General features: G+C 67.6%; 55 protein-coding genes and 1 pseudogene (1 of these 56 cut by a window edge). 22 read left to right on the top strand and 34 right to left on the bottom strand.

The features are described from left to right. The 4 genes from H0X91_RS24290 to H0X91_RS24275 form a co-directional block, all read left to right on the top strand. A protein-coding gene (locus H0X91_RS24290) for an efflux RND transporter periplasmic adaptor subunit (RefSeq protein WP_006497210.1) crosses the window boundary here: on the top strand, positions 1–390 show its 3' portion. The gene continues 720 nt to the left of window position 1, outside the view; the window shows 390 of its 1,110 coding nt (coding positions 721–1,110); its start codon lies off the left edge, out of view; it ends in the stop codon at positions 388–390. Continuing rightward, complete coding sequence (locus H0X91_RS24285) at positions 387–3,533, top strand: efflux RND transporter permease subunit (RefSeq protein WP_006489712.1); 3,147 nt, start codon at positions 387–389, stop codon at positions 3,531–3,533. Before H0X91_RS24290 ends, H0X91_RS24285 begins: the two co-directional genes overlap by 4 nt. A gap of 2 nt (positions 3,534–3,535) precedes the next feature. Then, positions 3,536–5,101 carry an efflux transporter outer membrane subunit gene (locus H0X91_RS24280; RefSeq protein ID WP_196433414.1) on the top strand — a complete coding sequence of 522 codons (1,566 nt, stop codon included), beginning with the start codon at positions 3,536–3,538 and terminating at the stop codon, positions 5,099–5,101. Positions 5,102–5,225: 124 nt separating this feature from the next. Next, the gene (locus H0X91_RS24275) at positions 5,226–6,254 is read left to right on the top strand and encodes a MerR family transcriptional regulator (protein ID WP_006497208.1); all 1,029 of its coding nucleotides are present in this window, start codon (positions 5,226–5,228) and stop codon (positions 6,252–6,254) included. A gap of 48 nt (positions 6,255–6,302) precedes the next feature. On the opposite strand, the gene H0X91_RS24270 is transcribed toward H0X91_RS24275, so the two are convergent. The 4 genes from H0X91_RS24270 to H0X91_RS24255 form a co-directional block, all read right to left on the bottom strand. Further along, entirely contained in the window at positions 6,303–6,905 is a 603-nt protein-coding gene (locus H0X91_RS24270; protein WP_330165489.1) for a hypothetical protein, read from the bottom strand. A 70-nt stretch (positions 6,906–6,975) separates the two neighbouring features. Further along, positions 6,976–7,200 carry a helix-turn-helix domain-containing protein gene (locus H0X91_RS24265; protein WP_006488139.1) on the bottom strand — a complete coding sequence of 75 codons (225 nt, stop codon included), beginning with the start codon at positions 7,198–7,200 and terminating at the stop codon, positions 6,976–6,978. Positions 7,201–7,208: 8 nt separating this feature from the next. Continuing rightward, positions 7,209–7,769 carry a DUF2975 domain-containing protein gene (locus H0X91_RS24260; RefSeq protein ID WP_112751518.1) on the bottom strand — a complete coding sequence of 187 codons (561 nt, stop codon included), beginning with the start codon at positions 7,767–7,769 and terminating at the stop codon, positions 7,209–7,211. 233 nt (positions 7,770–8,002) lie between these two features. Beyond that, on the bottom strand, positions 8,003–9,385 hold the full coding sequence (locus H0X91_RS24255) for a sigma-54 interaction domain-containing protein (protein WP_058901494.1): 1,383 nt from the start codon (positions 9,383–9,385) through the stop codon (positions 8,003–8,005). Between the two features lie 253 nt (positions 9,386–9,638). Between H0X91_RS24255 and H0X91_RS24250 the strand changes: the two genes are divergently transcribed. From H0X91_RS24250 to H0X91_RS24240, 3 genes are read left to right on the top strand one after another with little or no spacing between them, the layout of a single operon-like run. Next, positions 9,639–10,523: an MBL fold metallo-hydrolase gene (locus H0X91_RS24250; protein ID WP_077176567.1), complete on the top strand. Its 885-nt coding sequence runs from the start codon at positions 9,639–9,641 to the stop codon at positions 10,521–10,523. A gap of 28 nt (positions 10,524–10,551) precedes the next feature. Next, on the top strand, positions 10,552–12,222 hold the full coding sequence (locus H0X91_RS24245; RefSeq protein WP_058901495.1) for a bifunctional protein tyrosine phosphatase family protein/NAD(P)/FAD-dependent oxidoreductase: 1,671 nt from the start codon (positions 10,552–10,554) through the stop codon (positions 12,220–12,222). 18 nt (positions 12,223–12,240) lie between these two features. Continuing rightward, positions 12,241–13,047 carry a sulfite exporter TauE/SafE family protein gene (locus tag H0X91_RS24240; RefSeq protein ID WP_060264937.1) on the top strand — a complete coding sequence of 269 codons (807 nt, stop codon included), beginning with the start codon at positions 12,241–12,243 and terminating at the stop codon, positions 13,045–13,047. Positions 13,048–13,127: 80 nt separating this feature from the next. Here the strand turns inward: H0X91_RS24240 and H0X91_RS24235 are convergent, their stop codons facing one another. The 5 genes from H0X91_RS24235 to H0X91_RS24215 form a co-directional block, all read right to left on the bottom strand. Then, entirely contained in the window at positions 13,128–13,529 is a 402-nt protein-coding gene (locus H0X91_RS24235) for a hypothetical protein (protein ID WP_196433412.1), read from the bottom strand. 130 nt (positions 13,530–13,659) lie between these two features. Beyond that, complete coding sequence (locus H0X91_RS24230; RefSeq protein ID WP_006497202.1) at positions 13,660–14,481, bottom strand: ABC transporter permease subunit; 822 nt, start codon at positions 14,479–14,481, stop codon at positions 13,660–13,662. Next, positions 14,478–15,404, bottom strand: a complete 927-nt coding sequence (locus H0X91_RS24225; RefSeq protein ID WP_006488137.1) for an ABC transporter permease subunit — start codon at positions 15,402–15,404, stop codon at positions 14,478–14,480. The genes H0X91_RS24230 and H0X91_RS24225 overlap by 4 nt, the downstream gene beginning before the upstream one ends. Then, a complete protein-coding gene (locus H0X91_RS24220; RefSeq protein WP_006488129.1) occupies positions 15,401–16,561 on the bottom strand; it encodes an ABC transporter ATP-binding protein in 1,161 nt (386 codons plus the stop codon). Before H0X91_RS24220 ends, H0X91_RS24225 begins: the two co-directional genes overlap by 4 nt. 86 nt (positions 16,562–16,647) lie before the next feature. Beyond that, entirely contained in the window at positions 16,648–17,742 is a 1,095-nt protein-coding gene (locus H0X91_RS24215) for a polyamine ABC transporter substrate-binding protein (protein ID WP_006497200.1), read from the bottom strand. Positions 17,743–18,161: 419 nt separating this feature from the next. Between H0X91_RS24215 and H0X91_RS24210 the strand changes: the two genes are divergently transcribed. Further along, on the top strand, positions 18,162–18,365 hold the full coding sequence (locus H0X91_RS24210) for a DUF1289 domain-containing protein (protein ID WP_006493160.1): 204 nt from the start codon (positions 18,162–18,164) through the stop codon (positions 18,363–18,365). Between the two features lie 122 nt (positions 18,366–18,487). Here H0X91_RS24210 and H0X91_RS24205 read toward each other — a convergent pair whose 3' ends face one another. After that, entirely contained in the window at positions 18,488–18,724 is a 237-nt protein-coding gene (locus tag H0X91_RS24205; protein ID WP_196433411.1) for a hypothetical protein, read from the bottom strand. A 312-nt stretch (positions 18,725–19,036) separates the two neighbouring features. On the opposite strand from H0X91_RS24205, the gene H0X91_RS24200 reads away from it, so the two are divergent. From H0X91_RS24200 to H0X91_RS24190, 3 genes are all read left to right on the top strand, one after another. Further along, positions 19,037–19,717, top strand: a complete 681-nt coding sequence (locus H0X91_RS24200) for a DUF1120 domain-containing protein (protein ID WP_006488135.1) — start codon at positions 19,037–19,039, stop codon at positions 19,715–19,717. 114 nt (positions 19,718–19,831) lie between these two features. Next, entirely contained in the window at positions 19,832–20,569 is a 738-nt protein-coding gene (locus H0X91_RS24195; RefSeq protein WP_006488154.1) for a fimbria/pilus chaperone family protein, read from the top strand. Next, positions 20,550–23,042, top strand: a complete 2,493-nt coding sequence (locus H0X91_RS24190) for a fimbria/pilus outer membrane usher protein (protein ID WP_230878008.1) — start codon at positions 20,550–20,552, stop codon at positions 23,040–23,042. Before H0X91_RS24195 ends, H0X91_RS24190 begins: the two co-directional genes overlap by 20 nt. Before the next feature lie 60 nt (positions 23,043–23,102). Here H0X91_RS24190 and H0X91_RS24185 read toward each other — a convergent pair whose 3' ends face one another. The 3 genes from H0X91_RS24185 to H0X91_RS24175 all read right to left on the bottom strand — a co-directional run bounded on the left by H0X91_RS24185 (position 23,103) and on the right by H0X91_RS24175 (position 26,557). After that, positions 23,103–23,741 (bottom strand): OmpW/AlkL family protein, encoded by a 639-nt coding sequence (locus H0X91_RS24185; RefSeq protein WP_006488120.1) that lies wholly within the window; start codon positions 23,739–23,741, stop codon positions 23,103–23,105. Between the two features lie 65 nt (positions 23,742–23,806). Next, positions 23,807–24,997 (bottom strand): NAD(P)H-dependent flavin oxidoreductase, encoded by a 1,191-nt coding sequence (locus H0X91_RS24180; protein ID WP_196433410.1) that lies wholly within the window; start codon positions 24,995–24,997, stop codon positions 23,807–23,809. Positions 24,998–25,120: 123 nt separating this feature from the next. After that, positions 25,121–26,557: an aldehyde dehydrogenase family protein gene (locus tag H0X91_RS24175; RefSeq protein WP_058901499.1), complete on the bottom strand. Its 1,437-nt coding sequence runs from the start codon at positions 26,555–26,557 to the stop codon at positions 25,121–25,123. A gap of 284 nt (positions 26,558–26,841) precedes the next feature. Between H0X91_RS24175 and H0X91_RS24170 the strand changes: the two genes are divergently transcribed. Next, positions 26,842–27,207 carry a hypothetical protein gene (locus H0X91_RS24170; RefSeq protein WP_006488152.1) on the top strand — a complete coding sequence of 122 codons (366 nt, stop codon included), beginning with the start codon at positions 26,842–26,844 and terminating at the stop codon, positions 27,205–27,207. Between the two features lie 151 nt (positions 27,208–27,358). Here the strand turns inward: H0X91_RS24170 and H0X91_RS24165 are convergent, their stop codons facing one another. Then, positions 27,359–27,847: a DUF2501 domain-containing protein gene (locus H0X91_RS24165; protein ID WP_006493163.1), complete on the bottom strand. Its 489-nt coding sequence runs from the start codon at positions 27,845–27,847 to the stop codon at positions 27,359–27,361. Between the two features lie 238 nt (positions 27,848–28,085). Between H0X91_RS24165 and H0X91_RS24160 the strand changes: the two genes are divergently transcribed. Both H0X91_RS24160 and H0X91_RS24155 read left to right on the top strand, forming a co-directional pair. Further along, on the top strand, positions 28,086–28,649 hold the full coding sequence (locus H0X91_RS24160) for a hypothetical protein (RefSeq protein ID WP_196433423.1): 564 nt from the start codon (positions 28,086–28,088) through the stop codon (positions 28,647–28,649). Positions 28,650–28,665: 16 nt separating this feature from the next. After that, complete coding sequence (locus H0X91_RS24155) at positions 28,666–29,262, top strand: polysaccharide deacetylase family protein (RefSeq protein ID WP_006485231.1); 597 nt, start codon at positions 28,666–28,668, stop codon at positions 29,260–29,262. Here the strand turns inward: H0X91_RS24155 and H0X91_RS24150 are convergent. Further along, on the bottom strand, positions 29,259–30,260 hold the full coding sequence (locus H0X91_RS24150) for a phosphotransferase (protein ID WP_230878006.1): 1,002 nt from the start codon (positions 30,258–30,260) through the stop codon (positions 29,259–29,261). The genes H0X91_RS24155 and H0X91_RS24150 overlap by 4 nt on opposite strands. Between H0X91_RS24150 and H0X91_RS24145 the strand changes: the two genes are divergently transcribed. Further along, positions 30,259–30,948, top strand: a complete 690-nt coding sequence (locus H0X91_RS24145; protein WP_048986488.1) for a cephalosporin hydroxylase family protein — start codon at positions 30,259–30,261, stop codon at positions 30,946–30,948. The two genes, H0X91_RS24150 and H0X91_RS24145, sit on opposite strands and share 2 nt — an antisense overlap. On the opposite strand, the gene H0X91_RS24140 is transcribed toward H0X91_RS24145, so the two are convergent. The 6 genes from H0X91_RS24140 to H0X91_RS24115 form a co-directional block, all read right to left on the bottom strand. Next, complete coding sequence (locus H0X91_RS24140) at positions 30,905–32,113, bottom strand: glycosyltransferase (protein ID WP_196433409.1); 1,209 nt, start codon at positions 32,111–32,113, stop codon at positions 30,905–30,907. The two genes, H0X91_RS24145 and H0X91_RS24140, sit on opposite strands and share 44 nt — an antisense overlap. A gap of 7 nt (positions 32,114–32,120) precedes the next feature. After that, on the bottom strand, positions 32,121–33,188 hold the full coding sequence (locus H0X91_RS24135; RefSeq protein WP_196433408.1) for an asparagine synthase-related protein: 1,068 nt from the start codon (positions 33,186–33,188) through the stop codon (positions 32,121–32,123). Continuing rightward, complete coding sequence (locus H0X91_RS24130) at positions 33,185–34,063, bottom strand: 4Fe-4S cluster-binding domain-containing protein (RefSeq protein ID WP_196433407.1); 879 nt, start codon at positions 34,061–34,063, stop codon at positions 33,185–33,187. The genes H0X91_RS24135 and H0X91_RS24130 overlap by 4 nt, the downstream gene beginning before the upstream one ends. A 1-nt stretch (position 34,064) precedes the next feature. Continuing rightward, entirely contained in the window at positions 34,065–35,063 is a 999-nt protein-coding gene (locus tag H0X91_RS24125; protein WP_058901505.1) for a phosphotransferase enzyme family protein, read from the bottom strand. Beyond that, positions 35,064–35,813, bottom strand: a complete 750-nt coding sequence (locus tag H0X91_RS24120) for an FkbM family methyltransferase (protein ID WP_058901506.1) — start codon at positions 35,811–35,813, stop codon at positions 35,064–35,066. A gap of 232 nt (positions 35,814–36,045) precedes the next feature. Then, a complete protein-coding gene (locus H0X91_RS24115; RefSeq protein WP_006485248.1) occupies positions 36,046–37,638 on the bottom strand; it encodes an ABC-F family ATPase in 1,593 nt (530 codons plus the stop codon). A 168-nt stretch (positions 37,639–37,806) separates the two neighbouring features. Here H0X91_RS24115 and H0X91_RS24110 point away from each other — a divergent pair, with 168 nt between their 5' ends. Continuing rightward, complete coding sequence (locus H0X91_RS24110) at positions 37,807–38,259, top strand: lipocalin-like domain-containing protein (RefSeq protein WP_034201722.1); 453 nt, start codon at positions 37,807–37,809, stop codon at positions 38,257–38,259. Between the two features lie 93 nt (positions 38,260–38,352). On the opposite strand, the gene H0X91_RS24105 is transcribed toward H0X91_RS24110, so the two are convergent. Further along, positions 38,353–40,665: an AsmA family protein gene (locus tag H0X91_RS24105; protein ID WP_196433406.1), complete on the bottom strand. Its 2,313-nt coding sequence runs from the start codon at positions 40,663–40,665 to the stop codon at positions 38,353–38,355. A 152-nt stretch (positions 40,666–40,817) separates the two neighbouring features. On the opposite strand from H0X91_RS24105, the gene H0X91_RS24100 reads away from it, so the two are divergent. Together H0X91_RS24100 and H0X91_RS24095 are read left to right on the top strand one after the other, a co-directional pair. Further along, entirely contained in the window at positions 40,818–41,519 is a 702-nt protein-coding gene (locus tag H0X91_RS24100; RefSeq protein ID WP_194130774.1) for an ABC transporter ATP-binding protein, read from the top strand. After that, positions 41,516–42,319 carry an ABC transporter permease gene (locus H0X91_RS24095; RefSeq protein WP_006485250.1) on the top strand — a complete coding sequence of 268 codons (804 nt, stop codon included), beginning with the start codon at positions 41,516–41,518 and terminating at the stop codon, positions 42,317–42,319. Before H0X91_RS24100 ends, H0X91_RS24095 begins: the two co-directional genes overlap by 4 nt. 36 nt (positions 42,320–42,355) lie before the next feature. Here the strand turns inward: H0X91_RS24095 and H0X91_RS24090 are convergent, their stop codons facing one another. The 3 genes from H0X91_RS24090 to H0X91_RS24080 form a co-directional block, all read right to left on the bottom strand. Beyond that, on the bottom strand, positions 42,356–42,829 hold the full coding sequence (locus tag H0X91_RS24090) for a PliI family lysozyme inhibitor of I-type lysozyme (protein ID WP_034201720.1): 474 nt from the start codon (positions 42,827–42,829) through the stop codon (positions 42,356–42,358). A 223-nt stretch (positions 42,830–43,052) separates the two neighbouring features. Further along, positions 43,053–43,604, bottom strand: a complete 552-nt coding sequence (locus tag H0X91_RS24085; protein WP_034178470.1) for a DUF6013 family protein — start codon at positions 43,602–43,604, stop codon at positions 43,053–43,055. A gap of 158 nt (positions 43,605–43,762) precedes the next feature. Beyond that, complete coding sequence (locus tag H0X91_RS24080) at positions 43,763–44,779, bottom strand: zinc-binding alcohol dehydrogenase family protein (protein ID WP_112751507.1); 1,017 nt, start codon at positions 44,777–44,779, stop codon at positions 43,763–43,765. Between the two features lie 124 nt (positions 44,780–44,903). Here H0X91_RS24080 and H0X91_RS24075 point away from each other — a divergent pair, with 124 nt between their 5' ends. Both H0X91_RS24075 and serB read left to right on the top strand, forming a co-directional pair. Further along, entirely contained in the window at positions 44,904–45,842 is a 939-nt protein-coding gene (locus H0X91_RS24075) for a LysR family transcriptional regulator (RefSeq protein WP_196433405.1), read from the top strand. A gap of 166 nt (positions 45,843–46,008) precedes the next feature. Continuing rightward, positions 46,009–46,854, top strand: a complete 846-nt coding sequence (gene serB / locus H0X91_RS24070) for a phosphoserine phosphatase SerB (RefSeq protein ID WP_012492650.1) — start codon at positions 46,009–46,011, stop codon at positions 46,852–46,854. Between the two features lie 87 nt (positions 46,855–46,941). Here the strand turns inward: serB and H0X91_RS24065 are convergent, their stop codons facing one another. The 4 genes from H0X91_RS24065 to rimO all read right to left on the bottom strand — a co-directional run bounded on the left by H0X91_RS24065 (position 46,942) and on the right by rimO (position 51,186). Continuing rightward, positions 46,942–48,123: a cystathionine beta-lyase gene (locus H0X91_RS24065; RefSeq protein WP_006485263.1), complete on the bottom strand. Its 1,182-nt coding sequence runs from the start codon at positions 48,121–48,123 to the stop codon at positions 46,942–46,944. Positions 48,124–48,236: 113 nt separating this feature from the next. After that, positions 48,237–48,776, bottom strand: coding sequence for a hypothetical protein (locus H0X91_RS24060; RefSeq protein ID WP_006485258.1), 540 nt, complete (start codon positions 48,774–48,776; stop codon positions 48,237–48,239). Between the two features lie 118 nt (positions 48,777–48,894). Then, positions 48,895–49,821 carry a sugar kinase gene (locus tag H0X91_RS24055; protein WP_006485268.1) on the bottom strand — a complete coding sequence of 309 codons (927 nt, stop codon included), beginning with the start codon at positions 49,819–49,821 and terminating at the stop codon, positions 48,895–48,897. Between the two features lie 3 nt (positions 49,822–49,824). Continuing rightward, positions 49,825–51,186 carry a 30S ribosomal protein S12 methylthiotransferase RimO gene (rimO, locus tag H0X91_RS24050; RefSeq protein WP_006497181.1) on the bottom strand — a complete coding sequence of 454 codons (1,362 nt, stop codon included), beginning with the start codon at positions 51,184–51,186 and terminating at the stop codon, positions 49,825–49,827. A gap of 564 nt (positions 51,187–51,750) precedes the next feature. Here rimO and H0X91_RS24045 point away from each other — a divergent pair. Both H0X91_RS24045 and H0X91_RS24040 read left to right on the top strand, forming a co-directional pair. Further along, the gene (locus H0X91_RS24045) at positions 51,751–52,011 is read left to right on the top strand and encodes a transporter suffix domain-containing protein (RefSeq protein WP_006485271.1); all 261 of its coding nucleotides are present in this window, start codon (positions 51,751–51,753) and stop codon (positions 52,009–52,011) included. 144 nt (positions 52,012–52,155) lie between these two features. After that, on the top strand, positions 52,156–52,410 hold the full coding sequence (locus tag H0X91_RS24040) for a hypothetical protein (protein ID WP_012328614.1): 255 nt from the start codon (positions 52,156–52,158) through the stop codon (positions 52,408–52,410). A gap of 80 nt (positions 52,411–52,490) precedes the next feature. Here the strand turns inward: H0X91_RS24040 and H0X91_RS24035 are convergent, their stop codons facing one another. The 5 genes and pseudogenes from H0X91_RS24035 to H0X91_RS24015 all read right to left on the bottom strand — a co-directional run. After that, entirely contained in the window at positions 52,491–53,099 is a 609-nt protein-coding gene (locus tag H0X91_RS24035; RefSeq protein ID WP_226245022.1) for a dihydrofolate reductase family protein, read from the bottom strand. 40 nt (positions 53,100–53,139) lie between these two features. Continuing rightward, positions 53,140–53,274, bottom strand: a complete 135-nt coding sequence (locus tag H0X91_RS24030) for a hypothetical protein (protein WP_034201652.1) — start codon at positions 53,272–53,274, stop codon at positions 53,140–53,142. A gap of 359 nt (positions 53,275–53,633) precedes the next feature. Further along, positions 53,634–54,200, bottom strand: a complete 567-nt coding sequence (gene phaR, locus H0X91_RS24025) for a polyhydroxyalkanoate synthesis repressor PhaR (RefSeq protein ID WP_006485265.1) — start codon at positions 54,198–54,200, stop codon at positions 53,634–53,636. 119 nt (positions 54,201–54,319) lie between these two features. Beyond that, positions 54,320–55,060 (bottom strand): 3-ketoacyl-ACP reductase, encoded by a 741-nt coding sequence (locus H0X91_RS24020; RefSeq protein WP_006491801.1) that lies wholly within the window; start codon positions 55,058–55,060, stop codon positions 54,320–54,322. A 121-nt stretch (positions 55,061–55,181) separates the two neighbouring features. Further along, a pseudogene (locus tag H0X91_RS24015) lies at positions 55,182–55,315 on the bottom strand (acetyl-CoA C-acetyltransferase); the annotation flags it as partial.

The following is a 55,315-nucleotide window of genomic DNA, read 5'->3' as shown; positions in this document are numbered from 1 at the left end:
CGCGAAATCGCGCCGGCCGCCGATCCGCAAAGCCGCACCTACCGCGTGAAGCTCACGCTCGGCACGCCTGATCCGGCGATCCGGCTCGGGATGACCGCGGACGTCGCGTTCGACGGCGCACCGGTCGCCGGCGACGCGCAGCCGATCACGCTGCCCGCGACCGCGCTGTTCCACGACGGCGCGCAACCGGCCGTGTGGGTCGTACGCACGAAGGACGACACGCTCGAGTTGCGCCGCGTCGACGTCGCGCGCTTCAACGAGCGCACCGTTACCGTGTCGCATGGGCTGCAGCCGGGCGAGCGCGTCGTGCTGCAGGGCGTGCATACGGTCAGCGCGGGCGAGAAGGTGCGCGCGATCGCGCCGCTGCATCCGGAGGACTTCGCATCGTGAGCGTCTCCCACGAAGAAGGCCGCTTCAACCTGTCCGCATGGGCGCTGCGCCACCAGGCGCTGGTCGTCTACCTGATCGCGCTCGCGACGCTCGCGGGCATCCTCGCCTATACGCGGCTCGCGCAATCCGAAGACCCGCCGTTCACGTTCCGCGTGATGGTGATCCGGACCTTCTGGCCCGGCGCGAGCGCACGGCAGGTGCAGGAACAGGTGACCGACCGGATCGGCCGCAAGCTGCAGGAAACGCCGGCCATCGACTTCCTGCGCAGCTATTCGCGTCCCGGCGAATCGCTGATTTTCTTCACGATGAAGGACTCGGCGCCCGTGAAGGACGTGCCCGACACCTGGTATCAGATCCGCAAGAAGGTGGGCGACATCGGCTACACGCTGCCACCCGGCGTGCAGGGCCCGTTCTTCAACGACGAATTCGGCGACGTCTACACCAACATCTGGACGCTCGAGGGCGACGGCTTCACGCCCGCGCAACTGCACGACTACGCGGACCAGTTGCGCACCGTGCTGCTGCGCGTGCCGGGCGTCGGCAAGGTCGACTATTTCGGCGACCCCGACCAGCGGATCTTCATCGAGGTCAACAACGCGCAGCTCACGCGCCTCGGCATCTCGCCGCAGCAGCTCGGGCAGGCGATCAACGCGCAGAACGACATCTCGTCGACCGGCGTGCTGACGACCGCCGACGATCGCGTGTTCGTGCGGCCGAGCGGCCAGTTCGACAACGTCGCCGCGATCGCCGACACGCTGATCCGCATCAACGGCCGCACGTTCCGGCTCGGCGATCTCGCGACCGTGAAACGCGGCTACGACGATCCGCAGGTTACACAGATGCGAACCAACGGCCATGCCGTGCTCGGCATCGGCGTGACGATGCAGCCGGGCGGCGACGTGATCCGGCTCGGCAAGGCGCTCGACGCCGAATCGAAGGACTTGCAGGCGCAACTGCCGGCAGGCCTGAAGCTGACGCTGGTGTCGAGCATGCCGCACGCGGTCGCGCATTCGGTCGACGACTTCCTCGAAGCCGTCGCCGAAGCGGTCGCGATCGTGCTGGTCGTGAGCCTCGTGTCGCTCGGGCTGCGTACCGGGATGGTCGTCGTGATCTCGATTCCGGTCGTGCTCGCGGTCACCGCGCTGTTCATGTACCTGTTCGACATCGGGTTGCACAAGGTGTCGCTCGGCACGCTCGTGCTGGCGCTCGGGCTGCTCGTCGACGACGCGATCATCGCGGTCGAGATGATGGCCGTGAAGCTCGAACAGGGCTACAGCCGCGCGCGCGCCGCCGCGTTCGCGTACACCAGCACCGCGTTCCCGATGCTGACGGGCACGCTCGTCACGGTGTCGGGCTTCCTGCCGATCGCGCTCGCGAAATCGAGCACCGGCGAATACACGCGCTCGATCTTCGAGGTGTCGGCGATCGCGCTGATCGCATCGTGGTTCGCGGCCGTCGTGCTGATCCCGCTGCTGGGCTATCACATGCTGCCCGAGCGCAAGCGCCACGCGCACGAGGCGCACCTGCCCGACGATCACGAGCACGACATCTACGACACCCGCTTCTACCGGCGGCTGCGCGGCTGGATCGACTGGTGCATCGAGCGGCGCTTCGTCGTGCTGCTGATCACGGGCGCGCTGTTCGTCGCCGCGCTGATGGGCTTCTCGCTGGTGCCGCAGCAGTTCTTCCCGAGCTCCGACCGGCCCGAGCTGCTGGTCGACCTGCGGCTGCCCGAAGGTGCGTCGTTCGCGGCGACGCTGCGCGAGACGGAGCGCCTGGAAAAAGTGATCGACAAGCGTCCCGAGATCGACCATGCGGTGAACTTCGTCGGCAGCGGCGCGCCGCGCTTCTACCTGCCGCTCGACCAGCAGTTGCAACTGCCGAACTTCGCGCAGTTCGTGATCACCGCGAAATCAGTCGAGGATCGCGAGAAGCTCGCGACCTGGCTCGAAACCACGCTGCGCGACACGTTCCCGGCCGTGCGCTGGCGCCTGTCGCGGCTCGAGAACGGCCCGCCGGTCGGCTATCCGGTGCAGTTCCGCGTGAGCGGCGACAGCATCGCGACGGTCCGCTCGATCGCCGAGAAGGTCGCGGCGACGATGCGCGGCGATGCGCGCACGGTCAACGTGCAGTTCGACTGGGACGAACCGGCCGAACGCTCGGTGCGCTTCGCGCTCGACCAGAAGAAGGCGCGCGAGCTGAACGTCACGTCGCAGGACGTGTCGAGCTTCCTCGCGATGACGCTGTCCGGCACGACGGTCACGCAGTATCGCGAGCGCGACAAGCTGATCGCCGTCGACCTGCGCGCGCCGCGGGCCGACCGCGTCGATCCGGCGAAACTCGCGGGCCTCGCGCTGCCGACGCCGAACGGCCCCGTGCCGCTCGGCTCGCTCGGCCGCTTCACGCCGACGCTCGAATACGGCGTCGTGTGGGAGCGCGACCGCCAGCCGACCATCACCGTGCAGTCGGACGTGCGCGCCGGCGCGCAGGGCATCGACGTCACGCATGCGGTCGACGCGAAGCTGAATGCGCTGCGCGCGCAGTTGCCGGTCGGCTATCAGATCAACATCGGCGGCTCGGTCGAGGAAAGCGCGAAGGCGCAGAAGTCGATCAACGCGCAGATGCCGCTGATGGCGATCGCCGTGTTCACGCTGCTGATGATCCAGCTGCAGAGCTTCTCGCGCGTGCTGATGGTCGTGCTGACCGCGCCGCTCGGGCTGATCGGCGTGGTCGCGACGCTGCTGCTGTTCGGCCAGCCGTTCGGCTTCGTCGCGATGCTCGGCGTGATCGCGATGTTCGGGATCATCATGCGCAACTCGGTGATCCTGGTCGACCAGATCGAGCAGGACATCGCGGTCGGCCACGGTCGCGTCGACGCGATCATCGGCGCGACCGTGCGGCGCTTCCGGCCGATCACGCTCACGGCCGCGGCCGCGGTGCTCGCGCTGATCCCGCTGCTGCGCTCGAACTTCTTCGGGCCGATGGCGACCGCGCTGATGGGCGGCATCACGAGCGCGACCGTGCTGACACTGTTCTACCTGCCTGCGCTGTACGCGACGTGGTTCCGCGTGAAGCGCGACGAACGCGACCCGCAGGACGGCCCGCCGCCAGGCGGCACGCCTGCCGCGCCGTCGGGAGCCTGACCATGGATCGATCGATGACCCTGAAAACGAAAGCCGCACGCGCGCTCGCGGTGGCGAGCATCGCCGCCCCGCTCGCGGGCTGCGCATGGTTCGCGCCGAGCGGCGAGCCGCCCGCGATGCCGGCGCCCGCGCACTACGGCGCCGCGCCGCAAGTCCAGCAGACCGTGTCCGCGCACGGCGTCGCGCAGCAGTTCGAGGTCGGCGCGCAGCCGGTGCCGGACTGGTGGAAACAGTACCGTTCCGACGCGCTGAACGCGCTCGTCGAAGAAGGGCTGCGCAACAGCCCGACGCTGAGCGCGGCGTCGCATTCGCTGGATGCCGCGCGCGAACAGTTGCGCGGACAGATCGGCAGCTCGATGCTGCCGTCGATCGACGCGGGCGGCCAGGCCACGCGCCAGCGCGCGCTCGGCGTGCCGATTCCCGCGCTCGGCGCGCCGACGCTGCTGTACGACACGTTCGTCGGGCAATTGCAGGCGAGCTATACGGTCGACCTGTTCGGCGTGTCGCGCTTCGCGAACCGCGCGCTCGCGAAACGCGTCGACGTCAGCGCGTTCCAGCTCGAATCCGCGCGGCGCGCGCTGGCCGCGAACATCGTCACCGCGTCGATCACCGTGTCGGTGCTCAATGCGCAGATCGACACGACCGAGCGGCTCGTCGCGCTCGCGAACGACCAGGCGCACGACGCCGAGCGACGCCACGCGCTCGGTTCGGCCTCGCGCGGCGACGCGCTGAACGCCCGGCAAAGCGCCGACACGTTCGCGGCGAGCCTGCCCGCGCTGCGCCAGCAGCGCGACTCGGCCCGCCATGCGCTCGCGGTGCTGGTCGGCCGCACGCCCGACCGGCCGCCGGCCGATCTCGCGCTCACCGATCTGCACCTGCCCGAGCAGGTGCCCGTCGTCGTGCCGTCGGACCTGCTGCGAAGCCGCCCGGACATCCAGGCCGCCGACGCGGGGCTGAAGGCCGCCGCCGCCGAAGTGGGCCTCGCGACCGCACAGATGTTTCCGCAACTGTCGCTGTCGGCGGCGATGGGCAAAGGCGGCTTCAGCTGGCCGGCGATGCTGTCGGGCGCCGGCGCGATCTGGAACGTTGGCGCGTCGCTGAGCCAGCCGATCTTTCACGGCGGCGCGCTGCTCGCCCAGCGCCGCGCGGCGAAGGCGACCTACGAGGCCGCGGTCGACCAGTACAAGCAGGCGGTGCTCGGCGCGTTCCAGAACGTCGCCGATTCGCTCGCGGCGCTCGAGCACGACGCGGAGGCGCTCGAGGCGTCGTCGCGCGCCGCGCTGTCCGCGCGGGGCGCGTACGACGACGCGGCGGCTCGCGTGCGGCTCGGCGCGCTGCCGCCGTCGGCCGCGCGCGCGAGCGAGTTGCAGTACCGCAATGCGCGGCTCGACGAGATTCGGGCGACCGGCGCCCGGTTCGCGGATACCGCGCGGCTGTACCAGGCGATGGGCACGCCGCCGGCCGACACCGGCGACAAGTCCGCTGAAACCGGCCACGCGGCCGGCGACGGCACGGCCGGCACGCAGGCACGCGCCGCCACGCCCGCGGCCGCCCCTTCGGCGCAATAGCCGGCCCCTTCGATCGGACGCGCGTACGGATTCCCGACACGCGCGTCCGATCGCCGATCTTCCGCTTGACCCTCACGTAGCGTAACGTTCGAGACTCCAGTGTGCGCACCGAACGGAGGAACGAATGCGGCTGAAAGTGGGAGAACTGGCGAAACGCAGCGGGCTGACCGTCCGCACGCTTCATCACTATCACGCAATCGGCCTGCTGACGCCTTCGGCGCGCGCCGACAACGGCTACCGGCTGTACGACCGCGACGACATCGCCCGGCTCCACCAGATCCAGGCCCTGCGTCGCTTCGGACTGTCGCTCGCCGAAATCGGCGACTACCTGAACCGGCCCGGCACCCCGCTCGTCGATGTCGTCGCGAAACAGATCGCGTCGCTCGACCGCCAGCTCGCGCAAACCGCGCAGCTGCGCGAACGGCTCGTGAGCCTGCATGCGCAGCTCACGGCGGGCACCGAGCCGGAACTGGCCGATTGGCTCACCACACTGGAGTTGATGACCGTGTACGACAAATATTTTTCCGAGGAAGAACTCGCGCGCCTGCCGATGTACCAGAAGAGCCAGGCGGGCGACGCGGAATGGATCGCGCTCGTTGCCGACGTGCGTGCGCTGCACGATGCGGGCGTGCCCGCCGAGGACGAGCGCGTCCGTGCGCTCGCCGCGCGCTGGATGGCGCTGCTGGTGCGCGACACGAACAACGATCCGCGCTTGCTCGCGAAGCTGAACCTGATGCACGAGCACGAACCGTCGATGCAGTCGAAGATCGGCATTTCGACCGCGTTGCGCGACTATGTGCTGCGCGCTTCGTCGGAAACGAAGATGCGGCTCTTCGAGAAATACCTCACGCCGGACGAGATCCGCTTCATGCGCGCGCACTACGCCGAACGCGCGATGGAATGGCCGCAACTGATGGCCGACGTGCGCGACGCGATCGATGCGGGCACGCGGCCCGATTCGCCGCACGGCCGCGCGCTCGCGCAGCGCTGGCTCGAGCTGTTCTGCAGCTACGCGGGCCACGATCCGGCCACGCATGCGAAATTCCGCCACGCGCTGATGAACGAGCCGGCGCTGACGAAGGATTCGTGGACCGACGACACGCTGCTCGGTTTCGTGCGCGAAGCGATGGCGCAGCTGGCGCCGGCGCGCTGATCGCATAATTCGCGCGGGCGGCACATGGATTCCCGTGTGCCGCCCGTTTCACCATTGGCAGTCGGTATCGCGAACCGCGTCCAGCGCGAGCATCGGCAACGCGAGCAGGCCTGCACCCGCGTACGCATGCCGGCAATCGGCACGACGCGCGCCCGATATCCCGTCGGCCAGCTGTGCATCGACGGTGCGACGACGCGGCGCCGCGCCGCCCGACGATGCGCCCAACGCGCCGACCGCCGCCTGCGCCGGACTGCGCGCCGCGCGTTGCCGTGCACCGATCGCGTCCAGATCGCGACGCCAGTCGAGATCGGCGCTTGCAGCGGTGGCCGGAGGGCCATCGCGTGCGGCCGTGCTTGGGCCGGCGCGGGTTTCGCTTGGCCTGCGCGACGTACCCGGCGCATCCGGAGACGAACGCGCCGCCCTACGCGCATCCGCCACCGCCGCGGAACGTTTCGCCGATTGTCCGGTGCCGCGCCTGCCCGGGCTCGGGCCGGCCCGCCCGGCCTCGCGTGCGATCACCGCGGGCGCCGGTCGCGCGGGAATCCACTCGACACGCAGCGCGATCCGCGGCTTCTCGCCGGTGTTCGGGCCGGCCGGCCGCGGCGCCCATTGCAGCACGAACCATCCGGCCACGTGGATCGATACGGACACCGCGACGGCCAGCGCAACCACGCGCGACCGACGGCGCCCGCCCGCATCGACACGCCGCGTGCGCGCTGCGTCAGTCGGGCTCGCCGCCGCCGTCATCGCTGAATGCGAGCAGGTCGCCCGGCTGGCAGTCGAGATAACGGCAGATCGCCTCGAGCGTCGCGAAGCGGATGCCCTTGACCTTCCCCTGCTTGAGCAGCGACAGATTCTGTTCGGTGATGCCGACGGCTGCCGCCAGATCCTTCGAGCGGACCTTGCGCGTCGCGAGCATCACGTCGAGCTTGACTACGATCGTCATCGCGCGCCTCAGACGAATTGCCGATGCTCGGCGTCGAGCTCGCTCGCCTGCCGGAGAATGTGCGCGATGACCGCAATGCACGCGGCGGTGAACAACGCGACCACGTACGGCAGGGTGAAACCGACGCTGACCACCCGATGGCCGACCGGTTCGCGCAGCGTCGCCCACACGCTCAGCAGCGGCTCGCACAGCAGGCTCAGCACCACCCACAGGCCGATCGCCCGCCCCGTCTTGCCGAGGTGGCCAGCCGCCTGTGCGGAGAAATAGTCGCGCCGCGCATAGGTGCGGAACAGCGCGCGCAGATGCCGCAGGCCGTTTGCGAGTGCGACGAGCGGCACGCTCGACAGCACGATGGCAACCGCCTTCTGCCACCACGGGAACGCGGCGACATCCACATGCAGGTTGGAGAGCACCGAATCCGTGAGGCCGAAGACGAAGCCGGGCCCCGAGGCCGCGCTCAGCGACGGAAACAGCCAGCACGCGGCGTTGAGCACCAGCATGCAGAAGATGAATCCCAGCGTGACGGTGGCCATCCGCTGGCTGATACGGGCGATGCGATCGGAATGCATGACGTCTCCTCGACGACGAATGAACGAGCGTCGATTGTACGTCGATAATTATCGTAAAACGATAATTAATTGTTGTCCCGTTGTAATTTTTTATCGCGAAGCGTGCTTGACTCGTACCGCCCCGCCCGTATCGCGCGCAACGGACCGAGCGTGGGCCCGGTCGTGGTCGCGCACCGTCCAGTCGGGGTGGGGCAAGGCCGCGTGCCGCTGCCCGCCGCGCGCGACCTGCCCGTTCAGCGCCCGCGCGTGCCGAGGCCGAGCGCCTTCATCCGCCGGTACAGCGTCCGTTCGCTCAATCCGAGCCGCTCGGCCAGCGCCTTGCGCGTGCCGGCGAACGTGCGCGCAATACGGACCAGCTCCGCGTCCGACACGCCGCGCGCGTCCGCCGCCTGCGCCTGCGGCGCCGCCGCTGCCGCGACGAGCTCGGCCGGCAGATGCTCGACGCGGATCGTCCCGTCATCGGCGAACAGGCACGCGCGTTCCAGCACGTTGCGCAGCTCGCGGATGTTGCCGGGCCATGCATATGCGTCGAGGCACGCCCGGGCGCGCTCGGTCAGCACGAACGGCCGCGCATGTGCGTCGCCCGCGTTGCCGCGCGCGTTCGCGATCCGCCGCAGGATCGATTCGGCCAGCAGCGCGACGTCGCCCCGCCGTTCGCGCAGTGCCGGCAGCGGAATCGGAAACGCGTTGATCCGGTAATAGAGGTCCTGCCGGAACCGGCCGTCGTCGATCATCTCGCGCAGCGGCTTGTGCGTGGCCGCGACGAGCCGGAAATCGGCGCGCAGCGCCTCGACCCCGCCGACGCGCCGGAACGTGCCCGATTCGATCAGCCGCAGCAGCTTCACCTGCATCGGCAACGGCACGTCGCCGATCTCGTCGAGAAACAGCGTGCCGCCCTGCGCGGTTTCGACGAGGCCCGGCTTGCGCTGGTTCGCGCCCGTGAACGCGCCCTTCTCGTAGCCGAACAGCTCGCTCTCGAACAGCGTCTCGGCGATCCCGGAGCAATCGACGACGACGAACGGCCCCATCGCGCGATCGCTCGCCTCGTGCAGCGCGCGGGCGAACAACTCCTTGCCGGTGCCCGATTCGCCGAGCAGCAGCACCGGCAGCGTCGACGGCGCGACGCGCTGCAGCGCGCCGAGCGCCGCGTTGAACGCGTCGGCGCCGCCGACGAGCCCTTCCGCGCTCGGCTGCGCGGACGCGCTGCGCACCGTCGTCAGCCGCTCCACGTACGCGATCACGTTGCCGTCCGCGTCGAAGATCGGCCGCAGCTCGACGTCGACGTGCTCGGGGCCGCGCGGCGTGTGATGGATGTGCAGCACGCGGTTCAGCCCGCGCGACTCGAGCGCCTGCTTCATCGGGCAATGCTCGCCGGCCTGGTCGCACGGCACGTCGTAGTGATGCGACACCTGGAAGCAATGCCGGCCCACGTGCTCGACGCCGGCTACACCGAACTGGCGCCGGTACGCATCGTTCGCCGCGAGGATGCGGTAGTCGGGATCGACCACGATCATCGGCTGCGGGTCCTGCTCGAGATACGCGACGAGCGCGCGGACGTCCGGCATCGCGTCGCGGCGCGGTGCGGGAACGATCGGAATGGTGTCGTGCGGAGGCATGCGGAAGCTCGCTTGGCGAAGGGATGCCCGGACGGACTGCCAGGCTGACTGCCAATTCTGCCACGACACTGCCAGTTGTGGCAGTCCTGGGCCGCCACCGGATGCCGCCGTTTCGTCCACCGGGCCGCCACCGCGCCGAAAAACCGAGCCGAATCAAGTCCCTGCCACATCGGCCGGCGCCGCGCGGCCGGCTGGCACGCTTCTTGAGGTAAAGATCGCGATTGCAGATGCAGAACCCGATCGAGGACACCCCGTGAGCAACGCCCCCGCCCTGTCGGTCGAAGGCTTTTTCGACCCGGCCACCCACACCGTCAGCTATCTCCTGCTCGATACGGCGAGCCGCGCGTGCGCGCTGATCGACAGCGTGCTCGACTACGATCCGAAATCCGGCCGCACGCGCACCGCCAGCGCCGACCGGCTGATCGCGCGCGTCGCCGAACTCGGCGCGACCGTGCACTGGCTGCTGGAGACGCACGTGCACGCCGACCACCTGTCGGCCGCGCCGTACCTGAAAGCACGGGTCGGCGGCCAGATCGCGATCGGTTCGCACGTGCGCCGCGTGCAGCACGTGTTCGGCACGCTGTTCAACGCAGAACCGGGCTTCGTGGAAGACGGTCGCCAGTTCGACCGGCTCGTCGACGACGGCGACACGCTCGCGCTCGGCGCCCTGACGATCCGCGCGCTGCACACGCCGGGCCACACGCCCGCGTGCATGACCTACTGCGTCGACGACGCGACGCAACGCGCGGCGTTCGTCGGCGACACGCTGTTCATGCCCGACTACGGCACCGCGCGCTGCGACTTCCCCGGCGGCGACGCGCGCACGCTGTACCGCTCGATCGCACGCGTGCTCGCGCTGCCGCCCGACACGCGCCTGTATCTGTGCCACGACTACCAGCCGGGCGGGCGCGACGTGCAGTTCGTGACGACCGTCGCCGAGCAGCGCCGCGCGAACGTGCACGTGAAGGACGGCGTGAGCGAGGACGATTTCGTCGCGATGCGCACCGCGCGCGACGCGACGCTCGACATGCCCGTGCTGATGCTGCCGTCGGTGCAGGTCAACATGCGCGCCGGCCACCTGCCCGAGCCCGAGAACAACGGCGTGCGCTATCTGAAGATTCCGCTCGACGCGATCTGAGCGCCCGCACCCCACCGAGAACTCCGACATGACCAACATCCGCAAGCTGACCGACGCGCTGTCGGTCTCGCCGCAGATCGCGGCGGCCGACCTGCCCGCGCTTCACGCGGCGGGCATCCGCGCGATCATCTGCAACCGGCCCGACGGCGAAGGCGCCGACCAGCCGACCGTCACCGAGATCCGCGCGGCCGCTGCGCCGCTCGGCATCGACGTGCATTACCTGCCGGTCGATACCGGCAAGGTGACCGACGACCAGGCCGCGCAATTCGGCGCGCTGGTCGCGTCGCTCGACGGGCCCGTGCTCGCGTACTGCCGCAGCGGCACGCGCTCGGCCACGCTGTGGGCGCTGTCGCAGGCGGGGCTGCGTCCGCTGGACGACCTCGTCGCCACCGCCGGCGCGGCCGGCTACGACCTGAGCGCGCTTGCATCGCGTATCGCGCAGGACAGCCGCCAGAGCACGCCCGCCGTGGACGCACGGCACGACATCGTGATCGTCGGCGCGGGTGCCGCCGGCATCGCGGTCGCGTCGAGCCTGCTCGCGCGCGACGCGTCGCTCGACATCGCGGTGATCGATCCCGCCGACGTCCACTATTACCAGCCCGGCTGGACGATGGTCGGCGCGGGCGTGTTCCAGCCCGGGACCACCGCGCGGCCGATGACCGACGTGCTGCCGCGCAGCGTGCAGCGCATCCGCGCCGCGGTCGCGGGCTTCGAGCCCGACGCTCACGCGGTCGTGCTCGACGGCTGCCGGCGCATCGGCTATCGCAAGCTCGTCGTGTGCCCGGGGCTCAAGCTCGACTGGCACGCGATCGACGGCCTCGCCGACACGCTCGGCCGCAACGGCGTCACGTCGAACTACCGCTACGATCTCGCGCCGTACACGTGGGAACTCGTGCGCGCGTTCCGCGGCGGCAATGCGCTGTTCACGCAGCCGCCGATGCCGATCAAGTGCGCGGGCGCGCCGCAAAAGGCGATGTACCTGTCGTGCGATCACTGGCGGCGCACGGGGCGCCTCGACGCCGCGAACGTCGAATTCCTGAATGCGGGTGGCGCGCTGTTCGGCGTCGCCGACTACGTACCCGCGCTGATGGAGTACGTGAAAAGCTACGACATCGCGCTGTCGTTCGGCCACAACCTCGTCGCGATCGACGGGCCCGCGCGCCGCGCGACGTTCTCGCGCGCGCTGCCGGACGGCGGCAAGGAAACCGTCGAGCGGTCGTTCGACATGATCCACGTGGTGCCGCCGCAGAAGGCGCCCGACTTCGTGCGCGCGAGCCCGCTCGCCGACGCGGCCGGCTGGATCGACGTCGATCCGGCGACGCTGCGGCACAAGCAGTTTGCCGACATCTATGCGCTCGGCGACGTCACCAACACGACCAATGCGAAAACCGCCGCGGCCGCCCGCAAGCAGGCGCCCGTCGTCGCGCACAATCTGCTCGCGTCGCTCGGCCGCGCGCACGGCGACGCCGCCTACGACGGCTACGGCTCGTGCCCGCTCACCGTCGAGCGCGGCAAGATCGTGCTCGCCGAATTCCTGTACGGCGGCAAGGTCGCGCCGACCTTCCCCGCCTGGCTGATCGACGGCAAGCGCCCGTCGCGGCTCGCGTGGCTGCTCAAGGAGCGCGTGCTGCCGCCGCTCTACTGGAAGGCGATGCTCAAGGGCCGCGAATGGCTCGCGAAGCCCGCGATCGCAGGTTGACCGGAGCGCGATGACGTCATGCTGATTTCCCTCGTACTCGGCGGCTTCGTGGGCGCCGTGCTCGGCCTGACCGGCGCCGGCGGCGGCATTCTCGCGGTGCCCGCGCTCGTCGTCGGGATGAGCTGGCCGATGCAGCAGGCCACGCCCGTCGCGCTCGTCGCGGTGGCCGGCAGCGCCGCGCTCGGCGCGCTCGAAGGCTTTCGCCGCGGGCTCGTGCGCTACCGCGCGGCGTTGCTGATGGCCGTGGCCGGCGTGCCGCTGACCACCCTCGGCGTGCGGCTCGCGCACGTGCTGCCGCAGCGCCTGCTGCTCACGCTGTTCGCGCTGACGATGCTGGTCGTCGCCGGCCGCCTGCTGCGACAGGCGCTGCGGCGGGTCGCGGCGGATGCCGACGCGTCACCGCTGTGCGTCGGCCGCATCAACCCCGACACCGGCCGGCTCGTGTGGTCGTGGCCCGTGGGCATCGCGCTGGCATCGACCGGCGCGGTCACCGGCCTGATGACGGGATTGCTCGGCGTCGGCGGCGGCTTCGTGATCGTGCCGATGCTGCGCAAGTTCACGAACGTGTCGATGCACGGGGTGGTCGCGACGTCGCTGATGGTGATCGCGCTGGTCGGCACCGGCGGCGTGCTCGCGACGCTCGTGTCCGGCACGCGCGCGCCGCTCGACGTGACGCTGTGGTTCACCGTCGCGACCGCGCTCGGCATGGCCGCCGGCCGCGGCGCGTCGCGCCACCTCGCCGCGCGGCACGTGCAGGCCGGCTTCGCGGCCGTGCTCGTGTGCGTCGCGCTCGGGCTGCTGGCCAAGGCCGCGTTCGGTAGCTGAACTCGCGATGCTCGCGGGTTATCGCGCTCCGGACAACGAAACGATGGTCAGTCTCCCTCAAAACAAACGCGGCATGATCATCACTTGCGCCATTTGCACAGTTTGTCGGCAATCCGCGATCGCTCGACATAGCACAGCGCCGAAACCGCGCACATCGCTCCGATTGCCGAATACAGCCAGGCAATTCCTTCGCTTCTTGCGACGTTCGGCCATGCTGCATTTGTCAGAACCGCAAGAACGATCGATCCCACCACGCCACCCACGACGACCAGCATCGGTAAGACAACCTTCTGCGGCAGTCGTGTGCCCGCCCAATAGATCGGATACGAGAGCAGCATTGCCACGGGAAATGCAACCGCGAAAGCAACAACGGAAAACGCGATCGAAACGCTACCGAAATCCTTGACGGACAAAAAACCGATGAGCAAGCCTGCCACGATCGCGGCAGTCAGACTTGCACCAAACAATTCTGAAAATTTCATTCCCCCCCCCCGCGGTACCCACCAGCAATATAGGGACTCTTCCCCCCGCCACTCGTCTCGCCAAAACGAAACGCCCGGGCCGACTCGTCGTCGGCACCGGGCGTTTTTCATGACGGCCGCAATCGGCGCGTCAGGCCGCGAACCCCGCCATCCGCTTGCGCTCCTGACGCAGCATCACGAAGTTCGCGATCACGACGCCGGCCGTCACCGCGATGATGAACAGCGTCGCGAGCGCGTTCATCTCCGGGTTCAGCCCGAGGCGCACGCGCGAGAACACGACGAGCGGCAACGTCGTCGAGCCGGGGCCCGACAGGAACGCCGACAGCACGAGGTCGTCGATCGACAGCGTGAACGACAGCAGCCAGCCGGCGATCAGCGCCTGCGAGATCAGCGGCAGCGTGATCGTGAAGAACACCTTCAGCGGCGTCGCGCCGAGATCGAGCGCGGCCTCTTCCAGCGACGGGTTCAGCTCGCGCACGCGCGACTGCACGATGATCGCGACGTACGAGATGCACAGCATCACGTGGCCGAGCCAGATCGTGAACACGCCGCGCTCGGCCGGCCAGCCGATCCACTTCGCGAGCTCGATGAACAGCAGCAGCAGCGAGATCCCCTGGATCACCTCGGGGATCACGAGCGGCGCGTTGATCATCCCGCTGAACAGCGCGAAGCCGCGAAAGCGCCCCATCCGCGCGAGCACGAAGCCGGCCCATGTGCCGATGAACACCGATGCGAACGCGGTCAGCACGCCGATCTTCAGCGACAGCCACGCGGCCGTCAGCAGCTCGTCGTCCTCGGCGAGCGCCGCGTACCAGCGGAACGAGAAGCCCGACCACACGGTGACGAGCTTCGACTCGTTGAACGAATAGACGATCAGGCTGATGATCGGGACGTACAGGAACGCAAAGCCGACGAACAGCGCCGCGAATTGCAGGTAGCGATTCGGCTTCATCGACGCCCCCCCTGTTCCTTCGCCTGGAAGTGCTGGAACATCGCCATCGGCACGAGCAGCAGCAACACCATCGCACAGGTCACGGCCGACGCCATCGGCCAGTCCGCGTTGTTGAAGAACTCGTTCCACATCACGCGGCCGATCATCAGCGTATTCGCGCCGCCAAGCAACTCCGGAATCACGTACTCGCCGACCGCCGGGATGAACACCAGCAGGCAGCCCGCGATGATCCCGTTCTTCGACAGCGGCAGCGTGATCTGCACGAACGCCTTCCACGGTTTCGCGCCGAGGTCGTACGCGGCTTCGAGCAGGCGCAGGTCCATCTTCACGAGGTGCGCGTAGAGCGGCATCACGAGGAACGGCAGGTACGAATACACCATCCCGATGTATACGGCGTAGTTGGTGCGGTACAGCTCGATCGGCGTATGCGTGAGCCCGATCCACATCAGGAAGTTGTTCAGCAGGCCGTTGTTCTTCAGGATGCCGATCCACGCATACACGCGGATCAGGAACGACGTCCAGAACGGCAGCATCACGCCCATCATCAGCAGGTTGCGGGTGGCCGGGTTCGAGCGCGCGATGTAGTACGCCATCGGATAGCCGAGCAGCAGGCACAGCAGCGTCGTGATCGCGGCGACCCACACCGAGTTCACGTAGGTCGCGAAATACAGGCTGTCCGTGAACAGGAACGCGTAGTGCGACAGGTTCAGCGCGATGTGCACGACGCCGTCCGCGTACGATGCAAGCTCCGTATACGGCGGGATGCCGAGCTGCAGCTCCGCGAAGCTGATCTTCACGACCAGCACGAACGGCACGAGGAAGAACAGCACGAGCCACGTGAACGGCCCGGCGACGACCGCCGTCGCGCCCGTCAGGTTGAAGCGCCGCACCGGCCACTCGAGCAGGGACTTGAACGCGTTCATGACGTCAGCACCACGCCGGCGGTCGCGCTCCAGCGCACGTAGATCTCGTCGCCGAGCGCCGGCGTGTCGAGTTCCGAAATCGCGAGGCTCGACACGTTCGCGATCACCGTCTTGCCGCCATCGAGCTTCACGTGATACAGCGAATAGCCGCCCATGTACGCGACGTTGCTGATCCGGCCGCGCGCCCAGTTGAACGCGCCTTCGGGCGGCTTGCGCGTGAGCGCGATCCGCTCGGGGCGCACCGACACCGTGACCGGCATCCCGAGCGGGCCGGAGATGCCATGGCTCACGTACAGCCGGCTCGGCAGTTCCGGCGATTCGATGTACACGTGATCGGGTTCGTCCTCGACCGTCACGCCGTCGAACAGGTTCGTCGAGCCGATGAATTCGGCCGAGAAGCGGCTGTTCGGGTATTCGTACACTTCGTTCGGCGAGCCGATCTGCACGATCTGGCCTTCGCTCATCACCGCGAGGCGGTTCGCCATCGTCATCGCCTCTTCCTGATCGTGCGTGACCATGATGCAGGTGACGCCGACCTTGTTCAGAATGTTGACGAGCTCGATCTGCGTGCGCTGGCGGATCTGCTTGTCGAGCGCGGACATCGGCTCGTCGAGCAGCAGCAGCTTCGGGCGCTTGACCAGCGAACGCGCGAGCGCGACGCGCTGCTGCTGGCCGCCGGAGAGTTGATGCGGCTTGCGCTTCGCATACTTGCCCATCTGCACGAGTTCGAGCGCGGACGCGACGCGCGCCTTCAGCTCGGCCTTCGGCGTGCCTTCCTGCTTCAGCCCGAACGCGACGTTCGACTCGACCGACATGTGCGGGAACAGCGCATACGACTGGAACATCATGTTCACGGGCCGCTTGTACGGCGGCATCTGCGCGAGGTCCTCGCCGTCGATCAGGATCTTGCCCGACGTGACCGTCTCGAGGCCCGCGAGCATCCGCAGCAACGTCGACTTGCCGCAGCCCGAGCTGCCGAGCAGCGCGAACAGCTCGCCCTGGCGCACGGTCAGGTTGACGCTGCGCACGGCTTCGGTGTCGCCGAATTTCTTGACGACGTCGACGATCTGGACAAAGTTCTCGGCGCGCGCATCGGCGCCGGAGGAGGAAACGGAGAACGGCGCGCCCGCGACCGGCGCGCCCGACTGGCTATTCATGATGTGCTGCTTCTCTCCTGCGTTAGACGAACAAAGCCCCCGGGGGCACCAGGGGCTTCATGACTGCTGATTCACTTCGGCTCGCGTCAGCGGCCCGACTTCAGCTCGGTCCACAGACGCGTCTGCAGACGCTGGATTTCAGGCGGCAGCGGCTTGAGCAGGAACAGCGTCTTCACGACGTCGGCCGGCGGGTAGACGGCCGGGTCGTTCGCGACGTCGGGCCGCACGTACTTGCGTGCCTCGGCATTGGCGCTCGGGTAGTACACCGCGTTGGTGATCGCCGCGTGCACCTTCGGATCCTCGATGTAGTTGATCCACTGCAGCGCGGCTTCCTTGTTCTTCGCATCCTTCGGGATCGCCATCACGTCGAACCACACCGGCGCGCCGCCCTTCGGAATGTAGTACTCGACCTTGTACGGCTTCTTCGCCTCGATCGCGCGATGCTTCGCGATCACGACGTCGCCCGACCAGCCGAACGCGAAGCAGATGTCGCCGCCGACCAGGTCGTTGATGTAGCCCGACGAGTTGAATTGCGTGATGTACGGACGGATCTTCTTCAGCACGTCCATCGCGGCCTTGTAGTCGGCCGGGTTCGTGCTCATCGGATCCTTGCCGATGTAGTGCAGCGTCGCCGCGAACATCTGGTCGGGCGCGTCGAGCACCGACACGCCGCAGGTCTTCAGCTTCGCGAGGTTTTCCGGCTTGAACAGGATGTCCCAGTTGTCGAGCGGCACCTTGCCGAGCGCCTGCTGCGCCTTCGTCAGGTTGTATGCGAGGCCGGTCGTACCGTACGCCCAGGGCACCGAGTACTTGTTGCCCGGGTCCGCGCCGGCGACGAGCGCCATCAGTTGCGGATCGAGGTACTTGAGGTTCGGCAGCTTCGACTTGTCGAGCGGCGCGAAGATGCCGGCGGCGATCTGCTTGCCCGCGTAGTTGCTGGTCGGCACGACGATGTCGTAGCCCGAGCTGCCCGTCAGCAGCTTCGCCTGCAGCGTGTCGTCGCTGTCGTAGTTGTCGTAGCGGACCTTGACGCCCGTCTGCTTCTCGAAGTTCGGGATCGTGTCCTTCGCAATGTAGTCCGACCAGTTATAGACATTGAGCTGCGTATCCTTCGCCGCTGCCGCCGATGCACCCACGCACAGCGCGAGCGCTGCGAACCGGCCCACTACCTTTGCTTTCATCCCGTTCTCCCTCCGGCCGGACACACTGCCCGGCTGCCGTCTGCCTCGTCATGGCGGCGCATTCGGGCGCGCCGCCCCTCGAAAACCCCGAAAACTACCATCATTCGCGCCCCGTCACAAAAAAATCATGCCGGTGTCGCGCAAACGGAACAGATTACCGCCGCCGGCCCGTCGGGCCGCCCGCGCGGCGGGGCGTTCCGGGGGAATTCTATCGGGTAATCGACGGCTGTCCACCCGGAAAAACGGACAGCGGCGAACCCGCGTTCGCATGCCCGGCGTGCCCGCCCGGCGCCCGCAGGCAACGCCCGGCCGTACTGTCCCGCTGCCGCGCCGGGACAGCATGCCGGCGCGAGCGACCGGCCGGGCCGCCGCGATGCATTAAAATGGCGGCTGACGATTCAACTGCGCGAACCCTCCCGATGGCCTCCAATCTTCACGACCTCCCCGACAGCCCCTGCATCGGCGTGTGCTCGACGCTCTTCGACGAAGTCTGCAAGGGCTGCGGCCGCACGGCCGCCGAAGTGTCGAACTGGGTGTTCCTGAGCGACGACGAAAAGCGCGCGGTGTGGGAACGCATCACGCGCGAAGGCACCGCGATGCGCTTCCAGTACGACAAGCTCTAAAGCGTCCCGCGTCGGCGCAGGCCGACGCGATGCGAACGATCGGGCAGCGCCGTCCGCTCACACGCCGCTCGCTCGCCCCCCGGCCGACTTCATCCGGCCAGCCTCCCTGCCCGCCTTCGCTGTTACACCGCCGCGCACCGACGCGACACCTTCCCTCTCTCCCCGCTCTTCCCGCTCTTCCCGCTCTTCCCGCTCTTCCCGCTCTTCCCGCTCTTCCCGCTCTTCCCGCTCTTCCCGCTCTTCCCGCTCTTCCCGCTGCCGACGTACGCGACGGCCGCAATGACGTCACGCGTCCGCCGTCCCGAGCCGCCAATGCCGACCGCTCGGTGCGAACCGTTGGGCACTTCGTTCGTCAACATCGTCGGCGCACGCCGATTCCATATCGCTTCATCGTCGCCGAAGTTTAAAAATATCTGATCTGACATTCTTAACAATTAAAACACCGGCTTTCCGCATGAAAATCGAATTCCCCTCCCGACCAAAACTGGAAATCTCATAAAAAATATCCTCGAAAATTTATACAAGTCCGATTTCTTTTCGGAAATCGAGTTGATAAATTTCCTCCGCTCATCGGAAATAACCGCGAGCAAGTTTCATTTCATTAATCCAGACAAACCCGGATCGCCGAATCCATTTTCGGCATTCCGGATTGCCACCAGGAACACGTCCAGATGAAATTCGTTAAGATGACGAACCAGGCCTCGCGCCTCGTGATTGCAGGCCTGCTCGCATGGGGCACCACCGCGGCTTTCGCCGACACATTCGACGTCAAGGTCACCGGCACGGTGAAGCCCGGCGCGTGCACGCCGACGCTGGCCGGCGGCGGCACGTTCGATTACGGGCTGATCGGCTCGGCCCAACTCAGCCCGACCGCGCCCACGCTGCTCGCGATCCTGTCGGATTCGATCACGATCACCTGCGACGCCGCCGCGCGCGTCGCATTGACGGCGCAGGATAATCGCGCCGGCACCGGCGCCCTTTCCGGCAATATCAATTTCTTCGGCATGTCGAAATCGGATAATGTTCAATTCGGCCTCGGCACGGCCAGCGGCAAGAATATCGGCGGCTTTGCATTCCGTTTCCGGAAGAATTCGTTCCAGGCCGACGGCGCGGCCGTCGATTCGATTTATTCGAGCACCAAGGGCACCACCTGGACGGCTTCCGACGGCGTGGTCGACAACACCGGCGGCTACGAATCGTGGGCCAAGAAAGGCCAGACCGTGCCGGTCGCGGCGAAGGTGTTCTCCGGCACGCTCGACGTGCAGGCCGCGATCGACAAGACGTCGAATCTCGACCTCAGCCAGGAAATCAATCTCGACGGCCTCGCCACCGTGTCCCTCGTGTACCTGTAATGCCGGTACGCGTCGTGCCATTGATTGACTCGATCGCCTGACAGGCGTCGACCGCGCCGCCGCTTCGCGAAGCGGCGGCGCGACACACGCTTGCGCCAACTGCCAGCCGGTTCCATGACCCTCCCAGCCCTCCATTTCCCGCGGTTTTTCCCGCTCGCCCTGCTCGCCGGTTGCCTGCTCGGCCCGGCCGCCGTTCACGCGATGGGCGTCGTGCCCGAAACGTCGGTCGTGATCGTCGACGAAGCCGACGGCGAAGGCACGATCTCGGTCAAGAACACCGACGATCACCCGACGCTGCTGCATACGACGATCGAACCGATTCCCGAAGACGACGCCGTGCTCGTGGTCGTGACCCCGCCGATCGCGCGAGTCGAAGGCGGTGCGGTGCAGCTCGTCCGGTTCGTCCTCGCCAGCGACGCACCGCTCGCCACGCAGCGCCTCGCCCGCGCGTCGTTCTCGGGCATTCCGCCGCAGCGTCCGGGCCGCAACGAGATCCGGACGATCATCCGCCAGAACCTGCCCGTGCTGATCCAGCCGCGCGATCTCGCGCGCAACGACGCACCGTGGACGTTGTTGAAGTGGTCGGTCGAAGGCGGCGAACTGGTCGTGCGCAACGACAGTCGCTACGTGGTACGCCTCGAACAGAAAGTGCAGCTGCTTCCGACCCGGCAGATCGTGTCACTGCCGGCGCCGTACGTGCTGGCCGGGCAAACCCGCCGGATCGCGCTCGCCGAGCGTCCCGCAACGCTCGAACAGGTACGAATCTTCCCGGCCACCGTCTACGGCTACTCGGTCGATCACTACGACGCGGCGCTCGCGCCCCGTGCGGCCGATGCGGCCTCGCACCGGTAGACCGCACGGCATCGTTTTCGGACCGTCCATGTCGCGCACCGCTCATCGCCGAAACGCACTGCTCGCGCTCGGGCTGTACGTCGGCGCGGGCAGCGCGCCGTGCGCCGCGCCGGCCGGCCCCGCACACCCGTCGACCGACGCGCTCGAATTCGACGCAGGCGCGTTGCGCGAGCACGGTATCGACGCCACGACCAGCCGCTATTTCGCGCACGCACCGCGCTTCATGCCGGGTCTCTCGGCCGTCCGGCTGACGGTCAACGGCCGGCGCGCCGGCCGTGCCGATGCGCGTTTCGACACCGACGGCAACCTGTGCGTCACGCCCGAGCTGTTGCGTGCGGCCGGCCTTGTCGCGCCCGACACGTTCCGCGACGCGACCGCCTGCCACGATTACCGGCGCGCGTATCCACAGGCGATCGTCACGTTGCGCCCGGCCGACGGCGCGATCGATTTCGTCGTACCGGCCGACGCCCTCGATACGCGCCCGCGCACGCCGGATACGTTCGCACGCGGCGGTCTCGCCGGCCTGGTCAACTACGACGTGCTTGCGATGACGACACGCAATCCGGCCGGCACGTCGCAGTACTGGCAGGCCGCGACCGAGGCCGGATTCAACGCATCGGACTGGATCGTGCGCAGCAGCCAGATCGTCACGTCGGTGGACGGCCGCATGGGCGTCGAGCATCAGGCGGCATACGCGCAGCGCACCTTCTCCGCGCGCGGCACGACGCTGCAGGCCGGGCAGATCGTTCCACAATCGACGTTGTTCACGGTGGGCCGGATGTTCGGCGTGCAGACGTTTCCCGACGAAGCGCTGGCCGCCGCGCCCGGCGCCGCTGCCCGGGTGACCGGGATCGCCCGGACGCAGGCACGCGTGGAGGTGCGCCAGCTCGGCGTGCTGATCCACGCGTCGCAGGTGCCGCCCGGACCGTTTTCGCTGGGCGACCTGCCGCTCGTCAGCGGCGCCGCGGATCTCGATGTGACGGTGGTCGAGGCAACCGGCGGCGTTCAGCACTTCGTCGTGCCGGGCGCGTCGCTGCCCGGCGCCGGGCTCGCGGCGGCGCAAGGGCTGGCGATCGCCGTCGGCCGCCTGCAGAACGACGGATACGCGCAAGCGCCGTGGCTCGCGACCGCCACGCGCGGCTGGCAGATCCGGCAGCGTGCGCGGCTGAGCGCCGGCATCCTCGCGTCGTCGCCGTTGCAGTCGGGCGCCGCGCGCGTCGAATTCGCGCCGCTTGCCGGGCTCGGTGCGGCCGTCGGCATCGACGTCAGCCGCACCGCCGCCCGACGCGGCACCCAGGCCCGCATCGCATTGGCGAACACGCTCGACACGGCGCTGCGCGCCAGTCTGTCGTTCGTGCGACGCACGCCCGGATACCGGGAGCTGACCGACGCCGTCCGGTCGCTGGACGCCTTCACGCCACCCTCGCATACCCAGTTCGCGACCACACTCGGCTGGCACGATCGCGCACTCGGCGCGCTGTCGTTCGACTACACGCGCGTCGGGCTGTTCGACGGCCCCGCGCTGCAGCGCGTGTCCGGCACGTGGACGCGTCCGTTCGGACGCGCATCGGTCGCGCTGAACGTGAACCGCACGCTCGGCAGCCGCGGCGCGGGCGGCACCCAGGTCTACGTGAACATGAGCGTGCCGATCGGCCGTCGCAACGTCGGCACCTATGCGAACCTCGACGGCCATGCGGTGCGTTCCGGCGCACGCTACGCCGACACGTTCGGCCGTACCGGCCACTACAGCGTCGCGGCCGACTACGACACCGCGAGCCGGTCGCCGTCGATCCGCGCGAGCGTCAGCGCGACGCCGAACCATGCGCGCGCCACCGTCAACGCGGGCGTGTTCGGGGCCGGCCGCTCGATGTTCAGCGTCAACCTGCGCGGCGCGCTCGCGTGGATCGATGGCGCCGGCATGCTGTCGCCGTATGCGATTCGCGACACGTTCGCGCTCGCGCGCGTCGGCGAACAGCCGGGCATCGAACTCGCGACGCCGTCCGGCCCGGTATGGACCGATCGGCGCGGCCGGGCCGTCATCGCGTCGCTGCCCGCATACGCGCAAACCTTCATCCGGATCAGGACGAAAGACCTGCCGCGCAATATCGATCTGAAGAACGGCATGCAGACCGTCGAAGCAGGTCGCGGCTCGGTGAGCCGTGTCGAATTCGCCGTCGAGACGACGCGGCGCGTGTTGCTGACCGTGACGCAAGCGAACGGCGCGGCGTTGCCGGTGCTGTCGACCGTCATCGACGACGACGACCGGTTCGTGACCGTATCCGCGAGCGCGGGCAAGCTGCTGCTCGCGGGCGCGCAGTTGAGCATGCCGCTGCGCGTCGTGCTGCCGGACGGCCAGCACTGTCGGCTGACGATCGCACTGCCGGACCGGCCGCCCGTCACGACGCGCTACTACGAGCGGGCCGACGCGCGCTGCGAGCCGGACCCCGATACCGCCCGCGACGCCCGCACATAAAAAAAGCGGCATGCCGACCGCCATGCCGCCAACCCCAACTCTGTTCTTGTTCCGTCGCGTCTAGAACTTCATCCCGACGCCCACGCCGACGATCAGCGGATCGATGTGCAGCGTGCCGATGCCCTTGTCGCCCAGCGTCGCATCGGTGCTCATCCAGATCTTCTTCACGTCGACGTTCATGAACACCTTCTTCGTCAGCTGCACGTCCACGCCGAACTGCAGCGCGGGGCCGAAGCTGCTCTTGTTGATCGACACGCCCTCACCGCCGACGTTGAGTCCGTTGTTGTAGAAATACGTGTAGTTCAACCCGGCGCCGACGTACGGGCGCACCTTGCCCGCATGGTTGAAGTGATACTGCAGCAGCAGTGTCGGCGGCAGCACGCCCACGCCGCCGAGATTGCCGAGACTCGACGTCAACTGATGCCGCGACGTGCCGAGGATCAGCTCGACGCCGAGGTAGTCGCGGATCATGTACGTGAAGTCGAGCTCGGGCACGATCGCGTTGTTCACGCCCGTGTTGATCGCGCCGAGCGTGTCGCTCGCGCGCTCGTTCGGCTGGATGCTGATCGCGCGAAGCCGAACCAGTACGTCACCCTGATGGATGCCGTCGCCCGGCGACGCCGCGTGCGACAGCGACGGCATCGCGATGGTGGCCGCGACGGCGGCAGCGGTGACACAAGTTCGAATCGTTTTATGCATGGTACGGACCCCCAAAGAATGGTTTCCATTCTCCCTGTAGGGTCTTTTCGTCATCTTGATATTGGTCAAGCCAGCGTAAACGTGGGACGGTTTGCCGCAGGCTCGGTCGCACTGCCCGTCAGCAGCAGGTCGAGCAGATCGCGCACGCTGCGGATCGCGCGGCCGAACGGCAACGCCTCCCGGCCGCGGAAGAACAGACCGTTCGCGACATCGCCGCGCAACGCGGCCGCGAGCCGCGTATCGATGCAGAAGTGGCCGAATTTCTCGATGCCGTCACGCAGGCCGCATACGCTCAGGCATTCGAGCGCGGTCGGGCAGCGCTGCTTCAGCGCGCCGAGCTTGGTCCGAATGCGTGTCTCGTTGCGCAGGTAACGATCGAGCCACGGCGTCTTCACCGCGCGTGCCGGCAGCCCCGTCACGCTGACGAATTCGACGATGTCGTCGGGCGTCGCATCGGCGAGCACGCGCTTGAAATGCGGATGCGCATCGCCTTCCTCGGTCACCGCGAACGGCGTCCCGACCTGCACGCCGTCCGCGCCAGCCGCGAACGCCGCGCGCACCGTATCGTGACTGTTGATCCCGCCGGCCACGATCAGCGGGATCGTGTCGCGGGCGATGCCGAGCGACGCCATCACCTGCGCGGTCTCGTCGAGCACGCGCGCGAAATCGAAACGAGCGTCGTGCATGTCGTCGATCTGCGTGACGCCGAGGTGGCCGCCCGCGTGCGCCGGATGCTCGATCACGATCGCGTCGGGCAGGCGCCGCTTCTTCATCCACTTCTTCAGCACCAGCGCGATCCCGCGGCTGTCCGACAGGATCGGGATCAGCGCGATGTCGTGCCCGTGCGTGAGGTCGGGCAAGTCGAGCGGCAGACCCGCGCCCATCACGATCGCGTCGGCGCCCTCGTCGCACGCGACCCGCACGTAGTCCGCATGCGCGCTCACCGCCTTCATCACGTTGACCGCGATCATCCCGCGCCCTTCGCTGTACGTTTTCGCGAGACGGATCTCACGCGCGAGCGCGTCGAGGTTCGCCGCTTCGAGCGTCGCGCGATCGGGTTGCGCGCGGCAACGCGCGAGCAAATCCGCGTGATGGTGGCGCAGGTCGATGCTCGCGATCGTGCCGACCGCGCCTTCGCGCGCGACGCTGCCCGCCAGCCGGTGCGCGGAGATGCCGACGCCCATGCCGCCCTGCACGACGGGCAGCAAGGTGCGGCCGCGAATCGTCAGCGGCGGAAAGGAAGTGCGTACGGTCATCTGAAACCTCGTCGGAACATCGGAACCGCGATGATCGACGATCCACCGCCGCGCACCTTGACGGCCGTCAATAAAAAAACGGCACGCGAACGTGCCGTCTCCGGTTCGGGCCGCGCGCGGCGCTCAGGCCGGCTTGGCCGGCTTCAACTGCATCGACTTGTATTCGAGATACTCTTCGAGCCCGTACACGCCGTTCTCGCGGCCGTGCCCGGACTGCTTGAAGCCGCCGAACGGCGCGGCGCCGTTCCACGTGCCGCCGTTGATGTCGACCTGCCCGGTGCGGATGCGGCGCGCGACGCGCATCGCGCGTTCGTCGCTGCCGGCCCACACCGCGCCGCCGAGCCCGTACGGCGAATCGTTCGCGATCCGCACGGCTTCGTCTTCATCGCGATACGTGATGATCGACAGCACCGGCCCGAAGATCTCTTCCTGCGCGATCGTCGATTTCGGATCGACGCGGCCGAACACGGTCGGCTTCACGAAGAAGCCCTTCGCGAGCCCTTCCGGCAACCCGGTGCCGCCCGTCACGAGTTCCGCGCCTTCGTCTATCCCGCGCTGGATGTACGCCTGCACGCGCTGCTGCTGCACGGCCGACGCCAGCGCGCCGAGGCGCGTCGCCTCCTGCCGCGGGTCGCCCGCGACGTACGTTTCGGCCGCGGCCTTCGCGATCTCGCGCGCTTCGTCGTAGCGGGCTTCCGGCACCAGCATCCGCGTATGCGCGGAGCAGGTCTGGCCGGCGTTCAGGTAGCACGCGTTGACGGTGCCCTTCACCGCCGTCGCGAAATCGGCGTCGTCGAGGATCACCGATGCCGACTTGCCGCCGAGCTCCAGCGCGACGCGCTTGACGCCCGCGGCCGCCAGTTCGGCCACGCGCTTGCCCGCGCGCGTCGAGCCGGTGAACGACACCATGTCGACGTCCGGGTCGGTCGCCAGCACCTCGCCGACGACCGGGCCATACCCGCACACGAGGTTGAACACGCCGGCCGGCAGCCCGGCCTCGTGGATCGCTTCGGCGAGCATGAACGCGTTGAGCGGCGCGACTTCGGACGGCTTCAGCACCACCGTGCAGCCGGCCGCGAGCGCCGGCGCGACCTTCAGCGTGATCTGGTTGAGCGGGTAGTTCCACGGCGTGATCGCCGCGACGACGCCGACCGGCTCGCGCACCACCAGCGAATTGCCGACCCGGGCCTCGAATTCGAACGATTCGGCGAGCTTCGCGTACGCCTTCCAGTTGTAGATCGGGCCGCCGACCTGGATCGCGCGCGACAGCTTGATCGGCATGCCGACTTCGCCGGTGATCGACTGCGCGAGTTCCTCGCTGCGCGCCTGCAGATGCTCGACGATCTTGCGCAGATAACCCGCGCGCGTCGCGGCCGGCGTGGCCGCCCACGCGTCGAAGGCCGCGCGCGCCGCGCGGATCGCGTCCTGTGCGTCGGACGCGACGCCCTCGGGAATCCGGCCGATCACGGCTTCGGTGCCCGAGTCGATCACGTCGATCGTGCCGGTGCCGGCCGGTTTGCGCCATGCGCCGTCGATGTAGAACTGGTCGTAGATTTTCATCGTGTTCCGCCTCCAGGGAAGCCGCCATTCTAGCGAGCGTTTCGGTGACGGGTGTGACGAATGACAGCGATTCGAAAGGACCGGCGCCCCGTCGCCCCGTCGCCCCGTCGCGCCGGTGCTCCGCCGCCCGCCGCACACGGCCGGCGCGGCATCCGTCGGGTCGCCGCCACGTCAGCATCCGCCCGGGTGCGCGGCCGGGCCCGCATCGTGCTATGTTTTTAATATCGGCATCGGCCCGTTGCGGCCGGCGCCGCCCGGAATCGACGCACTTCGTGAGCGCTGCCATGTCCGACGCATCCCATACCCTCGGCTCGCAAGACCGCCTGGAGCTGCTTTGCTGGCTCACCTGCGGCAACCTCGGCGCGTTTTACCTCAACGAATCATGGCCGGACGCCGCGTTCCAGGTGCAGGCCGCGCACCGCTGGCTCGACCGCCATCACCGCCAGGCCGACTGGCTGTCGGTCGCCAGGCTCGCGGCGCTCGCGCAGGACATCGCGAAGCGGCATGCGGGGTTCGTCGACGCGTCGTGGGCGCGCGACGCGGTCGAGGAAATCGTCGATACCGACGATCTCGACTATCGGGCCAAACTCGTGCAATGGGTGTACGAAGACTGCTGCAAGGCGCTCGCGGACAAGCGGCTGGCGGATTGAGCCGCGCGGACCGTGCCCGCGCGCGGGCCGCGGCATCGCCTGACGGGATACGCGCTGTTCGCCGTGACGAACGTCACGGCCTGAATGACTGCCGGGGCACGGCGCATGTGCGCCGCCCCGGCGCCGGCACGCGCAACGCGTGCCGATGCGTTTACAGCAGCGACTTGGCCTGCGTGAGCACCTTGTCGCAGATCTGCTTGGTCACCTGCTGCTTCAGGCCGCCGCCGCTCAGGTCGAGCTTGCTGCCGTTGCCTGCGTCGAGAATCCCGCTCGCACCGCTCGTATAGCCACTGTCGGACGACGCGGACGCGTTGCCGCCGAGCTTGCCGATCAGCGCGTCCTTCACCGACGCCGCGCCGCCGCCGGTCGCGCCGCCGAGATAGTTGTTCTGGATGCAAAACTGCAGCAGGCCCGCGACGTTGCCCGTGCTGCCCGGCATCAGCGACGCACCGCCGCCGCCCGTCAGCGCGCCGCCGAGGCCGCCGAGGTTGCCGAGCGCCCCGCCCGCGCTGCCGCCGGAATCACCGCCCCCGCCGACCTGTTTCAGGACGTCGCCCAGTTGCGCGTGGGCGACCGAAAACGGCGCGAGCAATCCGATCAGCGCGCCGGCAACGGTCGCGCGGTAAAGACGTGCATTCATGTAAAGCCTCCCGGTTGTGATTGCGTGAGTACCGCGAATCGCATCCAAGGATACTCAATCGACCGTGGCATGACAGCCTTCGACGCCGCGTGAAACGTCAGGCATCGTGATATCGCGGCGATTTGACAATGCTTGACGGGCGTTTCCGTGTCGCAGGCCCGCGCGAAGCGTCATAGAATCGTCGTCGGCCGCCTGACCGCTGCGATCCGACATCCACCTCGAAATGAATGACCCTCGCGTGGCGCTTGCCCATCGATTTTTGCTGATCGCCGGCGCATCGGCCGCACTCATGGCCGGCGCCGATGCCACCGATGTCGCCGCTGCGGCGCCCGTAGCCACGACGGCTTCGGCCTGCACGTCGCCTTCGTTCGACCGTTATCCGGCACCGGCCGCCGCCCGTGCGCCGCGCAAGCCGGCTGCCACGCCTCGGCTCACCAGCAAGGAAGCGCGCCTGTACCGCACCGTCATTCGCGACGAATTCGCGCAACCGGCCAATTTTGCCGGTCACTACCGCGTCGCGATCTGGGGTTGCGGAACGGATTGCCGAAATTTCGCGATCGTCGACAAGGACACGGGTGCGACGTACACGATGCCCGGCGTGAAATCCATCTCGGGCGTGATGGGCAATGACGACGAACGTGTCGACTTCCGTGCCGGCAGCACGCTGCTGATCGTCGCCGGCTGCTTCAACGATGCGTGCGACGACAGCTACGCGAAAGCGGCCCGGTTCTTCTACGAATGGACCGGTTCGCGGCTGCGTCCAGTCGGCCGGTGTCCGCTGGCCATCGAGCCGGTTCAATAAGCGGCCCGGGCCAGCCATGACGACCATTCACCTCAGTTTCGACGACGGCCCCGGCCCCTCGACGCCTGCGCTGCTCGACGTGCTGCACGACGCATCGTGCACGGCGACCTTCTTCGTGCTCGGCAAGCATCTCGCGGGCGCGCTCGACGTCGCAACGAGAATCGCGCGCGACGGCCACCGGCTCGGCAACCACACGTATTCGCACGCGAAACCGGGCGCGCTCGCCGACGCCGCGCTGATCGACGAGATCGACACGACCGACGCGCTGATTCGCGACGTCTACCGTCGCGCCGGCCTTGCCGCGCCGGACACGATCCCGCTGCGCCTTCCATACGGGTTGATGCCGCAGGACGGTCGCGCGGCCGTGCTCGCGCGCGCGCAACGCGAACACACGGGCTGGACCGCGATACTGGACGACTGGCAACGGCCGGCGCCGTCGCCGCACGCGCTGTTCGACGCGATGTGCGCGCATGCCGATGCCTGCGCGGCGCAGCATCGCGACGTGCTGTTCTGCCTGCACGATGGATCGCGGCACGGCGACGCGCGGCCCCACACGGTCGAAGCGGTGCGGCTGTTCCTGAACCGGCAGCGCGCTGCCGCCACGCCCCGTTAGCCCGCGGGCACCGCCCCATCCAGCAACTGCCGCCAGCCGCCGAGAAATCCGATGCCGGGCCCGGGCATCCACAACCCGCGCTGCGCGGCTTCGAGGTGGATCAGCGTCTGGTCCGCGCAGAACAGCGTCGTCAGCGCGTCGTGGTGGTCGCGCAGCCAAGCCGGCGCCGCATCCGGACGCGTCGCCGCATAAGCGTCGAGACTGGCCACCCATCGCCCGCGGTCGAACACGAAGCCATCGTCCCGGTCCGCATCGCGCGACAGCGCGAACGACGCAAAGGCCGCCTCGAGCCATGGCGCGCCCTGGCCCACGTCGTCGAAATCCAGCACGCCGTTCACCGCGTTGCCGACGTACAGCAGGTTGCCCGCGTGATAATCGCCGTGCAGCCAATGCGCCGGCCCCGTCAGCCACGCCGCCGCCGCGTCGAGATGCGCGCCGATCCGGCGGATCACCGTGTCGTAGGCATCGTTCAAATCGCCCGGCAGCGACGGCATCGCGCGCGCCGCGACGCGCGCATGCCGCGCGGACAGCCACGCCAGCGGCGCCGCTTCGCTCGCGGGTATCGCGGGTATCGCGGCCAGTGCCGTATGCAGATGCGCGAGCGTGCGCATCGCATCGGTCGCCCCCGCGTGCGGGTCGTCCGGCAGGCCGGGACGGCCGTCGATATGCTCGAACAGATGCAGCCAGCGTCCGTCGGGCAGCCGCACGCCGGTTCGCGCGTCGACGGTCGGCCGCAGCCGCGGCAGCGCGGGCAGCCGCGGCGCCGTGCGTGCCGCGCCGAGACGGCCGAGGATCGACGCCTCGCGCTGCATCTGCCCGAGCGGCTTGCCGGCCCACGACACGCGCAGCACCGCGCGCCCCGCATCGCACTCGACGAGATACGTTTTGTTAGTATGGCCCGACGCCAGCGCCTGCAGGCGCGCCGGCCCGATGTTCCAGTACCGGTGAAGCCACGGTTCCAGCGTTTTCACGTCACTCCTACTCGTTGCATTGACCATGTCAGAGCGTCCTTCGGCCCGCATGCGGGACATCAACATCGAATGGCTGACGCGCGCCGCCGAATTCGGCCACCTGTTCCAGACCCGCTGGCTCGGCGAGCGCTTCTTCCATCTCCCCGGCGACATGCTCGCGCTGCAGGAACTGATCTGGCGCGAGCGCCCCGACTGCATCGTCCAGACCGGCATCGCGGCGGGCGGCGGCGTGGTGTTCACCGCGTCGATGCTGGAACTCGCGGGCAATCACGGCCGCGTCGTCGCAATCGAGCCGCGCCTGCGCGACGAGGTCCGCCAGCGCCTGCAATCGCACCGCCTCACCGATCGCATGGTGCTGATCGAAGGCGAATCGTGCGCGCCCGACACGCTTGCATCGGTGCGTACGCAGATCGACGACGGCGCGCGCGTGATGGCGATCCTCGATCTCACGCACACGCACGCGCACGTGCTGCGCGAACTCGAATGCTATGCGCCGTTCGTGACGCCCGGCAGCTACGCGATCGTGATGGACACCATCATGGAGTATCTGCCCGAGTCGATGTTCGACGGCAAGCCGTACGGCCGCGGCAACAACCCGGCCACGGCCACACGCGAATTCCTCGCCCGCGACGATCGCTTCGAAGTCGACCACGACATCGAGGACCGCGTGCTCATGACGCTGTCGCCAGGCGGGTTCCTGAAGCGAGTGCGCTGATCAGGCGGGCCGCTTGCGCGGAGCCGTCGCGCGCCGCATAGCTGTCGCGGATCCGCGCCGCGTGTTCGCGCAACGGTCCGGCGCGTAACAGGCGTTCGAGCGCATCGGTAATGTCCGCGACACCCGCCTGCTGCAGATCGAGCACGCAGCCCGCACCGGCCCGCTCGACGAAGTGCGCCGAATGGAACTGGTCGTTGCAGAACGGCGACAGCAGCATCGGCACGCCGCACGCGAGCGACTCCATCACCGAATTCGCGCCGCCGTGGCTGACGAACGCGTGCGTGCGCCGCAGCAGCGCCAGTTGCGGCGCGTAACGTACCGCGATCACGCGTGCGTCACCGGCCGGCAGCAGATCCGAATCGACCAGTTCACCCACCGACAGCACCAGTTGCGCGGACGTCGCGCGCGTCGCGTCGATCACCTTCGCGAACAGGTCCGGATGGTAGTAAAGCTGGCTGCCGAGCGACATGTAGACGAGCGGCCGATCCGCGTCGAGGCGCGCCCACGGGAACGCCGTCTCGTCGCCGCGCGGGCCCGACGGCATCGCAGGGCCGACCAGTTCGACACCCGCGTGCGGCGCGCCGACCAGCGCGTCGGTCGCGAACGCGAGCGTCAGGTGCGGCGACAGCACGTCGCAACCGCGAAAGCGTGCGTCGAGGCCGTAGCGCGCGAACAGGCGCGTGCGTTCCGGTGCGAGCCATCGCACCGTGCGCAGCAGCTCCGAATCGAGATCGTCCGGCAGCACCGGATTCAGCGAATTCGACATCGACACCCACGGCAGCCCTTCCAGTTCCGCGGCAATCGCCGCCGCATAGAGCAGCGGATCGATCACGACCACGTCGGGCTGCCATTCGCGCAGCACCGCGCGGATGCCGTCCACCTGCGCGGGCGCGAGGTCGATCAGCAGCGTGCGGATCCAGTGCCGCAGCCAGTCGGCGTCGCGAATGTTCGCGGCGAAGCTTGCGCCGCGCGACAGGTCGTGGCGCTCGGGCGTCTCGCGCGGCCCGACGAACGCGAAACCGCCGGCGCCGTCGAGCTGTTCGCCGATGTCGGCCGGCGCATAGAACGCGACGTCGCAACCGGCGGCGCGCAGATGCTGGGCCGGGCCGATGCACGGATTGACGTGGCCCTTCTCGGGCACCACGCAGAACAGGATGCGTTTCATGAACGGCTCAGGTGGGGCGATGCACGGCATCGGGATGAAGGCGATCGAGATGATCGAGGATCAGGGTCAACGTCGCCCACAGCACGCGTTCGGTATCCGTCTGCAAAGCGGGCGCGGCCACGCCGAGCGTGTCGGCCAGCGCATGCGTGCGGTCGCGATCGAGCAGCGTCGCGAGATCCATCGCCGGCGCGAGCCGCCCGCGCTTGGGACCGTGCACGAGGCGGTCCGGCAGGTTCAGGCGCGCCCCGAGATCGCGCAGGCACTGCTTGTTCGGATCGGGCGCGATGCTCGTCAGATGCGCGACGACGGCGGCATCGACGAACGGCGGATGCAGATCCACCGACGCGGCGTCGAACAATGCGTGACACAGCGGCAGATAGTTGGCCGACCGGTCGCCGCGCAATACCTGATCCGCACCGTCGCCGGTTATCGCGGCCTCGACGCCGTCCGCTGCCATCGCCTCGGCCAGCAGCAGCTTCGCGACCGGATGCAGGTTGAACATCGGCTCCTCGACCGCATGGGTCGTTCTCGGCAGCGCCGCGATGAAATCGGCCTCGGTCGCGCGCACGATCTTCACGTTCGCCTGCATCTGCGTGGCGAATTCGAGCGCCGCGTCGCGTTCGCAGTAATCGGGCATGTCGGTCACGAGGATGTAGGCCGTCACGTGCCGCAATGCGCCGAGCTCGCGCAGCAACGCGAGCAGCAGCGCCGAATCGAGCCCGCCGCTCAGCGCCAGCGCGACCCGCTTGCCGCTGTCGAGCGCGCGCTGCAGCGCCGCGCGCAGCGCGGTGCCCAGATCGGCGGGCTGCGGCCGCCCGGGCGCCGGCTGCACCGTCAGCCCCTGCGGCGACCGGATCAGTGCATGGCCGGGCGGCACCGCGAGCACGTCGCGCAGCACGGTGCGGCCGACGAGGCGCTCGCCGCTCAGGTAGCCCGCGATGGCGGCCGCGTCCGGGGCGCCGGCCGGTTGCCCCGACGCCCGCAATACGGCGCGGATACCCGACGCCGACACGCCGCTGCGCGGATGGTAGTGCAGACGATCGAAACCGAACGGGTCGCGCGTGCCGACGATCATGGATAACGAGCCTTCAAGGTGTCCACTTCAATGCGTTTGAGGATGCGATGCGGCGCCACCGGCGCGCTGCCGCCCTGACAATGCAGGCACGCTTCGAGCGGCGTCTCGCGTTGCAGATAGGCGAGCATCGCGTCGAGCATGCCCGCATCGTCGCGCAGCGGCAGGCCATCGGCCTGAAAATCCTTCTCGCCCTGGTACAGCGTATGGAAATGCGCGGGGCGCGTGCACGTGTAGAACATGCCGTCGCGAATCATATGGCAGCGCTCGCGAATCCAGCAATCGTGGTAAAGGCGTCGGGCTTCGTCGCGATCCGTGCCCGGCTGGGCGCGGTTCATCGTCGTGAACACGTCCTGCACCTTCCAGTTCAGGCGCACGTCGAAGCGCGCGGCCTGGCGCTCGACATGCGCGACCAGGTCGGCGGAAAGCGCGGGCTTCGGATAGCGCGAGATCGTCAGCGCATCCACCGCTTGCCAGAACGCGTCGGGCATCTCGCCGAGTTTCAGGCCGTTGGTCGTGACCGAGATCACGGGCGCGATGCCGGTCGCGCGTACGCGCTCGATCATTTCGACGAGCGCCGGATGCAGCAACGGCTCGCCGCCGACCAGCTTGAACATGCGCGGGCGCAACACCTTCGCGGCCTTGCGCAGATCGGCTTCGATCGATGCGGGGTTCGCGTACCACTCGGGCAACAGCGGCGACAGCGAGCAGCATTCCGCGCAGGTCAGGTTGCAGTGATCGACGATATGCGCTTCCAGCGAGCGCGTCTGCACGCGCCCGTCCTCGACGCGGTAATCGCGATCCAGCGGCGGCGGAAACACGTGTTGCCGCTCGCCGGAGCGCGGCGGATTCGGGATCTGGTTCGGATTCGCACTCACATCAGCTTCCTGCTTCCACGCAACGGGAAAAGAAATCGATCAGATGGCCACGCGCGTCCACCATCGCGGACGCCATCGTCACCGCGCCGTTCAGGTGCGACGCGAAGCACGACGGATCGTGAAGCCAGCCTTGCACGATCCACAGCTTGAGCGCGTGCTGCACGCACGCGGCATCGACCGCCCACGCGATGTGCGCGGGGTTCACCGGCCGCACCCGCTGGTAAGCACGCACGAATGCTTGCGCGAGGTGCGGCGCTTCCAGCGGCAAATGATTCAGGCAGCGCACCAGCTCGTATTCTCGAGGCGCGCCGATCGACGCTTCCCAGTCGACGATCAGCGGCGGCAGCGTGCCCATGAACAGATAGTTGAACTGGTTGTAATCGTTGTGGATCGGGTGCTGCGGATCGTCGGCCGGAAACGCTTCGATGCTGCCCGGATAGTAGCGGTCGAGCATGCGCAGCGCGAGATCGACGTAGCGGCGCAGGTTCGTCGCGTCGGCGGCGTTCGCATCGGCTCGATCGAGTGCATCCAGCAGGTTCCGGCGTACCGCATCCGCGTCGATCGACGTCAGTCGCGCACGGATCGTATCGAGCGACGGCAGATGCAGTCGTTCGAGGCTCACGTGCAACGCGGCCAGACTCGCGCCGAGCGCATCCCATTCGGCTGGCGAGAACGTATCGTAGGTCTTGAATTGCCCGGCTTCCCAGCGCGTCAGCATCGCGTGCGCATGTTGCCCTGACCACAGCGATGCGCCGGACGTCGTGCGCTCGAGCGTCTGCACATGAAAACGGAGGTCGTCATGCGTTTCCAGATGCGCGAGCACGGCGGTTTCCTTGACTGCGCGCGCATGGTGTTCGAGCGCATAGAGTTTCACTGCCACGCCCGCGCCGCCGCTGGTCGGCAGATGCCACACCCGTTCGCTCACTTGCGTCGGCGGCCCGCCGCGACCGAGGTCGTACGCGCCGCGAATCTCGTCGAAGGTGACGGCGAGCGAATCCATTCAGATGTGCTCGGCCGGCCCGTGCCGATACGGATGGCCCGTCAGAAACGTGTTGTGTCCGACGTAGCGCAGCTTGTACATCGCCGGCCGGAACAACACCGACGGATCGTTGTTCGCGATGCCGAGCAGCGGGTACAGGTCGTGTCGCACGAAGAATGCGTTGTTGCCCATGTCGTCGCAACAGACGAGTTCATAGCCTTTATCGCGGCCGAGATGCACGAGCGATTCGAGGCTCGCGCCGTAATAGGTCGAGCCGTCCCATTCGTGGTCCGGATTGAAGCACATGACCCACCGCTCCGGCGGCGTGTAGTACGGGTTGTATTCGATCACGACGATGCGCGGCTCAAACGCTTGCAGCCCGCGCCACACCCAGTAATCGTTGCCGTCGATGTCGATCGACAGCAGGTCGAAGTCGGCCGGTACGTTCGCGTCGGTGAGCAGTCGGTCGACCGTGTCGGGCTGCACGCGATCATGGTGCAGGCGGACGCGTTCCACGCCCGCGTAGTGCGCGGCAAGCTTGCCGAACCGGTATGCGCTGCCTTCCACGAGTACGCCGGCCCAATCGTGTTCACGCAGCAACCGCGCCGTGTTGCTGTTGCGCAGGCCGTCGCTCGCGCCGATATCGACGCAGAAGCGGTTGGTCGGCGCGATCCGCTCCATCAGGCGCGCCAGGATGCCCTCCTCGGTGCCCTGCGCGTACAGGCTGGGCGCAAGGCCGGACAGGTCGAGCGGGCGAGGATGGTCCTGCATCGAGGGCGGCTCCGGGGTGAAATGGGGAATGATGGGGCGTTGGGTGGGTAATTTACCTGAAGTCGATTACGCGGAGGAAACTCGGATGCGCGATGCGGTCGCGTTTTACCGCAGTGGATATGAAAAAGCCCGCATCGACATTACTGTCGATGCGGGCTTGTGGCGGTTCCGGCGATTCGCTCCGTCCGGTATGCCTACCGTGCACCCACGACCGGAGAAAACCTCAGGACACTTACTCCTGCCCCTGACTCGTCAGGAACTCCTCGTAATTCCCGCCGAAGTCGAACAGCGTGCCATCCGTCTTCACTTCGATGATCCGGTTCGCCAGCCCGCTTACGAACTCACGGTCGTGCGACACGAAAATCAGCGTGCCTTCGAACTGCTCGAGCGCGATCTGCAGCGACTCGATCGATTCCATGTCCATGTGGTTGGTCGGCTCGTCCATCAGCAGCACGTTGTGGCGGCCGAGCATCAGCTTGCCCCAGATCATGCGGCCCTTCTCGCCGCCCGACAGCACCTTCACCGACTTCTTGATGTCGTCCGACGAGAACAGCAGGCGGCCCAGCGTGCCGCGCACCATCGTTTCGTCGTCGCCGTCCTTGCGGTACTGGTCGATCCAGTCCATCAGCGTGATGTCGTTCGGGAACTCCTCGTACGTGTCCTGCGGCATGTAGCCGACGTTCGCGTTCTCCGACCACTTCACCGTGCCGTGATCGAGCGGCAGCGCGCCGAGCAGCGAGCGCAGCAGCGTCGTCTTGCCCGCGCCGTTCTCGCCGATGATCGCGATGCGCTCGCCCGGCTGCACCGACAGGTTGAAGTTCTGGAAGATCGTGCGCTCGTACTTCTTCGTGATCTCTTCGGCGACCACCGCGACGTTGTGCAGCTTCTTCTCGAACTCGAAGCGGATGAACGGGTTCTGGCGCGACGACGGCTTGAATTCCTCGATCTTGATCTTGTCGATCTGCTTCGCGCGGCTGGTGGCCTGGCGCGCCTTCGACTTGTTCGCCGAGAAGCGGCGCACGAAGTCCTGCAGTTCGGCCACGCGCTCCTTCGCACGCGCGTTCGCCGCAGCCTGGCGCTCGCGCGCCTGGGCCGACGCGAGCATGTAGTCGTCGTAGTTGCCCGGCCAGACCTTCAGCGTGCCGAAATCCATGTCGGCCATGTGCGTGCACACCGAGTTCAGGAAGTGACGATCGTGCGAGATGATGATCATCGTCGAGTTGTACTCGTTGAGCGTGTGCTCGAGCCAACGGATCGAGTTGATGTCGAGGTTGTTGGTCGGTTCGTCGAGCAGCAGCACGTCCGGCTTCGAGAACAGCGCCTGCGCGAGCAGCACGCGCAGCTTCCAGCCCGGCGCGACGTCGGCCATCGTGCCGTTGTGGAACTTCTCCTCGATGCCGATGCCGAGCAGCAGCGCGCCCGCGCGCGCTTCGGCGTCGTAGCCGCCGTATTCGGCGAACTTGCCCTCGAGCTCGGCCGCGTGCATGTAGTCGTCGTCGGTGGCTTCCGGGTTCGCGTAGATCGCGTCACGCTCGGTCATCGCGGCCCACATCTCGGTGTGGCCCATCATCACGACGTCGAGCACGCGCACGTCTTCGTACGCAAACTGGTCCTGGCGCAGCTTGCCCAGGCGGACGTTCGGCTCCAGCGCGACGTTGCCGGCGCTCGGCTCGAGGTCGCCGCCGAGGATCTTCATGAAGGTCGACTTGCCACAGCCGTTCGCGCCGATCAGACCGTAGCGGTTGCCCTCGCCGAATTTGACCGAGATATTCTCGAACAAGGGCTTCGGCCCGAATTGCATCGTGATGTTGGCAGTAGAAAGCACGGCAGGTCCCGTTAAGAGAGAAATCGACGGAAAACCGTGTATTTTAGCAGGTGTCGGAGAAACTGCCGACCGCACCGTCCCGGCGGCGTATTCCCGGCCTCAGGCCCGGCGCCGGCGGCCCGTCAATACGACGGCACGCGCTGCACCGCCGTCTCACCGGAATCCCGCATGCTCGCCAGCCAGCTTCGCGAACAACTCGTCGGCGCATGGCGCCTCGTGTCCTACGAAATCCGCCCACGCGACGGCAGCACCGTCACCTATCCGCTCGGCCGCGACGCGCGCGGCTGGATCCTGTACACGCCCGACGGCTACATGTCCGCGCAGCTGATGGCGGCCGGCCGCCCGCCCTACGCGGACGGCGACCTGCAGGGCGGCAGCGTCGAGGAGCGCGCGGCCGCGGCGCGCGGCTACATCGCGTATTCAGGCCCCTTTAATGTCGACGACGACGGCATGTTGACCCATGAAATGGACGTCAGCCTGTATCCGAACTGGATCGGTAACGTCCAGCAGCGTGTCGTCAGCCTGGACGGCAACCGGCTGCAGCTCAGCACGGCCGGACCGGTTCGGATCGACGGCCGGGAGGTCGAGCCGGTGATCGTCTGGGCACGCGCCGGCCGCTGAGCGTGCCTGGGGCGCAGCACGGCCGTCGCGCGGCCGGCCGCGGCCATGATACCGATGCCGCACCATCGCGCATGCCGCTCCCGCGGCTGCGCGTCACTTGCCGGCCTTCTTGGCCGCTTGCTGCGCCGCCTTCGCCTTCATCTGCCCGAACAGTTCGGAGCACGGCACGTCGCGGTTGTTGCTCGGCGCGATCAGCGGGATCAGCGCCGCGAACGGGTTGATCAGCCCGAGGCCGACCATCGCGCCGGCGCGCAGGGCAAGCGCGCCCGCATCGACGCCGACCTTCGGGTTCTTGAACGTGCCCTTCGCATACAACGGCGAGCGCAGCGAGAAGATCCGGAAGCCCTTCGTGTGCGGATGGATCTTCAGGTCGAGCGATTCGTCGCGCAGGTTGATCGGGCCGTCGACGTTGATGAGCGCATCGTCGGTATCGAGCGCGAACACCTTCGGGTCGAGCATGCCGTCGGTCGCCGCGAAATCGATCGCCGCGCAGTTGATGTTGACGTCGCGGTTGCCGAACAGCTTCTCGTAGACCACGTTCGCAACGTTCAACCCCGCGGCCTCCATCAGCAAGCGGCTGATGCGGCCGTTGGTAATGAGCGCCTTCACTTCGCCGGTCGACGTCGCCGCGAGCGCGGCCGGCGAATTGCCCGTTGCCGACAGCGACGCGTCGCCGTTGATTTCGCCGAGCGCCGTCTGCATCACCTTCTGCGTCGGGAACAGCTGCTTGAGCTTCAGATGCCGCGCGGCCAGCGTGAAGCGGCCCTTGAGCGGCGTGCGGCTGCCGTCGAGATGCGCGTTGGTCGCGAGCGTGCCGCCCGCGACGCCGAACTGCAGCGGCTCGAGCGACAGCACGCCGTCCTGCAGCAGGATGTGCGTGTACAGGTTGGTGATCGGCAACTGCGGGCTCTTGATCAGCTTGCGGCCGGTGAACTTCACGTCCGCGTCGATCGCGCTCCAGCGTTCGGTACGGAACGTCGCCACCGGCAGCACGCGGTCGGGCGGCTGACGCGTCGTGTCGCCGCGCTTGGCCTTGCTCGCGGCCGTATCGGCGCCGATCACCGGTGCGAGATCGGAGAACTGCAGCAGGTTCGACACGAGTTCGCCCGACAGCTTCGGACGCGGTTCGCGCTGCGCCCAGGTGAGCGTGCCGCCGAGATCGCTGCCGCCGACGCGACCGTTGAAGTTCTCGTAGCGGAAGGTGCTCGCATGCGGCTTGAAGTTGCCGATCAAGCGCCCTTCGGTCGCGTACGGCGGCGTATCGGGCAGCGTGATGCCGGTGAGCTGGTAAAGGTGCGACATCGACGTGCCCTGCAGCCACAGCCGCAAGTCGAGCGCGGCGAGATGCATCGGGTCGGTCAGCGTGCCGACGATCGCGAGCCGCGTATCGCCGGCCTTCACGTCGGCCTGCAGCGGGAACGGCCGCGACGTATCCTGGATCGCGAGCACGCCGCCGACCTTGCCGGTACCGTTGATCGGCACGTTCTTGTAGCGGCCGTCGACCTTCAGCCCGAATGCATAGGTCGGACCGGACGGTTTCGCGGGCGCCGCGGCCCCGCTCGCGCCGGACGCGGCAGTCGCCGTCGATGCGGAACGCACGGACGCGGCGGACGCACCCGACGCACCCGACGCAGCCGATGAACCCGCCGAACCGGCAGCAGCCGAAGCAGCCGACGCCCCCGACGACGCAGCCGCGCTCGGAGCCGACGCGCTCGACGCGGCCTGCGCATCGGCCTTCGCACCCAGTTGCGCGGCGCCGTGCTTGCCGACGCGCTGCGCCGACGCCGCACGCGACGTCTGCTCCTGCTCCTTCAGCACGTCGCCGAGCGGGATCGGCTGACCGAGCGTATCGATCGCGATGGTCAGGTCGGCCTTCGTGATCGCGTCGCGATACGTGACGGTGCCCTTCGCGAACCCGAAGCTGTCGAGCCGCACCTTCCACCGCGAAGGCTGCGACGATTGCTTGAACTGGAAGGTCCACGTATTGGTGCCGTCCGCGCGCCGCTCGAGATCGACGGCAGGATTCACGACGTCGATCGACGGGATGACGATTTCATGTGCCAGCAGCGGCAGGATCGCGAGATCGAAGTGCGCGGCATCGAGCGTGACGAACTTGGGCGCCTTCGCCCAGTCGGGATTGCCGATCTCGAGCTGGGTGGCCGAGAAGCTCGGCCAGGGCACCCATGCGCGCCAGCCGGTCTCGCCATCGGGGCGACGCCAGCCGACCTTGAGGTCGCCGTTGATCGCGAACGGGCGGCCGAGTGCGGCACTCACCTGTTCGTTGACCCACGGTTTCGCGCGGTTCCAGTCGAACGTGAAGAGAAAGACGCCGGCCGCCGCGATGAGCACCGCGACGATACCGACGATCCATGCAGCCGATTTGCCGATGGCTCGGGTTAGCGTCATGGCGGTTCCGTTGTTGTTCTGAAGCGTTGCCGCACGATGCCGGGCCGCTTGCGTGGACGAACGGCGCACGACAACTGCGGCTTTTCAATCGGTATTATGACGCACGACGTGGCGGCCTTTCGGCGCCATTAACGCTTTTTTTCATTTGTGACATGACCTCCCTCACCGGCCTCATCGATGCGCGGCACATCACGCGGCGCGACGCCAGCAGCGGCAAGACCTTGCTGGCCCCGACCGATTTCAGTCTCGCCGCGGGATCGCGAATTGCTATCACGGGACCGTCCGGGTCGGGCAAGAGCGTGCTGCTGCGCGCGCTCGCGCTGCTCGATCCGCTCGATGGCGGCCAGCTCCTGTGGCGTGGCCGCCGGATCCGGCGCGGTGCGATTCCGCGCTACCGGCGCAGCGTCGCCTATGTCCGCCAGCGCCCCGCGCAGATGGACGGCACCGTCGAGTCGCAATTGCGCTATCCGTATTCGCTCGCGATCTATCGCGACGTCGCGTTCGATCGCGCGCGCGTCGAAGCGCTCGCCGCGCAGGCCGGTCGCGGCGCCGACTTTCTCGACAAACGCGCGAGCGACCTGTCCGGCGGCGAAGCGCAGATTACCGCGCTGCTGCGCGTGCTGCAGCTCGATCCCGACGTGCTGCTGCTCGACGAGCCGACCTCCGCGCTCGACCCCGAGTCGGCACGCGCGATCGAAGCGCTCGTCGGCGCGTGGTTCGACGCGGCGCCCGATGCACGGGCCTACATGTGGATCTCGCACGATCCCGCGCAGGCCGCGCGGATCGGCACGATGCAGCTCGTGATGCAGGCCGGCGTGCTGCACGCGGCCAACCCGACGGAGGCTGCGCAATGAGCCCGGCACTGCAGGACCTGAGCCTCGTCGACGTCGGCATCGCGGCCGCGCTCGTCGCGGTCAACGGCGCGATCTCGGCGGCGCTGTCGCTCGGCCTCGGCCGCAAGCTCGCGCTCGCGGCCGTGCGCACCGTCGTGCAGTTGCTCGCGATCGGCTACGTGCTCGGCTGGGTGTTCGGCCATCCGCACTGGTACGTCGTGCTGCCGCTCACCGCGCTGATGACGCTGATCGCCGGTTTCGCCGGTGCGGGGCGCGGCAAGCGCACGTACCGCGGCCAGCGCCTCGACAGCATCGCATCGATCTGGTTCAGCAGCTGGTTCGTCGCGGCGGTCGGGCTGTTCGTCGTGATCCGCATCCATCCGTGGTTCGCGCCGCAATACGCGATCCCGATCCTCGGGATGATTCTCGGCAATACGCTGACGGGCGTATCGCTCGGCGTCGAGCGAATGATGGAAGAGCTCACCGCGCGCCGCGATCGCGTCGAAACCGCGCTCGCGCTCGGTGCGACGCGCTGGGAAGCCGCGCAGGACGCCGCGCGCCAGGCCGTGCGCGCGGGCATGCTGCCGACGCTGAACCAGATGGCGGTGGTCGGCGTCGTGAGCCTGCCGGGGATGATGACGGGCCAGGTGCTGGCCGGCCAGTCGCCGCTGCAGGCCGTGCGCTACCAGATCGTGATCATGTTCCTGATCGCCGCGGCGTCCGCGCTCGGCACGGTCGGCGCGGTGCTGATGACCTATCGCCGGCTGTTCTCGGCCGATCACCGCTTTCTCGCATCGCGACTCGAAGAGCGCACGCATTGACGCGTCGCTGCAGCGCGCGAGGCGCGGCCAGCGCGGTCAATGCGCGCTGCGTCGCTTGCCGATCGCCTGCCGGAGTGCGGCCGAGATATCCGCATCGGGCGCGAGCCCGTCGACCGAAGCGATCAGTCGCACCGCGCGCGACGTCGTCACATACGCCTGCGCGCCGACATAGCCGCCGCTGCCGGCCGAGCGCGTGGTCACGACGAGCGCCTGCGGCGCGCGGGCGCCGAGGTCGGCCGTGTACGCATCGACGATCGTGCCGTCGCGCGCATGCAGCGTGCCCGTCACGTAATCGTCGGTATCGAAGCCCGGGGCGGCATGCGCGGTCGAATACACGCGCACCGCGTAGCTGCCGGTCGAGCACGGTTCGAGTGCGCCGCTCGATATCACCGCCACCTGCTGCCGCGACGGCAGCTCGACCTTCTTCACGAAACCGCATTCGTCGGCCGCGTGAGCGTGCGCGACAACGAACGCAATGGCAGACAGCAGCGCGTGCATTCGAAGTTTCATCGGGAAATAGTGACCGGAAGGAGAGGATGCGGGCGAGCATAACGTGACATCCACATGACGTCACGCCTCGCCATTGCACGATCGCGGCACCGTTCCGCGAAGCAGGCGGCCAAACGCATGGCGACGACGGCACGGCACGACCCGCTCGCGTGCGGCCCTGCTCGCTCCGCCATCGAACCGGTTGCGCGCGCACCGACAGAAATGCCGGCCCGCGCGTGCCCGCTCAATGCTTGATCGACACCGTCACCTTGGTACCGTCGCTCATCGTCACGGACTTCGACCCGCCGTTGGTCGAGATCGACACCCACTTCACCTGGCTCACCGACACGACATCGGGGCACTGCAGCGACTTGCCGCCGGCCGTCACGCTGCGCGTGCCCTTCGGCGCGGCCGCCTGGAAGCTCAACTGCACGTTGGCGACGCCCTTCGCATCGACCGACGGCGCGAGCCGCACCTGGGTCTGCCGCACCATCGCGCCGTTCGCGTCGCGCGGCAGGTTGTCGGCGTTCGGGCAGCCGTCCGGCATCGCGACCGCGCCGCTCGGCGGCACCGACTTCCAGTTGAAGTCGTCCGTCTCGCCCGAACGGATCTTGCGGGTCTCCTGCGTATTGCCGAAGGTCTTCGAGTCGACCTTGACGGTGTATTCGAGCTGTCCCGTACCGCCGCCCTTCAGGCTGCCCTTGACCGGCGGCGCCGCGAATACGCTCGCGCTGACGCACGCCGCCGCGAACACGACCGACCACGATGCGGCGACTGACAAGCTGCGTTGGCTCATGCTGACCTCCTTGTAATGCGGCGGCACGCGCGTGCCGCGCGGTTTTCGATGCATGATGCGTTGCCAGTCTACCGCCAAGCGCGCTGCAATGCGCCGCAAACGCATCGGGTGTTACCCCGCTTGCGTTCGCGGCGCCGCAACCTTACGCGCGCTGCCGCTCAGAAGCCGCTCAGCACGAGCTTGCCGATCGCGCGTCCGGCCTCGAGCATCCGGTGCGCGCGCCGCACGTTCTCGGCATTGATCGTGCCGAGCTGTTCGCCGAGCGTCGTACGCAGCGTGCCGCCATCGACGAGCCGCGCGACTTCGCCGAGGATCCGGTGCTGCTCGATCATGTCCGGCGTCTCGAACATCGCCCGCGTGAACATGAATTCCCAGTGAAACGCTGCGCTCTTCGCCTTCAGCAATTCGACCGGCACCGGCTTCCCGTTCTCGACGATCGTGCAGATGCCGCCCTGCGGCCGAATGACTTCCGCCGCGGCCGGGAAATGATGGTCGGTATCGTTGAAGATCAGCACGTAGTCGACGCTCGGATGGCCGGCCTCGCGCAACTGCGCCGGCAGGTCGCCGAAATGGTCGACCACCGCATCCGCACCGAGCGAGCGCACCCAGTCGGCCGACGCCGGCCGCGACGCGGTCGCGATCACGTGCAACTTGCCGAGCGTCTTCGCGAGCTGGATCGCGATCGAGCCCACGCCGCCCGCGCCGCCGATGATCAGCACCGACTTGCCGGCGTCCGCGCCCTGCGGCGACACGCGCAACCGGTCGAACAGCGCTTCCCACGCGGTGAGCGCGGTGAGCGGCAGCGCGGCCGCCGCCGCGAAATCGAGCGTGCGCGGCTTCAGCGCGGCGATCCGTTCGTCGACCGCGTGGAATTCGCTGTTCGCGCCGGGCCGCGTGATGCTGCCCGCGTAGAACACTTCGTCGCCGGGCCGGAACAGCGTGACGTCGGCGCCGACCGCGACGACCGTGCCGGCCGCGTCCCAGCCGAGCACGCGCGGCGTCTCCTCGACCTGCGGCTTCGGCGCCCGCATCTTGGTGTCGACCGGGTTCACGGAAATCGCCTCGACCTTCACGAGCAGATCGCGCGGGCCCGGCACGGGTTGTGGCAGTTCGACGTCGAGCAACGCTTGCGGGTCGTCGATCGGCAGATAACGGGTGAGTCCAACGGCTTTCATCTCGATACTCCTTTCAGGGAATCCGGCAGGTTGCGGCGCAACCTCCATGCGTGCCATCGTAGGCAACCCGATCCTTCGAGAAAACCGCTATATTTCCTGAAACATTTTCAGGAATTTCAGAATAATGACGTCCGATCCGATTCCAGCGCCCGACAAGCCGCTCGACCTGCTCGACGTTGCGCTGTTCGTCCGCGCGGCGCTGCTGTCGAACGTCAGCGCGGCCGGGCGCGAATTCGGCGTGTCGGCCGCCGTTGCCAGCGCACGCATCGCGCAGCTCGAACGCCAGCTCGGCGCCCGGCTGCTGCACCGCACCACGCGCCGCATCAGCCTCACGCAGGACGGCGAAGTCTTCATGGCGCGCGCCGACGCGCTGCTGGCGGCCGCCGACGCCGCACGCGCGTCGGTGGGCCGCGGCCGCAGCGAGCCGTACGGGCGCTTGAAGGTGTCGATGTCGTCGTCGTTCGGCCGCCAGCACGTCGCGCCGGTGATTCCGGCGTTCCTGCGCCGCTACCCGTCCGTGTCGCTCGATCTGCGGCTGTCCGACGAGATCGTCGACCTGGTCGACGACGGCTACGACGTCGCGATCCGCCTCGGCGCGCTGAAGGATTCGACGCTCGTCGCGCGCAAGCTCGCCACGAACCGCCGCGTGCTGTGCTGCTCGCCCGCCTATCTCGCCGAACGCGGCACGCCGCGCCATCCGGCCGACCTGACGCAGCACGAGTGCGTGATCCTCGGCGACCAGCGCGACTGGTCGTTCGCGACGCCGCAGGGGCCGCTCACGGTGCGGGTCGGCGGCCGGCTGGTGGCGAGCAACGGCGAGGCGATCCGTGAAGCGCTCGTCGACGGCTTCGGGATCGCGATCAAGTCGACCTGGGACGTCGGCCCGCTGCTCGCGAGCGGCGCGCTCGTCAGCGTGCTCGACGACTATCCGTTCGCGGAAGACGTCGCGATCTGGGCCGTCTATCCGAGCCGCGCGCACGTGCCGCTGAAAACGCTCGCGTTCATCGCGTTCCTGGCCGAGCATTTCGGCGATCCGCCGTACTGGGATCACGCGAACGGGTGACCCCGCTGCCGCGCACGGTTTCGTGCCGGCCCCGGCCGCCATGCGCGGCCAACCGGCTACAATGGCGCGTTCGCGACGCAATGGCCCGCCGCCGCACCGGGCCCGCGCTCGCAGGCGGCCGCCCGTGGGCCGCGCACGTCATTCATTCGTCTCCCAACCACTCGTCATGACCCACAATCTCGTCATCCAGAGTCTTGCGCCGCTGTCGGACGCCCATCACAAACCGCTGCTCGCGCTGTCGCGCGGCACCCGCATCGTGCAGACCGACGATCACGCGCTGCGCATCGAAAACGCGAGCCCGGCGCAGCGCCTCGACATCGACGCGTACTGCGGCACGCATGCGCTCGACTTCGGCTTCGTCGAGGCCGGCCGCACGCTCGGCGATTTCGGGCTCGCCGTGATGGACATGGATTCGACGCTGATCACGATCGAATGCATCGACGAAATCGCCGATTTCTGCGGGCTGAAAACGCAGGTCGCGGAGATCACCGAAGCGTCGATGCGCGGCGAGATCCGCGACTTCAACGAAAGCCTCACGCGCCGCGTCGCGCTGCTGGCCGGGCTCGACGCGCACGCGCTCGAGCGCGTGTACGAAGAACGGCTGCAACTGTCACCGGGCGCCGAGACGATGCTGGCCGGCGTGAAGGCCGCCGGCATGAAGACGCTGCTCGTGTCGGGCGGCTTCACGTTCTTCACCGAGCGGCTGAAGGCCCGCCTCGGTCTCGACTACGCACATGCGAACACGCTCGAGATCGTCGACGGCAAGCTCACCGGCAAGGTGCTCGGCGAGATCGTCAACGCCGACGTGAAAGCCCGCCTGCTGCGCGAGACGTGCGCGTCGCTCGGCCTCGAACCGCACCGCGCGATCGCGATGGGCGACGGCTCGAACGACCTGAAGATGATGGCCGAAGCCGGGCTGTCGGTCGCGTTCCACGCGAAGCCCGTCGTGCGCGATGCAGCGACGGTCGCGTTCGACCATGTCGGCCTCGACGGGCTGCTGCGACTGTTCTGATTTCGCGGCACCGTCAATGAAAAACGCCGGCGCGACAGAGCATCGCGCCGGCGTTTCGTTTTTGTGCCGGACGTGGCCGCCCTGCGATCAACCCAGTGCGGCCTGCATCGCACGCTCGATGTCCGCGCGCAGATCGCCTTCGTCTTCCAGACCGACGTAGAAACGCACCAGCGTGCCGCGATGCGGCCAGTCCGGACGCATCGACGCGACGTCGTAAGGCATCGCGAGGCTGCACGCGCCGCCCCAGCTCCAGCCGATCGCGAACAGCTCGAGCGACTCGACGAAACGGTCGACCTGCTCCGCGCTGTAGCGTTCGTCGAACACCACCGAGAACAGCCCGCCCGCGCCCGTGAAATCGCGCATGAACGACGCGTGCCCCGGGCAGTCGGCGATCTGCGGATGCAGCACCGTCGCAATCTCCGGCCGCGCCTTCAGCCATTGCGCGAGCGCGAGCGCGCTCTTGCTGTGCGCGTCGAAGCGCACCTGCATGCTCGGCAGGCTGCGCAGCACGAGCGAGCAATCGTCGACCGACACGCCGATCCCGCAGCGCATCCGTGCGAGCTTCAGCTTCGCATGCAGCTCCGCGTTCGCGGTGATCGTCGCCCCCATCAGCACGTCGCTGCCGCCCGACTGGTACTTGGTCAGCGCCTGCACCGAAATGTCCACGCCGTGCTCGAACGGCTTGAACGCGAGGCCCGCCGAAAAGGTGTTGTCGATCGCGGTGACGATGCCGCGCGCCTGCGCGGCCGCCGTGATCGCCTGCACGTCGGGCACTTCCATCGTCACCGAGCCGGGCGCCTCGATCCAGATCAGCCGCGTGTTCGGCTGGACCAGCTCGGCAATGCCGGCGCCGATCAGCGGATCGTAGAAGCGCGCGGTGATGCCGAAGTCCTTCGCGAGCCAGTTGCCGAAATCGGCGTTCGGGCCGTACACGTTATGCGGAATCAGCACGTCGTCGCCCGCTTTCACGATCCCGAAGTAGACGTTCATGATCGCCGCGAGGCCCGACGGCTGCAGCAGCGCGTGCGTGCCGCCCTCGATCTCGGCGAGCCGCTGCGCGAGCGCGAGCGACGTCGGCGTCGCGTGCAGCCCGTAGCGCCACTGGTTGTCGTTGTGCCAGACCAGCGCGCGCATCGTCGCGAGATCGGGGAACACGACCGTCGACGCGCGCGCAACCGGCGGCACGAACGAACGGAAGCCTTCCGGAATGACGTCGTCGGGTTGAACGATGCGGGTTTGCAGCGCGCGCTTGGGAGTGGATGCAGTCATGACGGGGAGCCGGGCACGAGGCCGTTCGGTTGCGGAATATGTCGTTAGAGTAGCCAAAATCGGCGCGCTTGGCCCGGTACAATGCGCGCCGCGCACACCGAGCCAGCGCGTGCTCAGTCGTCGGTACGCAGGTTGACGACGCCGCCTACCGTCTCGATTTCGTGCACGCGACCGTCGCGCACCTGCAGCGCCGCGCGCTTGCCCGGCGCCAGGCGCAGCACGACCGGCTGCGGGTCCGATTCGTCCGAGTTCATCCGGTCGGCCTTCAGGTCGCCCGTCGCGTCGAAGCGGCCGATCCACACGCCGGTGATGTTGGTGCCGTCGTTCGATTCCTCGATCTCCAGCGTATCGCCGTCGCGGTCGCCCGCGAGCAGCACGACCTCGCCCGTGTCGGCGAACTGATATTCGCCGTGCACGCCTTCCTCGTCCGTCTTCGGGCCGAGATGCACGACGATCGGCCGGTCGCCGAGCGTGCCTTCGTAGCGCGGCAGGCGGGCGAACTCGGGATTCGGTTTCAGCGGCCGCGCCGGCGCCGGTTCATCCTGCTGCACGCCCGGCGCGACTGCCTGCGCGGCGACGCTCCCCGGCATCGCGATACCTGCGACCAGCGCGCCGGCGACGAGCGCCCGTTGCCATTCCGAATATCGACCCACGTTGTGTTGCTCCTTGCTTCAGATTCGCCCGACATCGCGGACGGCACCGGGTCGAAACCCGGTTCCTGCGTGACCGCGCAAGCCTGCGCGGCGAATGCGCCGGCCTGCGCGTGTCGCGTCAGCCCTGCATCAGGCGTTCCACCGCATCGCGACGCGGAATCGGCGCGACCGCGCCGTAACCGGTCGTCGACAGCGCCGCCGCCGCGTTCGCATAACGCGCGGCCGCGAACGGATCGTCGCCCGCGACGATCCGCGCGACGAATGCGCCGCCGAAGCAGTCGCCCGCACCGGTCGCGTCGACGGCCTCGACCGCGAAGCCCGGCACGACGCGCCGCTCGTTCGGCGTCGCGACATACGCGCCTTCCTTGCCGAGTTTCAGCGCGACGACCTGCGGCCCGTGTTCGAGCATCGCGTCGACGATCGCGTCGCGATCGTTCGCGCCCGTGAGCGCCGTGACGTCGTCCCAGCTCGGCAGACAGATGTCGGTCTGGCGCAGCGCCTCGCGCATCACCGCGCGAGCGCGCGGCAGCGGCCACAGCTTCAGGCGCAGGTTCGTGTCGAAGCTGACCTTCGCGCCGTGGCGACGCGCATGGTCGATCGCCGCGAACGCCGCATCGCACGCGGCCGTGCTGATCGCAAGACTGATCCCCGACAGGTGCACGGCCTTCGCGGCCGCCAGCGCGTCGAGCGGCAAGTCGCCTGTCGCATAGCGGCTCGCAGCCGATCCCGCGCGCAGATAGTCGAACTGGTGGCCGTCGGCGCCGTGCGTGACGAAATACACGCCGGTCGGTGCCGCGCGGTCGATTCGCACGTACGTCGTGTCGACCTGCTCCGACGCCCACATGTCGGCGAGCAGGCGGCCGAACGGATCGTCGCCGATCGCCGACACGAAGCCCGTCGATGCACCCTGGCGCGCCGCCGCGATGCAGAAGTTCGACGTGTCGCCGCCGAAGCCCTGCAGGAATTCAGGGCGTCCCGGCTGCGACTGGTTGAATTCGATCATCGCCTCGCCGAGCGCGAGGATCTCCGGAAATACCGCGGCCATCGCTTACACCTCGCCCCACAGATCGTGGCCGTCGGCGCCCGTGATCTTCACGGACACGAAATCGCCGACCTTGTAGCGCTTCGATGCCTTCGCCGCCGGCTCGACGTAGACGACACCGTCGATCTCCGGCGCATCGGCTGCCGTACGGCCGATGCCGCCTTCCTCGCCGACTTCGTCGATCAGCACCTTGAGCGTCTTGCCGACCTTGCGCTGCATGCGGTTCGCCGACACTTCCTCGGCGACTTCCATGAAGCGTGCACGGCGTTCCTCGCGAACCTCGTCCGGCAGCGCGCCGTCCAGGTCGTTCGCGGTCGCGCCTTCGACCGGCGAATACGCGAAACAGCCGACGCGATCGAGTTCCGCTTCGCGGACGAAGTCGAGCAGCGTCTCGAACTGTTCTTCCGTCTCGCCGGGGAAACCCGCGATGAACGTGCTGCGGATCGTCAGGTCCGGGCAGATCTCGCGCCATTTCTGCACGCGCTCGAGCACCTTCTCCGCGTTCGCGGGACGCTTCATGCGCTTCAGCACTTCGGGGTGCGCGTGCTGGAACGGCACGTCGAGATACGGCAGTACGTGGCCCTTGAACGGACCTTCCGCCATCAGCGGAATCACTTCGTCGACGCTCGGATACGGATACACGTAGTGCAGACGCACCCACGCACCGTACTGCGCGGCGAGTTCGCCGAGCGCGGCGACCAGGTCGGTCATGCGCGTCTTGATCGGCTTGCCGTTCCAGAAGCCCGTGCGGTACTTCACGTCGACGCCGTACGCGCTCGTGTCCTGCGAGATCACGAGCAGTTCCTTCACGCCCGACTTGAACAGGTTCTCGGCTTCCAGCATCACTTCGGCGACCGGGCGCGACACGAGGTCGCCGCGCATCGACGGGATGATGCAGAACGTGCAACGGTGATTGCAGCCTTCGGAGATCTTCAGGTATGCGTAGTGACGCGGCGTGAGCTTGATGCCGGCCGCAGGGACGAGGTCGACGAACGGATCGTGCGGCTTCGGCAGGTGCGAATGCACGGCCTGCATCACTTCGCCCACCGCGTGCGGGCCGGTGACCGCGAGCACCTTCGGGTGGACTTCCTCGATCAGGTTCGAGCCGCTCGCGCTCGACTTCGCGCCGAGGCAGCCGGTGACGATCACCTTGCCGTTCTCGGTCAGCGCTTCGCCGATCGCGTCGAGGCTTTCCTGCACGGCTTCGTCGATGAAGCCGCAGGTGTTCACGACGACGAGGTCGGCGCCGTCGTAGGTGCCGGAGATTTCATAACCTTCGGCGCGCAGTTGCGTGATGATTTGTTCGGAATCGACGAGCGCTTTCGGGCAGCCGAGGGATACGAACCCTACTTTGGGGGATTGGGACATCTGGAGTGTGGGGGCGTGGCAGCAAAAGCGTGAGTTTACAGGGATTTAGGGGTGGCGAGGCAAAATGAGCGACCGGGAAGGATCGTCGCGTGCCGGATTGGCTGAAGCGCCACATCGGCGGTGCCGGGCGGTGCGATCGACACATGCGGGCGCCTTCTGCTCGGCAACGGGTATCGCCATGCGGTTTCGAAGCTGCGCTGCAGAAAAAACAGGGCCAAGGTGCGGTTTTTCGTTGCGCCGCCCGAGAACGGTCCATACCGAGCCACACCCGATGTACGCCGGCAGCCCGCGACAACGGTATGCCGCCGCGCCGCCTTCCTGGCCAAGCTTGCCGCTCCCGTCCCGACTCCTGTGCGTCGGACGCGCATGTTTCCGCTCGTCCGGCGATCGAGATTGACGCCGCGCGGCATCGCGCCTCATAATGCGACGAACTACTCCGTTTATTAATTTTCGCGCAGCGAACCGAAGCATCTGCCAGCAGCGAGATGACCGCCCGGCGGGACTTCCGGTCGCGCAACGCCCGCGCAAACAAACCCTGCTCGATCCCCGTCAGAAGGACATGCGATGCCCCAATCGAAATCGAACATCAGAAAGAAAACCGGCCTGGCCCTACTGGGCGTCGTGCTGTTGTACTGGATCGCGGTGCCGATCCTTCCGTTTACGTCCATCCCGAACAAGGCGTTCGTGATCCCGGCGCTGGTCGTGATCGGCGAGATCGTGTTCGTGGCCGCCGTCGCGCTGCTGGGAAAGGAATACTGGGCCCAAATAAAAGGATGGGTGACTCGGCGCTTCTGCAGGAAAAACGCGAGCGGCATCGGGAAGTAACGCTCTGTCGCCGGCGGCCGGCGGTCTGGGAAGACATGCCACGCGGTCGGTCAAGCCCATCGCACGAGAATCGGCATGGACTCGCGAAGCCGCTATGCGAAAATCGCGGCATCCGCTCTCTTCAATCGACCCAACGGGGCTCGCATGACTACCCACCTCACGATCGAATTCACCGAACACGCCGCAGAAGCCATCGGCGAACAGACCAGTACCAGCTTTTCCTACGATCAGGGCGCCCATGTCCCGCAACCGGGCGACTTCGTCGAACTCGAAAACTCCCGGCAGACGTTTCTGGTGATCGGCCGCGTGTTCTCGCTGAAGGCCAACTACAGCGCCGTCAAGCTCGTGCTCGACCTGCCGCCGTCGGACGACGATCAGGATTTCGGCCCGGCGCACTGAGTCACGACGAAACGCGTCACGCCAGTCAAAGCCAACGCGCATGCAACGCCGGCCGCGGCGCTGCGTCACCGCCATACGCGTCACTCCTGCGTGACGGGCACATACATGGCCTGCATCAGCCCGCTCGGCAACCGCTTCGTATCGTCGAGCCGCAGCACCGTTTGCGGCAGGTCAGCACCGAACAGCGGAATCCCCGTGCCGAGCACGATCGGCACCCAGCTCAGCGTGATGCGATCGACGACGCCGGCCTTGAGGCCTTCTCGCACAGTCAAGCCGCCGTCCAGATAAACGTGACGATGGCCTTGCTCCGCCAGCCGCTCGAGCAGCGCCGCAAGCGTGCCGTCGAACGGTTCTTCGCCGTGGCGCGACGCCAGTTCGCGGCGCGTCATGACGACCATCCGCTTGCCGGCATACGGCCACGGGTCGAAGTTGATCACCGTGTCGTACGTATTGCGCCCCATCACGATCACGTCGATGTCGTTCATGAGCGCCGTGTAACCGGTGTCATCCGGCGAATCCGATGAAAACGGCTCCAGCCATGACAGATCGCCATTGTCGCCGGCGATGAATCCATCGAGACTGAGCGCGAGAAACACACTGACGCGAGGGCGCATACGAAGCATCCTTTCATGAATGCAAGGATGGCGAGTATAGCGGCGATCCGCGTACCCTGCCGCTGCTTGCGCCACATCGACAGAGCGGCGTCGCTCGGCTCGATCGCCGGCCGGATCACGCTTCCATGGTCGCCTTCGCCGCCAAGCGACCGAGCCACGGCGTCAGAATCACGCCGGGGTGCGCAACCACCGCATACACGCCTGCGACGCCGGGCAGAAAGCCATTGAGCGGCACGCCGTCGCTCGTCATCGGACGAAGCGCCGACCTCGCGGACAACGGCGCGAGTGTCGCCCGCCCCGCATCGGCGCGGCATCGTACCGCTCGCCGTGCGCGGGAACCGCTCGCGCGTTTCGCGCCTCGCCGTGCAGCGCCGCTTATGGTACGACAGGCGAGCACGAGCCCACACCATCAGGCGCGGCGCGTCCCGGCTTTCGTTCGTATGGACTGGATCTCGATCGACTGGACAACGGCGATGCCCGCGCAGACGAAGCACGGGCATTCGATGCCGACGATCCTGGACGACCGTCGGCGATTTTTTCCGCAGGCGGCAGCCGCGCATCGTCGTGCCCGAATGCACGACCGCGAGCGGCCGGCCTGCCGCGAAACCGTTACTTCTTTTCGGGCTCCGATGCGCCCGGCTGCTTGAACGGGAACGTGCTGAACATCGACTTCGCCTGGTTCTGCATCTGTTCCTGCATCTGCACGAACATGTTCTTCGACTGCTCGATGTAGCTCGTCATCATCCCTTGCATCATCGGCGCCTGCATGTTCATGAACTGCGACCAGACTTCCGGATTCATCGCGTTACCTTCGTAGAGGTTCTTCGATTGATCCGCGAGCTTGTTCTGGATGTCGATGAATGCCTGGATGTTCTTTTCCAGGTACGTGCCCATCATGCCCTGCATCGCATGACCGTAGAAACGGATGATCTGCGACAGCATCGACGACGAGAACATCGGCACGCCACCGCTTTCCTCTTCGAGGATGATCTGCAGGAGAATGCTGCGCGTCAGGTCTTCGTTGGATTTCGCATCGACGACCTTGAAATCCTCCTGCTCGAGCACGAGCTGCTTCACGTCGGTCAGCGTAATGTACGTGCTTGTCTCGGTATCGTAGAGCCGGCGGTTCGGGTACTTCTTGATGAGCCGTTCGGCCGTCTTCTTTGTAGTAGTCATGTAACGCCTTTGAGTGCAGCGTAGCGCAAGTGACGAATCCCCGCCGCCCGAATCCGGGAGGCGGGGGCCTTCGGAAAACGCCCGGCTGCGCGGCCACCCGGCCCGCGCAGCCAGGACGCTCAGCCCATGTGCAGGCCGCCGTTCAGCGAGAAGTCGGCGCCCGTCGCGAAGCCGGAATCGTTCGACGCGAGCCACGCGACGATCGAGCCGATTTCCTCGGGGCCGCCGAGACGCCGCACCGGGATCGTCGCAACGATCTTCTCGAGCACGTCGGGGCGGATCGCCTTCACCATGTCGGTGCCGATGTAGCCCGGCGACACGGTGTTGACCGTCACGCCCTTCGTCGCGACTTCCTGCGCGAGCGACATCGTGAAGCCGTGAATGCCGGCCTTCGCGGTCGAGTAGTTCGTCTGGCCGAATTGCCCCTTCTGGCCGTTCACCGACGAAATGTTGATGATGCGGCCCCAGCCACGTTCGACCATCCCGTCGATCACCTGCTTCGTGACGTTGAACAGGCTCGTCAGGTTGGTGTCGATCACGGCGGTCCAGTCTTCATGCGTCATCTTGCGGAACACGACGTCGCGCGTGATGCCCGCGTTGTTGACCAGCACGTCGATCTCGCCGACTTCGGCCTTGACCTTGTCGAACGCTTCCTTGGTCGAGTCCCAGTCGCCGACGTTGCCTTCCGACGCGATGAAGTCGTACCCGAGCGCCTTCTGGTCCTCGAGCCATTTCACCCGGCGCGGCGAGTTCGGGCCACAACCTGCGACCACCTTGAAGCCGTCTTTCGACAGACGCTGGCAGATGCTGGTGCCGATGCCGCCCATCCCGCCCGTTACGTACGCAATTCGCTGAGACATAAATCTCACTCCATTTTTTGGTTTCGAGAGCTGCCGGAGGCCCCCTCTGACTTCACGTGACGCCGGCCGAAGCCGCAATCGGCCGGCGCACGGATTCGGTACGCCGGTGACGAACGGCCGGTTACGGACGCTCGACCGCGAGCGCGACGCCCATCCCGCCGCCGATGCACAGCGACGCCAGCCCGCGCTTCGCATCGCGCTTGACCATCTCGTGCAGCAGCGTCACCAGGATCCGGCAGCCCGACGCACCGATCG

Source organism: Burkholderia sp. 9777_1386 (genome assembly GCF_015712265.1).
Classification (GTDB): Bacteria; Pseudomonadota; Gammaproteobacteria; order Burkholderiales; family Burkholderiaceae; genus Burkholderia; species Burkholderia cenocepacia.
Note: the sequence above shows the minus strand (reverse complement) of the source record. Positions and strands in the feature narration are given on the sequence as shown.

Excerpts from the sequence above, each read along its gene's own strand:
- H0X91_RS24260 (WP_112751518.1), bottom strand. The coding sequence starts at position 7,769 with ATGCATTCCGATCGCATCGCCCGTATCAGCCAGCGGATGGCCACCGTC.
- H0X91_RS24145 (WP_048986488.1), top strand. The coding sequence starts at position 30,259 with ATGTCAGAGCGTCCTTCGGCCCGCATGCGGGACATCAACATCGAATGG.
- H0X91_RS24205 (WP_196433411.1), bottom strand. The coding sequence starts at position 18,724 with ATGTTGACGAACGAAGTGCCCAACGGTTCGCACCGAGCGGTCGGCATT.
- H0X91_RS24175 (WP_058901499.1), bottom strand. The coding sequence starts at position 26,557 with ATGAAAATCTACGACCAGTTCTACATCGACGGCGCATGGCGCAAACCG.
- H0X91_RS24180 (WP_196433410.1), bottom strand. The coding sequence starts at position 24,997 with ATGACCGTACGCACTTCCTTTCCGCCGCTGACGATTCGCGGCCGCACC.
- H0X91_RS24190 (WP_230878008.1), top strand. The coding sequence starts at position 20,550 with ATGCGGCCTCGCACCGGTAGACCGCACGGCATCGTTTTCGGACCGTCC.
- H0X91_RS24155 (WP_006485231.1), top strand. The coding sequence starts at position 28,666 with ATGACGACCATTCACCTCAGTTTCGACGACGGCCCCGGCCCCTCGACG.
- H0X91_RS24020 (WP_006491801.1), bottom strand. The coding sequence starts at position 55,060 with ATGTCTCAGCGAATTGCGTACGTAACGGGCGGGATGGGCGGCATCGGC.
- H0X91_RS24280 (WP_196433414.1), top strand. The coding sequence starts at position 3,536 with ATGGATCGATCGATGACCCTGAAAACGAAAGCCGCACGCGCGCTCGCG.
- H0X91_RS24095 (WP_006485250.1), top strand. The coding sequence starts at position 41,516 with ATGAGCCCGGCACTGCAGGACCTGAGCCTCGTCGACGTCGGCATCGCG.
- H0X91_RS24055 (WP_006485268.1), bottom strand. The coding sequence starts at position 49,821 with ATGGCCGCGGTATTTCCGGAGATCCTCGCGCTCGGCGAGGCGATGATC.
- H0X91_RS24045 (WP_006485271.1), top strand. The coding sequence starts at position 51,751 with ATGCCCCAATCGAAATCGAACATCAGAAAGAAAACCGGCCTGGCCCTA.
- H0X91_RS24225 (WP_006488137.1), bottom strand. The coding sequence starts at position 15,404 with ATGAACGCGTTCAAGTCCCTGCTCGAGTGGCCGGTGCGGCGCTTCAAC.
- H0X91_RS24140 (WP_196433409.1), bottom strand. The coding sequence starts at position 32,113 with ATGAAACGCATCCTGTTCTGCGTGGTGCCCGAGAAGGGCCACGTCAAT.
- H0X91_RS24240 (WP_060264937.1), top strand. The coding sequence starts at position 12,241 with ATGCTGATTTCCCTCGTACTCGGCGGCTTCGTGGGCGCCGTGCTCGGC.
- H0X91_RS24100 (WP_194130774.1), top strand. The coding sequence starts at position 40,818 with ATGACCTCCCTCACCGGCCTCATCGATGCGCGGCACATCACGCGGCGC.
- H0X91_RS24125 (WP_058901505.1), bottom strand. The coding sequence starts at position 35,063 with ATGGATTCGCTCGCCGTCACCTTCGACGAGATTCGCGGCGCGTACGAC.
- H0X91_RS24275 (WP_006497208.1), top strand. The coding sequence starts at position 5,226 with ATGCGGCTGAAAGTGGGAGAACTGGCGAAACGCAGCGGGCTGACCGTC.
- H0X91_RS24195 (WP_006488154.1), top strand. The coding sequence starts at position 19,832 with ATGACCCTCCCAGCCCTCCATTTCCCGCGGTTTTTCCCGCTCGCCCTG.
- phaR (WP_006485265.1), bottom strand. The coding sequence starts at position 54,200 with ATGACTACTACAAAGAAGACGGCCGAACGGCTCATCAAGAAGTACCCG.
- serB (WP_012492650.1), top strand. The coding sequence starts at position 46,009 with ATGACCCACAATCTCGTCATCCAGAGTCTTGCGCCGCTGTCGGACGCC.
- H0X91_RS24230 (WP_006497202.1), bottom strand. The coding sequence starts at position 14,481 with ATGAAGCCGAATCGCTACCTGCAATTCGCGGCGCTGTTCGTCGGCTTT.
- H0X91_RS24080 (WP_112751507.1), bottom strand. The coding sequence starts at position 44,779 with ATGAAAGCCGTTGGACTCACCCGTTATCTGCCGATCGACGACCCGCAA.
- H0X91_RS24090 (WP_034201720.1), bottom strand. The coding sequence starts at position 42,829 with ATGAAACTTCGAATGCACGCGCTGCTGTCTGCCATTGCGTTCGTTGTC.
- H0X91_RS24215 (WP_006497200.1), bottom strand. The coding sequence starts at position 17,742 with ATGAAAGCAAAGGTAGTGGGCCGGTTCGCAGCGCTCGCGCTGTGCGTG.
- H0X91_RS24210 (WP_006493160.1), top strand. The coding sequence starts at position 18,162 with ATGGCCTCCAATCTTCACGACCTCCCCGACAGCCCCTGCATCGGCGTG.
- H0X91_RS24105 (WP_196433406.1), bottom strand. The coding sequence starts at position 40,665 with ATGACGCTAACCCGAGCCATCGGCAAATCGGCTGCATGGATCGTCGGT.
- H0X91_RS24135 (WP_196433408.1), bottom strand. The coding sequence starts at position 33,188 with ATGATCGTCGGCACGCGCGACCCGTTCGGTTTCGATCGTCTGCACTAC.
- H0X91_RS24170 (WP_006488152.1), top strand. The coding sequence starts at position 26,842 with ATGTCCGACGCATCCCATACCCTCGGCTCGCAAGACCGCCTGGAGCTG.
- H0X91_RS24255 (WP_058901494.1), bottom strand. The coding sequence starts at position 9,385 with ATGCCTCCGCACGACACCATTCCGATCGTTCCCGCACCGCGCCGCGAC.
- H0X91_RS24220 (WP_006488129.1), bottom strand. The coding sequence starts at position 16,561 with ATGAATAGCCAGTCGGGCGCGCCGGTCGCGGGCGCGCCGTTCTCCGTT.
- H0X91_RS24235 (WP_196433412.1), bottom strand. The coding sequence starts at position 13,529 with ATGAAATTTTCAGAATTGTTTGGTGCAAGTCTGACTGCCGCGATCGTG.
- H0X91_RS24075 (WP_196433405.1), top strand. The coding sequence starts at position 44,904 with ATGACGTCCGATCCGATTCCAGCGCCCGACAAGCCGCTCGACCTGCTC.
- H0X91_RS24065 (WP_006485263.1), bottom strand. The coding sequence starts at position 48,123 with ATGACTGCATCCACTCCCAAGCGCGCGCTGCAAACCCGCATCGTTCAA.
- H0X91_RS24150 (WP_230878006.1), bottom strand. The coding sequence starts at position 30,260 with ATGGTCAATGCAACGAGTAGGAGTGACGTGAAAACGCTGGAACCGTGG.
- H0X91_RS24030 (WP_034201652.1), bottom strand. The coding sequence starts at position 53,274 with ATGACGAGCGACGGCGTGCCGCTCAATGGCTTTCTGCCCGGCGTCGCA.
- H0X91_RS24245 (WP_058901495.1), top strand. The coding sequence starts at position 10,552 with ATGACCAACATCCGCAAGCTGACCGACGCGCTGTCGGTCTCGCCGCAG.
- H0X91_RS24085 (WP_034178470.1), bottom strand. The coding sequence starts at position 43,604 with ATGAGCCAACGCAGCTTGTCAGTCGCCGCATCGTGGTCGGTCGTGTTC.
- H0X91_RS24165 (WP_006493163.1), bottom strand. The coding sequence starts at position 27,847 with ATGAATGCACGTCTTTACCGCGCGACCGTTGCCGGCGCGCTGATCGGA.
- rimO (WP_006497181.1), bottom strand. The coding sequence starts at position 51,186 with ATGTCCCAATCCCCCAAAGTAGGGTTCGTATCCCTCGGCTGCCCGAAA.
- H0X91_RS24265 (WP_006488139.1), bottom strand. The coding sequence starts at position 7,200 with ATGACGATCGTAGTCAAGCTCGACGTGATGCTCGCGACGCGCAAGGTC.
- H0X91_RS24040 (WP_012328614.1), top strand. The coding sequence starts at position 52,156 with ATGACTACCCACCTCACGATCGAATTCACCGAACACGCCGCAGAAGCC.
- H0X91_RS24185 (WP_006488120.1), bottom strand. The coding sequence starts at position 23,741 with ATGCATAAAACGATTCGAACTTGTGTCACCGCTGCCGCCGTCGCGGCC.
- H0X91_RS24110 (WP_034201722.1), top strand. The coding sequence starts at position 37,807 with ATGCTCGCCAGCCAGCTTCGCGAACAACTCGTCGGCGCATGGCGCCTC.
- H0X91_RS24120 (WP_058901506.1), bottom strand. The coding sequence starts at position 35,813 with ATGCAGGACCATCCTCGCCCGCTCGACCTGTCCGGCCTTGCGCCCAGC.
- H0X91_RS24200 (WP_006488135.1), top strand. The coding sequence starts at position 19,037 with ATGAAATTCGTTAAGATGACGAACCAGGCCTCGCGCCTCGTGATTGCA.